The 55743-nt window shown below is 62.0% G+C and carries 57 protein-coding genes (1 of these 57 running past the window's edge); 23 read left to right on the top strand and 34 right to left on the bottom strand.

The genetic code is table 11. The features are described from left to right. Positions 1 to 70: 70 nt before the first annotated feature. Positions 71 to 235: a hypothetical protein gene (locus AC1D2G_RS27230; protein WP_379078888.1), complete on the bottom strand. Its 165-nt coding sequence runs from the start codon at positions 233 to 235 to the stop codon at positions 71 to 73. Positions 236 to 507: 272 nt separating this feature from the next. Here AC1D2G_RS27230 and AC1D2G_RS27225 point away from each other — a divergent pair, with 272 nt between their 5' ends. Both AC1D2G_RS27225 and AC1D2G_RS27220 read left to right on the top strand, forming a co-directional pair. Then, positions 508 to 1281: an NAD kinase gene (locus AC1D2G_RS27225; RefSeq protein ID WP_095090691.1), complete on the top strand. Its 774-nt coding sequence runs from the start codon at positions 508 to 510 to the stop codon at positions 1279 to 1281. Between the two features lie 194 nt (positions 1282 to 1475). Beyond that, the gene (locus tag AC1D2G_RS27220) at positions 1476 to 3068 is read left to right on the top strand and encodes a DEAD/DEAH box helicase (RefSeq protein ID WP_477417871.1); all 1593 of its coding nucleotides are present in this window, start codon (positions 1476 to 1478) and stop codon (positions 3066 to 3068) included. 101 nt (positions 3069 to 3169) lie between these two features. Here the strand turns inward: AC1D2G_RS27220 and AC1D2G_RS27215 are convergent, their stop codons facing one another. Then, positions 3170 to 4063 carry a LysR family transcriptional regulator gene (locus AC1D2G_RS27215; protein WP_477417869.1) on the bottom strand — a complete coding sequence of 298 codons (894 nt, stop codon included), beginning with the start codon at positions 4061 to 4063 and terminating at the stop codon, positions 3170 to 3172. Positions 4064 to 4182: 119 nt separating this feature from the next. On the opposite strand from AC1D2G_RS27215, the gene AC1D2G_RS27210 reads away from it, so the two are divergent. Together AC1D2G_RS27210 and AC1D2G_RS27205 are read left to right on the top strand one after the other, a co-directional pair. Then, entirely contained in the window at positions 4183 to 5064 is an 882-nt protein-coding gene (locus AC1D2G_RS27210; RefSeq protein ID WP_477417867.1) for an NmrA/HSCARG family protein, read from the top strand. Between the two features lie 47 nt (positions 5065 to 5111). Continuing rightward, positions 5112 to 5384 (top strand): DUF2798 domain-containing protein, encoded by a 273-nt coding sequence (locus AC1D2G_RS27205; protein ID WP_477417865.1) that lies wholly within the window; start codon positions 5112 to 5114, stop codon positions 5382 to 5384. Between the two features lie 264 nt (positions 5385 to 5648). Here the strand turns inward: AC1D2G_RS27205 and AC1D2G_RS27200 are convergent, their stop codons facing one another. The 8 genes from AC1D2G_RS27200 to AC1D2G_RS27165 all read right to left on the bottom strand — a co-directional run bounded on the left by AC1D2G_RS27200 (position 5649) and on the right by AC1D2G_RS27165 (position 14039). Further along, a complete protein-coding gene (locus AC1D2G_RS27200) occupies positions 5649 to 6254 on the bottom strand; it encodes a hypothetical protein (protein ID WP_095091673.1) in 606 nt (201 codons plus the stop codon). Between the two features lie 244 nt (positions 6255 to 6498). Then, positions 6499 to 7149, bottom strand: a complete 651-nt coding sequence (locus AC1D2G_RS27195) for a YiaD family glycine zipper/OmpA-like lipoprotein (protein ID WP_095090696.1) — start codon at positions 7147 to 7149, stop codon at positions 6499 to 6501. 151 nt (positions 7150 to 7300) lie between these two features. Continuing rightward, a complete protein-coding gene (locus AC1D2G_RS27190; RefSeq protein ID WP_095091674.1) occupies positions 7301 to 7669 on the bottom strand; it encodes a GFA family protein in 369 nt (122 codons plus the stop codon). A 137-nt stretch (positions 7670 to 7806) separates the two neighbouring features. Continuing rightward, positions 7807 to 8181 carry a hypothetical protein gene (locus AC1D2G_RS27185; RefSeq protein ID WP_095090697.1) on the bottom strand — a complete coding sequence of 125 codons (375 nt, stop codon included), beginning with the start codon at positions 8179 to 8181 and terminating at the stop codon, positions 7807 to 7809. Between the two features lie 192 nt (positions 8182 to 8373). After that, on the bottom strand, positions 8374 to 8793 hold the full coding sequence (locus tag AC1D2G_RS27180) for a GFA family protein (RefSeq protein ID WP_477417863.1): 420 nt from the start codon (positions 8791 to 8793) through the stop codon (positions 8374 to 8376). Between the two features lie 64 nt (positions 8794 to 8857). Continuing rightward, a protein-coding gene (gene prfB, locus AC1D2G_RS27175) for a peptide chain release factor 2 (protein ID WP_477417861.1) occupies positions 8858 to 9989 on the bottom strand; the annotation gives its coding sequence in 2 pieces (ribosomal slippage) (positions 8858 to 9922 and positions 9924 to 9989; 1131 coding nt in all). Positions 9990 to 10106: 117 nt separating this feature from the next. Next, on the bottom strand, positions 10107 to 12563 hold the full coding sequence (locus AC1D2G_RS27170; protein WP_477228494.1) for a penicillin-binding protein 1A: 2457 nt from the start codon (positions 12561 to 12563) through the stop codon (positions 10107 to 10109). Between the two features lie 213 nt (positions 12564 to 12776). Continuing rightward, positions 12777 to 14039 (bottom strand): N-acetylmuramoyl-L-alanine amidase, encoded by a 1263-nt coding sequence (locus AC1D2G_RS27165; protein WP_477397451.1) that lies wholly within the window; start codon positions 14037 to 14039, stop codon positions 12777 to 12779. A 653-nt stretch (positions 14040 to 14692) separates the two neighbouring features. Here AC1D2G_RS27165 and AC1D2G_RS27160 point away from each other — a divergent pair. After that, positions 14693 to 17677: an Rne/Rng family ribonuclease gene (locus AC1D2G_RS27160; protein WP_477417859.1), complete on the top strand. Its 2985-nt coding sequence runs from the start codon at positions 14693 to 14695 to the stop codon at positions 17675 to 17677. Positions 17678 to 17855: 178 nt separating this feature from the next. Here AC1D2G_RS27160 and AC1D2G_RS27155 read toward each other — a convergent pair whose 3' ends face one another. The 4 genes from AC1D2G_RS27155 to AC1D2G_RS27140 form a co-directional block, all read right to left on the bottom strand. After that, positions 17856 to 20609 carry a beta strand repeat-containing protein gene (locus AC1D2G_RS27155; protein WP_477417857.1) on the bottom strand — a complete coding sequence of 918 codons (2754 nt, stop codon included), beginning with the start codon at positions 20607 to 20609 and terminating at the stop codon, positions 17856 to 17858. A 122-nt stretch (positions 20610 to 20731) separates the two neighbouring features. Next, on the bottom strand, positions 20732 to 23497 hold the full coding sequence (locus AC1D2G_RS27150; protein ID WP_477417855.1) for a beta strand repeat-containing protein: 2766 nt from the start codon (positions 23495 to 23497) through the stop codon (positions 20732 to 20734). 205 nt (positions 23498 to 23702) lie between these two features. Then, the gene (locus AC1D2G_RS27145; RefSeq protein ID WP_477397445.1) at positions 23703 to 24632 is read right to left on the bottom strand and encodes a glutaminase; all 930 of its coding nucleotides are present in this window, start codon (positions 24630 to 24632) and stop codon (positions 23703 to 23705) included. 4 nt (positions 24633 to 24636) lie between these two features. Next, positions 24637 to 25785: a pyridoxal phosphate-dependent aminotransferase gene (locus AC1D2G_RS27140; RefSeq protein WP_477417853.1), complete on the bottom strand. Its 1149-nt coding sequence runs from the start codon at positions 25783 to 25785 to the stop codon at positions 24637 to 24639. Positions 25786 to 25930: 145 nt separating this feature from the next. On the opposite strand from AC1D2G_RS27140, the gene AC1D2G_RS27135 reads away from it, so the two are divergent. From AC1D2G_RS27135 to aat, 6 genes are all read left to right on the top strand, one after another. Then, entirely contained in the window at positions 25931 to 27325 is a 1395-nt protein-coding gene (locus AC1D2G_RS27135) for a M48 family metalloprotease (protein ID WP_477417851.1), read from the top strand. 70 nt (positions 27326 to 27395) lie between these two features. Further along, positions 27396 to 28199, top strand: coding sequence for a DsbA family protein (locus AC1D2G_RS27130; protein WP_095090708.1), 804 nt, complete (start codon positions 27396 to 27398; stop codon positions 28197 to 28199). A 148-nt stretch (positions 28200 to 28347) separates the two neighbouring features. Next, a complete protein-coding gene (gene aroQ, locus AC1D2G_RS27125) occupies positions 28348 to 28782 on the top strand; it encodes a type II 3-dehydroquinate dehydratase (RefSeq protein ID WP_095090709.1) in 435 nt (144 codons plus the stop codon). Between the two features lie 26 nt (positions 28783 to 28808). After that, positions 28809 to 29267: an acetyl-CoA carboxylase biotin carboxyl carrier protein gene (gene accB / locus AC1D2G_RS27120; protein WP_457154931.1), complete on the top strand. Its 459-nt coding sequence runs from the start codon at positions 28809 to 28811 to the stop codon at positions 29265 to 29267. A 10-nt stretch (positions 29268 to 29277) separates the two neighbouring features. Continuing rightward, entirely contained in the window at positions 29278 to 30621 is a 1344-nt protein-coding gene (gene accC, locus AC1D2G_RS27115; RefSeq protein WP_095090710.1) for an acetyl-CoA carboxylase biotin carboxylase subunit, read from the top strand. A gap of 12 nt (positions 30622 to 30633) precedes the next feature. Continuing rightward, complete coding sequence (gene aat, locus AC1D2G_RS27110; RefSeq protein WP_457153298.1) at positions 30634 to 31251, top strand: leucyl/phenylalanyl-tRNA--protein transferase; 618 nt, start codon at positions 30634 to 30636, stop codon at positions 31249 to 31251. Between the two features lie 11 nt (positions 31252 to 31262). On the opposite strand, the gene AC1D2G_RS27105 is transcribed toward aat, so the two are convergent. The 3 genes from AC1D2G_RS27105 to AC1D2G_RS27095 all read right to left on the bottom strand — a co-directional run bounded on the left by AC1D2G_RS27105 (position 31263) and on the right by AC1D2G_RS27095 (position 32879). Continuing rightward, a complete protein-coding gene (locus AC1D2G_RS27105) occupies positions 31263 to 31649 on the bottom strand; it encodes a hypothetical protein (RefSeq protein ID WP_095091676.1) in 387 nt (128 codons plus the stop codon). 75 nt (positions 31650 to 31724) lie between these two features. Next, positions 31725 to 32339, bottom strand: a complete 615-nt coding sequence (locus AC1D2G_RS27100; protein WP_477417849.1) for a DUF2155 domain-containing protein — start codon at positions 32337 to 32339, stop codon at positions 31725 to 31727. A gap of 141 nt (positions 32340 to 32480) precedes the next feature. Further along, positions 32481 to 32879 (bottom strand): NADH:ubiquinone oxidoreductase subunit NDUFA12, encoded by a 399-nt coding sequence (locus AC1D2G_RS27095; RefSeq protein WP_095090713.1) that lies wholly within the window; start codon positions 32877 to 32879, stop codon positions 32481 to 32483. 227 nt (positions 32880 to 33106) lie between these two features. On the opposite strand from AC1D2G_RS27095, the gene panB reads away from it, so the two are divergent. Both panB and panC read left to right on the top strand, forming a co-directional pair. Next, positions 33107 to 33949 carry a 3-methyl-2-oxobutanoate hydroxymethyltransferase gene (panB, locus tag AC1D2G_RS27090; protein WP_477417848.1) on the top strand — a complete coding sequence of 281 codons (843 nt, stop codon included), beginning with the start codon at positions 33107 to 33109 and terminating at the stop codon, positions 33947 to 33949. Then, positions 33946 to 34797 carry a pantoate--beta-alanine ligase gene (panC, locus tag AC1D2G_RS27085; RefSeq protein WP_477417846.1) on the top strand — a complete coding sequence of 284 codons (852 nt, stop codon included), beginning with the start codon at positions 33946 to 33948 and terminating at the stop codon, positions 34795 to 34797. Before panB ends, panC begins: the two co-directional genes overlap by 4 nt. Before the next feature lie 23 nt (positions 34798 to 34820). Here panC and AC1D2G_RS27080 read toward each other — a convergent pair whose 3' ends face one another. The 7 genes from AC1D2G_RS27080 to AC1D2G_RS27050 form a co-directional block, all read right to left on the bottom strand. After that, entirely contained in the window at positions 34821 to 35165 is a 345-nt protein-coding gene (locus tag AC1D2G_RS27080; protein ID WP_477417844.1) for a VanZ family protein, read from the bottom strand. Positions 35166 to 35312: 147 nt separating this feature from the next. Continuing rightward, the gene (locus AC1D2G_RS27075; RefSeq protein ID WP_477417842.1) at positions 35313 to 36041 is read right to left on the bottom strand and encodes an AIM24 family protein; all 729 of its coding nucleotides are present in this window, start codon (positions 36039 to 36041) and stop codon (positions 35313 to 35315) included. A 161-nt stretch (positions 36042 to 36202) separates the two neighbouring features. Next, the gene (locus AC1D2G_RS27070; protein ID WP_477417840.1) at positions 36203 to 36685 is read right to left on the bottom strand and encodes an N-acetyltransferase family protein; all 483 of its coding nucleotides are present in this window, start codon (positions 36683 to 36685) and stop codon (positions 36203 to 36205) included. A gap of 14 nt (positions 36686 to 36699) precedes the next feature. Then, on the bottom strand, positions 36700 to 37395 hold the full coding sequence (locus tag AC1D2G_RS27065) for a hypothetical protein (RefSeq protein WP_477417838.1): 696 nt from the start codon (positions 37393 to 37395) through the stop codon (positions 36700 to 36702). Continuing rightward, entirely contained in the window at positions 37392 to 38897 is a 1506-nt protein-coding gene (gene gatB / locus AC1D2G_RS27060; RefSeq protein ID WP_477417836.1) for an Asp-tRNA(Asn)/Glu-tRNA(Gln) amidotransferase subunit GatB, read from the bottom strand. Before gatB ends, AC1D2G_RS27065 begins: the two co-directional genes overlap by 4 nt. Positions 38898 to 39107: 210 nt before the next feature. Beyond that, complete coding sequence (locus tag AC1D2G_RS27055; RefSeq protein ID WP_184870665.1) at positions 39108 to 39539, bottom strand: CBS domain-containing protein; 432 nt, start codon at positions 39537 to 39539, stop codon at positions 39108 to 39110. An 89-nt stretch (positions 39540 to 39628) separates the two neighbouring features. Continuing rightward, positions 39629 to 40390, bottom strand: coding sequence for a rhomboid family intramembrane serine protease (locus tag AC1D2G_RS27050; RefSeq protein ID WP_477417834.1), 762 nt, complete (start codon positions 40388 to 40390; stop codon positions 39629 to 39631). 390 nt (positions 40391 to 40780) lie between these two features. Here AC1D2G_RS27050 and AC1D2G_RS27045 point away from each other — a divergent pair, with 390 nt between their 5' ends. From AC1D2G_RS27045 to AC1D2G_RS27025, 5 genes are all read left to right on the top strand, one after another. Beyond that, positions 40781 to 41413 (top strand): PAS domain-containing protein, encoded by a 633-nt coding sequence (locus AC1D2G_RS27045; protein ID WP_477417832.1) that lies wholly within the window; start codon positions 40781 to 40783, stop codon positions 41411 to 41413. 117 nt (positions 41414 to 41530) lie between these two features. Beyond that, on the top strand, positions 41531 to 42148 hold the full coding sequence (locus AC1D2G_RS27040) for a PilZ domain-containing protein (protein WP_095091678.1): 618 nt from the start codon (positions 41531 to 41533) through the stop codon (positions 42146 to 42148). Positions 42149 to 42430: 282 nt separating this feature from the next. Further along, on the top strand, positions 42431 to 43039 hold the full coding sequence (locus AC1D2G_RS27035; protein ID WP_477417830.1) for a transglutaminase-like cysteine peptidase: 609 nt from the start codon (positions 42431 to 42433) through the stop codon (positions 43037 to 43039). Between the two features lie 341 nt (positions 43040 to 43380). Then, positions 43381 to 44130, top strand: coding sequence for an NYN domain-containing protein (locus tag AC1D2G_RS27030; protein WP_477417828.1), 750 nt, complete (start codon positions 43381 to 43383; stop codon positions 44128 to 44130). Between the two features lie 123 nt (positions 44131 to 44253). After that, positions 44254 to 44814, top strand: a complete 561-nt coding sequence (locus AC1D2G_RS27025) for an ankyrin repeat domain-containing protein (RefSeq protein ID WP_095090724.1) — start codon at positions 44254 to 44256, stop codon at positions 44812 to 44814. A 40-nt stretch (positions 44815 to 44854) separates the two neighbouring features. Here AC1D2G_RS27025 and AC1D2G_RS27020 read toward each other — a convergent pair whose 3' ends face one another. Then, the gene (locus AC1D2G_RS27020; RefSeq protein ID WP_477417826.1) at positions 44855 to 45382 is read right to left on the bottom strand and encodes a gamma carbonic anhydrase family protein; all 528 of its coding nucleotides are present in this window, start codon (positions 45380 to 45382) and stop codon (positions 44855 to 44857) included. 19 nt (positions 45383 to 45401) lie between these two features. Then, a complete protein-coding gene (locus AC1D2G_RS27015) occupies positions 45402 to 45743 on the bottom strand; it encodes a DUF6949 family protein (protein ID WP_457152792.1) in 342 nt (113 codons plus the stop codon). 121 nt (positions 45744 to 45864) lie between these two features. Here AC1D2G_RS27015 and AC1D2G_RS27010 point away from each other — a divergent pair, with 121 nt between their 5' ends. Continuing rightward, positions 45865 to 46596 carry a hypothetical protein gene (locus AC1D2G_RS27010; RefSeq protein ID WP_477306185.1) on the top strand — a complete coding sequence of 244 codons (732 nt, stop codon included), beginning with the start codon at positions 45865 to 45867 and terminating at the stop codon, positions 46594 to 46596. 63 nt (positions 46597 to 46659) lie between these two features. Here AC1D2G_RS27010 and AC1D2G_RS27005 read toward each other — a convergent pair whose 3' ends face one another. From AC1D2G_RS27005 to AC1D2G_RS26995, 3 genes are all read right to left on the bottom strand, one after another. Beyond that, the gene (locus AC1D2G_RS27005) at positions 46660 to 46863 is read right to left on the bottom strand and encodes a DUF3126 family protein (RefSeq protein ID WP_006200852.1); all 204 of its coding nucleotides are present in this window, start codon (positions 46861 to 46863) and stop codon (positions 46660 to 46662) included. A gap of 149 nt (positions 46864 to 47012) precedes the next feature. Then, positions 47013 to 47861, bottom strand: coding sequence for a serine O-acetyltransferase (cysE, locus tag AC1D2G_RS27000; protein ID WP_095091679.1), 849 nt, complete (start codon positions 47859 to 47861; stop codon positions 47013 to 47015). 286 nt (positions 47862 to 48147) lie between these two features. Further along, entirely contained in the window at positions 48148 to 48786 is a 639-nt protein-coding gene (locus tag AC1D2G_RS26995) for a VOC family protein (RefSeq protein ID WP_477417824.1), read from the bottom strand. 210 nt (positions 48787 to 48996) lie between these two features. On the opposite strand from AC1D2G_RS26995, the gene AC1D2G_RS26990 reads away from it, so the two are divergent. Next, a complete protein-coding gene (locus AC1D2G_RS26990; RefSeq protein ID WP_477417962.1) occupies positions 48997 to 49629 on the top strand; it encodes an HD domain-containing protein in 633 nt (210 codons plus the stop codon). Here AC1D2G_RS26990 and AC1D2G_RS26985 read toward each other — a convergent pair. The 3 genes from AC1D2G_RS26985 to AC1D2G_RS26975 all read right to left on the bottom strand — a co-directional run bounded on the left by AC1D2G_RS26985 (position 49608) and on the right by AC1D2G_RS26975 (position 51771). After that, positions 49608 to 50375 (bottom strand): alpha/beta fold hydrolase, encoded by a 768-nt coding sequence (locus AC1D2G_RS26985; RefSeq protein ID WP_457152796.1) that lies wholly within the window; start codon positions 50373 to 50375, stop codon positions 49608 to 49610. The genes AC1D2G_RS26990 and AC1D2G_RS26985 overlap by 22 nt on opposite strands. Positions 50376 to 50395: 20 nt before the next feature. Next, a complete protein-coding gene (locus tag AC1D2G_RS26980; RefSeq protein WP_477417822.1) occupies positions 50396 to 50959 on the bottom strand; it encodes a DUF192 domain-containing protein in 564 nt (187 codons plus the stop codon). 215 nt (positions 50960 to 51174) lie between these two features. Continuing rightward, complete coding sequence (locus AC1D2G_RS26975; protein ID WP_457152787.1) at positions 51175 to 51771, bottom strand: cold-shock protein; 597 nt, start codon at positions 51769 to 51771, stop codon at positions 51175 to 51177. A gap of 208 nt (positions 51772 to 51979) precedes the next feature. Here AC1D2G_RS26975 and AC1D2G_RS26970 point away from each other — a divergent pair, with 208 nt between their 5' ends. Beyond that, positions 51980 to 52420, top strand: coding sequence for a VOC family protein (locus tag AC1D2G_RS26970; RefSeq protein WP_477417820.1), 441 nt, complete (start codon positions 51980 to 51982; stop codon positions 52418 to 52420). A 139-nt stretch (positions 52421 to 52559) separates the two neighbouring features. Then, on the top strand, positions 52560 to 52853 hold the full coding sequence (locus AC1D2G_RS26965; RefSeq protein WP_477417818.1) for a DUF2218 domain-containing protein: 294 nt from the start codon (positions 52560 to 52562) through the stop codon (positions 52851 to 52853). Between the two features lie 5 nt (positions 52854 to 52858). Here AC1D2G_RS26965 and AC1D2G_RS26960 read toward each other — a convergent pair whose 3' ends face one another. Further along, entirely contained in the window at positions 52859 to 53419 is a 561-nt protein-coding gene (locus AC1D2G_RS26960; protein WP_477417816.1) for a DUF1697 domain-containing protein, read from the bottom strand. Between the two features lie 15 nt (positions 53420 to 53434). Next, positions 53435 to 54691: a threonine ammonia-lyase IlvA gene (gene ilvA, locus AC1D2G_RS26955; protein ID WP_477417814.1), complete on the bottom strand. Its 1257-nt coding sequence runs from the start codon at positions 54689 to 54691 to the stop codon at positions 53435 to 53437. Between the two features lie 204 nt (positions 54692 to 54895). On the opposite strand from ilvA, the gene AC1D2G_RS26950 reads away from it, so the two are divergent. After that, positions 54896 to 55743 carry the 5' portion of an aminopeptidase P family N-terminal domain-containing protein gene (locus tag AC1D2G_RS26950; protein ID WP_477417812.1) on the top strand. 556 nt of this gene lie beyond the right edge of the window, so 848 of the gene's 1404 nt are visible here — the first part of the coding sequence; it begins with the start codon at positions 54896 to 54898; the stop codon falls past the right edge of the window.

Here is a 55743-nt window from a genome sequence, read left to right as displayed (position 1 = left end):
TGTCGCACGCCATCGACGCGCGCGGGCCACCGGCCTCGGCTCAGGGAGAACAACAATATGTCTTCGGGGGTTACAGCGCCCGTTGCGGGCATGGCGTTCCGGCTGCGTCGCCGCAGCGCGACGCCGTGGGCTGAGGCCGGAAGCTCATCTCTTCGGACTGGCGCACCAGTGCGGCGAAGACAAGAGCGAAACTTCCCAGCATCAGGAAGACGATGATAAGGCGTGCTACCGGCAATATGTCGGCCTCGACTGGCTAGGCCCCCGCCACCATCCACTGTCGGCTACCATGACCGATGCGGCTTTACGATAGTTTAACCTTCGTCTTAACCATCACATTCGCGTTGCCTTTGACATGATGCGCGAACGGCAGATCTGCATTTCGCCGTTTTGCGATCGCCTGCCGGCCGGAACAACGGCTCTCTTTGCAGACGTACCCTGCCCATGCTACCCCGGCGCTGGCGCGGCCCCGGTAACCGGCTGCCGCCAATCGGTCGTCATCGGGGAGCCATGAGCCAAACCGCCAGCCGCATCGCCTTCGTCTCGTCCGACACCGCTGACGCCAAGACGGCGCTGGAAAGCCTGTCGGCGCGCTATGGACAATCCTCCATCGAGGATGCCGGGATCGTCGTCGCCCTTGGCGGCGACGGCTTCCTGCTGCAGACCCTGCGCGACACGATGGGGACGGGCAAGAAGGTCTACGGCATGAACCGTGGCACCATCGGTTTCCTGATGAACGAATATCGCTCCGGTGGACTTACCGAGCGTCTCGCGGCCGCCGTCGCCGAAACGATCCGCCCGCTGGAGATGCTGGCGGTGACCTCGGAAGGCGAAACGGTTTCGGCACTGGCGATCAACGAGGTGGCGCTTTGGCGCCAATCCTATCAGACGGCCAAGATCCGCATCACCGTCGACGAGCAGGTACGGCTCGAGGAACTGAGCTGCGACGGCGTGATGATCGCGACGCCTGCCGGGTCCACCGCCTACAATCTTTCCGCGCATGGGCCGATCCTGCCGCTAGACGCGCCGCTGCTGGCGCTGACCCCGGTCAGCCCATTTCGCCCGCGCCGCTGGCGCGGCGCACTGCTCTCCAACAAGGCGACCGTGCGCTTCGACATCCTCGAGCCGGAAAAGCGGCCGGTGAACGCCGCCGCCGACCATACCGAGGTCAAGGCGGTGACCTCGGTCACGGTGCGGGAATCACCAACCGCGACGGCAACGTTGCTGTTCGATCCCAATCATTCCTGGAACGAACGCATTCTCGCCGAGCAGTTCCGCTATTGAGCTAGCGCAGTGATCAACCCCTCGATTAAGCATCGCGATTAAGGTTACAACTTCACAATCGTGCCATTCCCGCCCGTTTCTGTTGACAAATCGTGGGCTTGCGCCTAATCGCAATACCAATCTTGCAGGCGCGTGGCGCTTGCCGCGACACACATGCTGTTGCGCTTCCCCGAACCAGCCAAAGACAACAACACTTGTCCTCAGACACCACGACCGCTCCAGAAGCGTTGACCTTTTCAGACCTAGGCCTGTCGCCGAAGGTCCTTTCCGCAGTCACCGATGCCGGCTACACCCAGCCGACGCCGATCCAGGCCGGCGCCATCCCGCACGCGCTTCTCGGCAAGGACGTACTGGGCATCGCCCAGACCGGCACCGGCAAGACGGCATCCTTCGTGCTGCCAATGCTCACAAGGCTGGAAAAGGGCCGCGCACGCGCCCGCATGCCGCGCACCCTCATTCTAGAGCCGACGCGTGAACTCGCCGCGCAGGTCGAGGAAAACTTCGTCAAATACGGCAAGAACCACAAGCTCAACATCGCGCTCTTGATCGGCGGCGTCTCGTTCGACGAACAGGACAAGAAGCTGGAGCGCGGGGCCGACGTGCTGATCGCCACGCCCGGCCGCCTGCTCGACCACCGCGAGCGTGGCAAGCTGCTGCTCAACGGCGTCGAGATCCTCGTCATCGACGAAGCGGACCGGATGCTCGACATGGGCTTCATCCCCGACATCGAGCGCATCTGCGAGATGATCCCGTTCACCAGGCAGACGCTGTTCTTCTCGGCGACGATGCCGCCGGAAATCACCAAGCTCACCGAGAAATTCCTGCACGCGCCAGTGCGCGTCGAGGTCTCGAAGGCCGCGTCGGCCGCCACCAACATCATCCAGCGCCTGGTCAAATCCGGCTCCAAGCCGTGGGACAAGCGCGAGACGCTGCGCAACCTGATCAAGGCCGAGGACGCGGAGCTGAAGAACGCCATCATCTTCTGCAACCGCAAGGTCGAGGTGTCGGAGCTGTTCCGCTCGCTGCTGAAGTATGATTTCGATGCCGGCGCGCTGCATGGCGACATGGACCAGCGTGCGCGCATGCAGATGCTGGCCAATTTCCGCGATGGCAAGCTGCGCTATCTCGTTGCTTCCGACGTCGCCGCACGTGGCCTCGACATCCCCGACGTCAGCCACGTCTTCAACTACGATGTGCCGATCCATGCCGAAGACTACGTCCATCGTATCGGCCGCACCGGCCGCGCCGGGCGCTCGGGCAAATCCTTCACCATCGCGACCAAGTCGGACACCAAGTATATCGACGCCATCGAGCGGCTGATCGGCAACAAGATCGAGTGGCATGATGGCGACCTGTCGACAGTGGTCGCCAGCGAAGGCGGCGAGGACGATGCTCCGCGCCGTGGCAAAGGCGCGCCGCGCCGTGCCGGTCGCAAGGACGACGATCGCAAGGACAGGGGCGAGCGCAAGAGGGGCGGCGAACGCCGCTCCAAACACAGCGAGCAAGACGCCCCGGCCGTCATTGCGCAGCAGGACGAACAGCCTGACGTGGCAGAGACCGCGGTCGCCGACATCGGCGAACGGCGTGCGCGCAAGGAAGCGATCCGCTCGGAAAACACCGAGCGCAAATCATCCGATCGCAACGAACCGCGCGCTCCGGAACGTGGCGACACCAGGCCGCAGCGCGACAGCAACCGCCCAGCCCGCCACCGCCAGGAAGACAACGACGCCACTGTCGGCTTCGGCGACGACATGCCGGCCTTCATGCGGATCGTCGCCAAGGTCTGATCCCCAAGAGCCGCGCGTCCCGAGGATGCGCGGCAACCGCAAAACCGGCTCGATCTGCCCGGTCGCTCCTGACCTGGGAACCTTAAAACAGCCCGTCGATGCTACAGGCCTTTGAGTTCCAGGCGGGATGCCAATAAATCCAGAAACGCGCGAACCTTGGCCGAAGATGACCGGCCTTCCTGCCACAAGGCATGGATCGGCACCAACGCCGGCTCGAATTCCGTCAAAACCAGCTCGACGCGACCATCGTCCACCAGATGGTTTATCTGCCAAAGCGGCGAGAAGCCCAAACCCAGTCCGTGGACTGCGGCAGCATAGACCGAGGTCATCAGATTGGAGCGAAAAGCGCCCGAGACCTTCACGGCCCGGGGTTTCCCGTCGACCTGAAACGTCCATTCACCTGGGCGCTCGTTGACGGTTCTGACGATGCAACTGTGCTCACTCAGTTCGAAGGGATGAGTCGGCCGGCCGCACCGCGCAAAATAGGAAGGCGCGCCGAACACAACGCGCCGCAACGCTCCCAGGCGTTTGGCTTTCAAGCTGGAATCCGGCAAGTCGCCGATGCGTATTGCCAGATCGAGACCTTCAGCACCAAGATCGGCAAATCCATCGGAAAGTTGAAGATCGACCTCGACCCGGGGAAACGTCCGCATGTATTCGGCGATGACAGGCATCAGGACGTTCGGCCCAAACAGAACCGGCGCCCCGATGCGCAGGACGCCCGATGGTTCCGATCGTTGATTGATCGCTTGAAGACTTGCGTCGTTTATCTCGTCGACCGCGGGTTTGATCCGGTTGAAAAAGGCTGCCCCGACTTCACTTGGTGTCGAGCGACGCGTTGTTCTGTGGACCAACTCGACGCCGACTGATTCCTCCAATGCAGCCAAGGATCGGCTGACCGACTGCAGCGAGCGGTTCAGCCGGCGCGCGGCAGCCGTCAGACTTCCAAGCTCGATGATCGCGATGAAAGCCTCGAAATCGTCTATCCGGCTCATGCATTCTCCCGGTGATCGATATAATCTATCACAAAATCGGACAATTGTAACGCCGTTTGCGACATCGTACCTCTCTGCAAGTTGTCCCGCGAGGACAGGCTTGATGGAAGGGAGTTGTCATGCAAGCACCCAATCCAACCGTACTGGTTGTTGGCGCCAGCGGCCGATTTGCCGGATTGGTCGTGCCCGAACTTGTGCGCCGCAATGCCACGGTTCGCGCGCTCGTCCATGATCCGGCGAACGCCGAGAAGGCCCGAATGCTAGGGGCATCCGAGGTCGCCACTGGCGATTTACGCAATCGCCGGAGCCTCGAAAGCGCTGTCGAGGGCGTTGCCGGGGTCTTCCATATTGGACCGGCCTTTGCCCCCGATGAAGCCGCCATGGGGGTTGCCATGGTTGAAGCCGCTGCGCAGGCGGGCGTTCAGAAATTCGTCTTCTCGTCGGTGATCCAGCCGACCAATACGAAGCTGAAAAACCATGCAAGCAAGGTGCCAGTCGAGAACGCTCTCTACTCGACGACGATGGAATATACGATCCTGCACCCTGCCAATTTCATGCAGAATATCGCAGCGGCCTGGCCGTCGGTCGTTGAGCACGGTGTTTTCTCGGAACCTTTTCCAAAGACGGCGAAGGTGGCGCGTGTCGATTACCGCGATGTTGCTGAAGTGGCAGCGATCGCCTTGACCGAAGCGCGACTGTCCTATGCGACGATCGAGCTCTGCGCGGGTATGCACAACCGGGAAGAGATCGCGTCAATAATGGGAGAGGAACTTGGCCGCCCGGTCATCGCGGGCGAGCCGACATTTGCCGAGTGGGCTGCGAATGTCCGCCTCCCCTACAGCGACCTCCAGATCCAATCGTTGGCCAGGGTATATGGCCACTACGCCCTCCATGGCCTTGGCGGGAACAGTGTGACATTGCGCGCCGCCCTGGGTCGCGAACCGCGTTCGTTGCGCAGCTTCATTCGCAACCTGGCCCTGCAAACGGCACACGCCACCTGATCGCGCTCAGCCGCGCATGCGTCCACTTTCTGAACAGGAGATACTTGATGCGAGCGTCATCGGACAAAGTTCTGAAATCGAGGAAACTACCGCCCTCCTACAATGCGCTGGTAATGCCATTCGTTCTTTCCATCTTGATGTCGAGCATTGTTTCGGCAGTATCGACGCTGATCAATGCGGGCTGGACAACCAGTTTCGTGGCGACCTGGCCGTATGCATGGGGAGCATCATGGCTTGTGGCGTTTCCGAGTCTGCTGCTGGTCTTGCCGATCGTTCGCCGGATAGTGGCGGCAATTGTCGATCAGCCGACCTCGTCCTGATGGCGTCGCCAGGGTCTGATCCCCAACCGCGTTCGAGGGCAAGCCAGCCATCGGCTTGCCCTGCCGGTAAGCTCCTACCGGTTCATCGTTTCACGGAAAGGCCGAACCGCTCCAAGTCTTGCTTTGACGCAGTTCCCTGAGGGAAAGCGCTATGCGCTTTCCCGGGAAAACCGTCTCACACTTCTCCGGGGAATTGCCACTTTGTTTGGACGCAATTCCGGACGGAAAACTTTTCCTGGAATTGCTCCCAGCCTGGCTCACCCGTCACATCGGGCCAGGCATCATCTTGGTCGGTTTCTCCAGCATCGGAAACTCGGCCTTGTTGCATTTCACCTTCGGGTTCGTCGGACTGAACAGGCCGTTCGGATTGTCCACGAACCAGGCGTGGAGATCGTAGTGGACGAACTCCCTCGGGATGAGCGGATAGTGTCCCTCCATCGGGCCCATGAAGGTTTGGCCAAACAGCTTCGGCGGCGCTTTGATGTCCGGCGTCAGTGGCACCAGCCATTCGGCCCCGACCAGGCGCAGGCCTTTTCTCGTCGGTTCGTAGATCAGCACATTGGGGTGCATTGGATCGAGTTTTTGGCCGACACTTGGGACGTTGACGAAATGGATACCCATGGCGCCTTTCGGGTAGTCCATCGTGCCCGGTATCTTTTCTCCGCTGTAGTAGACGCAACCGACTGTCGACAGATAGAGGTCGCGGACGGCGGCGGTGTAGTCTTCATATTTGGCAAGCGACTTCTTCAAGGCATCTATGTCGGCCTTGCCGGCATCCTCGGCCTGAGCCGTGGCGACGCCCAACCATGCGCCCACAAGACTGGTTAAAGCGAGGACGCCGCAGCGCCCAAGGCTGGCTGTTCTTGTCATGCATTCCTCCCAGATTTTCTGAATCTGGCCGTGCAAGACCGAGGCGGGAAAAAATGCTGATTGCGCGGCCAGTTGTATCCGCCTCATCCCCTCCGGAACGCGGTCGATGCTATCCCTTTCCGTGGTTGCGGGAAACTAGTTAGTTAGAACTAGCTAATTCTCTGAGAGCCAATCTGCGCCGGCATCCGCTCAAACAAGAACGGCCCCATATATGGGGCCGTTTTGCATTCGCTTGGCGGACAGATCAGGTGAGCGGCGACAGCTGGATCTCGACGCGGCGGTTCTGGGCGCGGCCTTCGGCCGTCGCATTGGATGCGATCGGCCGTGTCTTGCCGAAACCGGTGACGGCGAAGCGGCGCTGATCGACACCCTGACCGGACAGGTAGTTGGCGACCGCCAGCGCGCGCCGCTGCGACAGATCGAAATTGTGCTGGTCGCCACCGGTCGAATCGGTGTGGCCGAAAACGTCGACCGTGGTCTGCTTGAACTTCTTCAGCACCAGCGCGACCGAATTCAGCACCTGGTAGAAGCCGGGCTTCACAGCATCCTGATCCGTGTTGAAGGTGATGTCGGAGGGCATGTTGAGGATGATCTGGTCGCCGCTGCGGGTGACGCTGACACCGGTGCCCTGAAGCTGCCGGCGCAGTTCGGCCTCGTTCTGGTCCATGGTGGCACCGATGGCGCCGCCGGCAAGCGCGCCAATACCCGCGCCGATCAGTGCGTTGCGGCGGTCGTTGCCGCCGGCAAGCAGGCCGAGGCTGGCACCTGCCAGGGCGCCAAGACCGGCGCCCGCGGCGGTGTTGGAAATCTTCTGGTCGCCCGTGTATGGATCAGTGGTGGTGCATGCGCTCACAAGCAAAGCCGTCGCCACAACGACGAGCACAGTCTTTTTCATAGGATCGTCCCTCTCCAGGTCACGCCACTGCGATGGCGCCAAATCAGCCCTTCCCGCGACTTGTAACATGAAATGCGGCGAAAAGCGGAACGGCAAAAGCTACCGCAACGGCTTTTCCCCGACGCCGATTGGCCGGTCGCCCCATGGCGAGCTACCAGAGATTCTTGCCGTCGATGACGACCACTTCGACCTTGTCGAGATCGAAATCATCGAACAGCCGCGAATTGACACTGATCTTGGGATTGTCGAAATCCGGCTCGCCAGTCGACCAATCCGGCGTTTCCGTGAAGGTGCCGCACCCGCATGTGGCGCAAAAACCGTGCTTTACGGTTTTTGACCCCCATTGGTAGACGGAAACATTCTCCGGCGGGCTGGTGAGCTTGAATTGCGACGGGACGTAATACGCCCAGAGCGAGCCGCGTTTCGAGCAGAACGAGCAGGTGCATTGCGTCACCGTCTGCGGTGCCTGCGAAACCTCGAATGTCGTCCCCTTGCAATGACAGCTTGCCTTGATGGTCATCAACGAACTCCTCTTGTCGCCCGCCGCCTCGAGCGGCAAGGGCAGCATAAAGAGGCGCTCCTGACAACTCTCTGTCAGCAGAGACGCCAGACGGCGCGCCGTCTGAACCTTCCGGCCTGGATCCTGGACGGGAAGGTCTAGAAGGACGACGGCGGCACGAACAGGCAGATGGTCTTGCCGGCATCGAGCCCGGCTTCATGCGCGCACCAATGGAATTCGCCGTCGGGCGAATCCTTGATTCGTCTGTCGCTGTAGGCCAGCACCTCCCCGGTGTCCTTGATGACATAACCTTCCGGGCGCTCGCTGATCGAGGTTTGCGACACTTCGTGGCAATCGTAATTGGCGCAGCAGGCGAACGGATAGCTCCAGCCTTGCGGCTTGGCCGCGGTCGGCTTGGCATCATGTGCCAACGCCGGGGACGACAGCATTGCTATCATTGGAATTGCAAGCAGGGAAAACAGGAGTCGGCCGGCCGGTCGAACGGCTTTGGCCGATCTGGGTGTGGCAGACATGGAAACGTTCCTTTCAAACGAGCCATCAAGCGTTTCGCTTGCCCGTTCCCTGAACGTCTCGTCCCAGCGGCCGGATCGTCAGCTAGCAGATATGCCGCGCCCAGCCATAAATGCTTTTGTCTCCCCTCAATGCGGTGATGGTGAGCGCAAATGTGAGTCGGCGCAAGAAATTGCTACGTGGCAGACCGACGCCTATTCGTCGACAGATCCGGCAATCACGTGCTCTTGATATTGCGGCAGGTCGTCGGTGATGGCGAACCAGCCCGCCTTGGAGCCCACGAAGATATGGGCGGACGGGCGGATCGACGGATCGTCGGCAAGGGTTCCCATCGCCACGTGGACGAAAGCCCCTTCGCGAACCAGCGAATAGAGCAATGAGCCGCACAGCCCGCAATGCGCATCATGGCCGCTTTGATCGCCGAAGATCAGAAGCTTGTCCTCGCCCCCGCTCAAGGCAAATTTTTCGCGCTCGATACCGGCGAACGGCTTGAAGGCCGAACCCGTGGTTCGTCGGCAATTGGAACAGTGGCAGTTGGCCGCGTAAACAAACTCGTCCCGAACGGCGTATTGCACAGCGCCGCACAGACATTTTCCGACAAGCTTGCGAGCCATCGTCCTATCCAGGTCTATGTGGGCCCGCGGTACTGGACCCGATTTCGGGATCATGCTGCCAGGACTAATCCAGATCCGCCACCGCTTCACCCGCACCGCCCTCGATGCGCTGCGACAAGGAGGCTTCCATGAAATCGTCGAGGTCGCCATCGAGCACGCTCGACGGGCTGGTGCTCTCGACGCCGGTGCGAAGATCCTTCACCAACTGGTAGGGCTGCAGCACATAGGAGCGGATCTGGTGACCCCAGCCGATATCGCTCTTTGACGCTTCGGTGGCGTTGGCAACCGCCTCGCGCTTCTTCAGCTCTTCCTCGTAGAGGCGCGAGCGCAACATCTCCCAGGCCTTGGCCTTGTTCTTGTGCTGCGACCGTTCGGCCTGGCAGGCGACCGCGATGCCGGTGGCAAGGTGGGTGATACGCACCGCCGAATCGGTGGTGTTGACGTGCTGGCCGCCCGAGCCGGACGAGCGGTAGGTGTCGATGCGGACATCGGATTCGGACACGTCGATCTCGATCGTGTCGTCGATGACCGGATAGACCCAGATGCTGGCGAACGATGTGTGACGGCGCGCATTGCTGTCATAGGGCGAAATGCGCACCAGGCGATGAACGCCCGATTCCGTCTTCAGCCAGCCATAGGCGTTGTGGCCCTTGATTAGCAGCGTGGCGGACTTGATGCCGGCCTCTTCGCCGTCATGCACTTCCAGCACCTCGACCTTGAAGCGGCGCCGCTCGGCCCAGCGCGTGTACATGCGCAAGAGCATCGAGGCCCAGTCCTGGCTTTCGGTGCCGCCCGCGCCGGCATGGACTTCCAGGTAGGTGTCATTGGCGTCGGCCTCGCCCGACAGCAACGTCTCGACCTGGCGGGCCTTCGCTTCGCCCTGCATCGAACGGAGCGCGGCTTCCGCCTCGGCGATGACGCCCTCGTCGCCCTCTTCCTCACCGAGTTCGATCAGCCCGATATTGTCTTCCAGCGCCTGCGTCAGGCCTTTCACCGAGGCGATACCTTCCTCGAGGCCCTGCCGTTCGCGCATCAACTTCTGTGCTTCCAGCGGTTCGTTCCAGAGGCTGGCGTCCTCGGCGCGCACGTTGAGATATTCAAGCCGCTTTATGGCCTGATCCCAGTCAAAGATGCCTCCTCAGCAGGGTAATCGCCTGCCTGATCTCGTCGACAATATTCTGCGTTTCCGCGCGCATGGCTGGCTGTTCTGTCCTGTTTGATGAAATCGGTCGGCGCGATACATAGGGAGGCCGCCGCCGGCTGTAAAGCAAAATGGGCCGGCGCGAGGCCAGCCCATCCGCTCATGAAAATCGTCAGTAGAGGCCGCCGCCGCCGGACTGGATGGCCTGGTTGGCCTGCGGCGACAGTGCACCGCCGGTGGCATTGGAGCCGTCGGCGCCCATGCCGATCACCCAATAGCTGTCGGCAGGCCCGGTACCCGGCTTGAAGGCTTCGATGATGGTGCCGGGATCGCCTGAAGCGGCACGCATGCCGGTCTTGCGATTGATGGCGATCAGATTCATGCCTTCCGGCACCTTGAAGTCGACATTGGGCGTGCCATCCAGCGCCACCCGCATGAAGTCCTTGAAGATAGGTGCCGCGAGACCACCACCGGTAGCGCCATGGCCAAGGCCGCGCGGCGTGTCGTAGCCCATATAGAGGCCAACGACGAGGTTGGGCGTAAAACCGATGAACCATGCGTCCTTTTCGTCGTTCGTCGTCCCGGTCTTGCCGGCGATGTGGCGGCCGAGTTCGCCGATGGTGGCGCCGGTGCCGCGCTGCACGACACCTTCCATCATCGAGGTGATCTGATAGGCGGTCATCGGATCGAGCACCTGCTCGGAATTGTCGACCAGTTCCGGTTCCGGCTGGTTCTGCCATTCGGGCGCATTGCAGCCCTGGCAGCCACGTTCGTCCTGCTTGAACACCGTCTTGCCGTAGCGGTCCTGGATGCGGTCGATCAGCGACGGCTTGATCGACTTGCCGCCGTTGGCCATGATCGAATAGGCCGACACCATGCGCATCACGGTCGTTTCGCCGGAGCCCAGCGCCATCGGCAGATACGGCGCCAGATGGTCGTAGACACCAAAGCGCTCGGCATACTCGACGACCAGTTTCATGCCCATATCGTTGGCAAGCCGCACCGTCATCAAATTGCGCGACTTCTCGATGCCGGAGCGCAGGGTTGCGGGACCAGCAACGGTGCCGTCATAGTTCTTCGGCGTCCATGTCGTGTTGCCGCTCTGGATGGTGATCGGCCCGTCCATGATCACCGAGGCCGGCGTATAGCCGTTGTCGAGCGCGGCCGAATAGACGATCGGCTTGAAGGAGGAGCCTGGCTGGCGCATGGCTTGCGTCGCGCGATTGAATTCGGACTGCGCGTAGGAGAAGCCGCCGACCATGGCCAGCACGCGGCCGGTATGCGGATCCATGGCGATCAGGCCGCCCTCCACCTCGGGAACCTGGCGCAGGCTGTAGGCGCCATCGGCGCCATCGTTCTTCTGCACGAAGATGACGTCGCCCGGCTTCAACACGTCCGCCGGCGACTTGGCCTTGACGGTCTTGCCGTCGACCAGATGGCGCATGGCGAAGCCCATGTCGTCCTTGCTGACGGTGCCTTCGACGCGTTCCTTGACGATCTCGCCCGACGCCTGGCGCGCCGGCTGCAGGCCAATCGACAGGCCGGTCTCCGAACTGTCGAGCACGACGGCCAGCGACCATTCGGGGACATCCTCCAGCCCCTTGACGTTGCCCAGCGGCACGCCCCAGTCGCCGGACACGTCGATGGTCGTCACCGGTCCGCGATAACCGCGCAGCGTGTCGTATTTCATCAACCCGTTCTGCATCGCCTTGCGGGCAATGAGCTGAACCTTCGGATCAAGCGTCGTGCGGACGGAAAGGCCGCCTTCGTAAAGCGCATTCTCGCCGTAACGGGCGATGATCTGGCGGCGCACCTCCTCGGTGAAGTACTCGCCGGCGAAAAGATAGGTGCCGTTGCGGCGCGGCGTCACGCCCAGCGGCTCGGCCTTGGCCTTGGCGCCTTCCTCACGCGTCACGTAGCCATTCTCGACCATCTGGTCGATGACCCAGTTCCGGCGCTCCAGCGCGCGATCGGCATGCTTGAAGGGATGGTAGTTGTTCGGTCCCTTCGGCAGCGAAGCCAAATAGGCGGCCTCGGCCACGGTCAGCTCGTTGACCGACTTGTCGAAATAAGTCAGCGCCGCACCGGCGACGCCATAGGCTCCGAAGCCGAAGAAGATTTCGTTGAGGTAGAGCTCGAGAATACGATCCTTGGGATAGGCCTGCTCGATGCGGAAGGCGAGGATCATCTCCTTGATCTTGCGCTCATAGGTTTGGTCCGAGGACAACAGGAAGTTCTTCGCCACCTGCTGGGTGATCGTCGAGGCGCCGACCTGGCGCTTGCCTGAGCCAAAATTCTGCAGGTTGACGATGATGGCGCGGCCAAGGCCGGTCACGTCGATGCCGGGATGATTGTAGAAGTTCTTGTCTTCGGCGGACAGGAAGGCTGCCTTGACGCGATCCGGTATGGCCTGGATCGGCAGGTACAGGCGTCGCTCACGGGCATATTCGGCCATCAGCGCGCCGTCCGACGCATGGATGCGGGTGGTCACCGGCGGCTCGTATTTGGCCAGCACCTCGTAGTCGGGCAGGTCCTTCGACAAATGGCCGATGTAGATCGCAACGCCCGCCGCGACCAAAAGGGCCAGCGTCGTGCCGATGCCGAAAAAATAGCCAATGAGACGAATCATACCCGCTCCAGTCCTTGGTTCGGGAATTTCCTAAACGAAGCCGCCTTCCGCGCAAGCTTTCGAGCCGGTCCCAATCCGCAATCGAAAACTCATGTCGCCACCATGTGGACAAAATACGGCAATGCCTGAATTCGTGACCGCAGGCCGTAAATAAAGGCAACAGCTGTTGTCGCCGCGCAACGCTGCCCCTGGTTGTGGGCGACCCGGAGCATGTCAGCCTCCGGTTCCGGCTCCGGTCTTGGCTGACGCGAAAAGTGCGACGGCATTGGTTATACTCTGAGCCGCCTTGCCGCGCCAGTCGGCGTTGAGCAGCTGCGCCTCGTCCTTGGCATTCGAGAGATAACCCAGTTCGACCAGCACGGATGGCACGTCGGGTGCTTTCAGCACCTTGAACCCCGCCGAACGCTGCGGATTGTTGATGAGGCCGACGCTGGTCGAAAGCTGGCCGACCAGCGTGTGGGCGAAGCTCATCGAGAAATTGTGCGTTTCGCGGCGGATCAGGTCGATCAGGATATCGGTGACTTCCTTGCTGTCGTTCTTGATTTCCATGCCGGCGAACTGGTCGGAGAGATTTTCGCGGTCGGCAAGCGCCTGCGCCTCGGGATCCGAAGCCTTGTCGGAAACGGTGTAGACGGTGGCGCCGCGAATGCCTTTGACACTGATCGTGTCGGCATGAATGGAAATCAGCAAATCGGCCTCGTGCTGCCGGGCAATGCGCACGCGGTCATCCAGCCGCAGGAACTCGTCGGTATCGCGCGTCATGAACACATCGTAGTTACCGACGGCCGCCAGCTTGTCGCGCAACTCGGTGGCGAAGGCGAGCGTGACGTTCTTCTCGATGGTGCCGTTCAGGCCCTCGGCGCCGCCGTCGATGCCGCCATGGCCTGGATCGATGACGACAGTGAAGCGATGGCCCGGATTGGACACCGGTCCGGTGCCGACCCGCGCTCCCTTGTCGGTCGAGACCGTCGATCCGGTGGTCAGCGCCTGATTGGCAAGTGCCGCGTCGAACTCGCGAGCGGACGCTGCCGAGATGTCGATGGCGATGCGGTAGCCGGTTCCGTCCTCGTTCTTGAGCACATCGAGCTTGTCGACGGCGAACGGTCCCTTGCCGGTGAGGATCAGCCGCGAAACGCCCTCGCCTAGCGCGCCCAGGCGCACGCCCCTGACCAGGCCGCGCGCCTTCAAGTCCTTGGCGTTAATGGCGAATCGCGTATTCGCAAGATCGATGACAAGGCGATTAGGACCGCGCAGCAGGAACCATTTGACATCGGGTTCGCGGTCGAAATCCATGACGATGCGCATCTTGGTGGCATCGCCCGCCATCTTGTAGCCTTTTGCCACCAGCGGTGCGTCGGCGGCATTGGCAACGGAGGAGGAGGCGGAAGAGATCGCCAGCAACAGCAAGAGGCAGAAGGCACCGATGATCCGGCCGCCAACACGACATCCCTTGTCTGTGAAGTCTGCCAGTCCCATCTGTCTTCCAGTCGCTCCCGGTTTGGCGCCAGGCGCCCGTCGTTTCGTCGAAGTGCCGGTTAGGCCGCGAACTCGATTAACGATTGGTATCCAGAGAAGGTTAACCAAGCCTTTTCATGCAAGGGTCGGAGCCTGTTCTTACGTTACGGAACTGCTTTTTGCCGGCATCGGAAATCGGGGTTGCCTTCCACCCCGCCAAATCATAAAAGCGATACTGGATCACTGCAATCCTGGAACCGCCCTCCTCCGCAGCTTCCTGCTACAGGGTTAGATGAAAGGCGGCTCCTTTCGCTTCATGCGAAAAGGGTTCAGGTGATCGCGACGAAATTTCGCAGGTGTGCGCCCGTGGCGGGGGAATCGCCTGCGTGAGGAAAACGGCCGGGTTTGTTCCCGCGCCGGCTCTGTATGAGCAAACAAGCTGGTCCGGTTCGTCCGGGCTTTGGTTCAAAAGGTTCTGCTGGTGACGATGGCTTCAAGCGCAATCATGGAAAGGTCCGCATCAAACCGCGCCAATATGGCTGCGGGCGGCACCGCCATGGCGCTCAAGCGGCGGCCGGCGGACGTTCAATTATCCGGCACCCACACTCCAGACACGCAGCAGCGGGCTTTGCCTCGCAAGCTGCGGCTGACGGCTGCCGGGGGGAAACGAAATAATGCCCAACAAAATGCTGATAGACGCCTCCCACCCGGAGGAAACACGCGTTGTCGTCGTTCGCGGTAACCGTATTGAAGAATTCGACTTTGAATCCCAGGACAAGAAGCAGCTCAAAGGAAACATCTACCTAGCCCGCGTAACGCGCGTAGAGCCCTCCCTTCAGGCAGCCTTTGTCGAATATGGCGGCAACCGTCACGGTTTCCTCGCCTTCAGTGAAATACACCCCGACTACTACCAGATTCCGGTCGCCGACCGTCAGGCACTGCTGCGCGCCGAAGCGCAGGAGGCCGAAGACGAGGAGGACGAGGATGGCGACGGCGATGATCGCCAGAGCCGCGATCGCGGGCGGCGCGGACGCCGGCGCGGTGGCAAGAGCCGCGACCGTGGTGAACACAGACGCGACGCAGGCGCTGCCGGCGAGGGCGAAGGCTCCGGCGAGGCAGGCGAAGGCGGCGACAATGGCGGCGATGTCGTTGTCGAGGAGATCTCTCACACTTCGGAGATCATCGAACACGCGGCCGATGCGTCCGAACATTTCGATACGGCCGAACATGTGGATACGACTGAACATGCCGATGCGTCCGGGCATGACGAAGGTTCTGCCGAGCAGGACGAAACCGAAACGCGCAACGGCGGCCCGACGTCGATCGCCGCCTCGGTCGAAGCCGATGTGATTTCCGAAGCCGTCCCGCAAGCGGAAGGCAGCGAAGCGACGTCAGGCGACAATGATCGCGGCATGCTCGAGGAGGTGCAATCCTCGCACCCGGACGACCATGAGGTCGAATCGGTTGGCGCCGAGGATGCGTTGGAAGAAGTGCGCAACCGCCGCAAGCCTGTGCGCCGCCAGTACAAGATCCAGGAAGTGATCAAGCGCCGCCAGATCCTGCTGGTGCAGGTCGTCAAGGAAGAGCGCGGCAACAAGGGTGCTGCCCTCACCACCTACCTGTCGCTTGCCGGCCGCTATTCGGTGCTGATGCCGAACACGGCGCGCGGCGGCGGCATTTCGCGCAAGATCACCAGCGCGGTCGACCGCAAGCGCCTCAAGGAGGTCGTTGCCGATCTCGAAGTGCCGCAGGGCATGGGCGTCATCCTGCGCACCGCCGGCGAGAGCCGCACCAAGGCCGAGATCAAGCGCGACTACGAATATCTGATGCGGCTTTGGGAAAATGTCCGCAGTCTCACCTTGCAATCGACGGCACCTGCCCTCGTCTATGAGGAAGGCAGCCTGATCAAGCGCTCGGTGCGCGACCTCTACAACAAGGATATCGACGAGATCCTTGTCTCCGGCGAGGAAGGCTACCGCGAAGCCAAGGACTTCATGCGCATGCTCATGCCGAGCCACGCCAAGGTGGTTCAGCCGTTCCGCGACACGACGCCGATCTTCGTGCGCAATGGCATCGAGGCGCAACTCGACCGCATGCTGCAGCCGCAAGTGACGCTGAAGAGCGGCGGCTACATCATCATCAACCAGACCGAGGCGCTGGTCGCCATCGACGTCAATTCGGGCCGTTCCACCAAGGAACACTCGATTGAGGACACCGCGCTCCACACCAATCTGGAAGCGGCCGAGGAAGTCGCCCGCCAGCTCAGGCTGCGCGATCTCGCCGGGCTGATCGTCATCGACTTCATCGACATGGAGGAGAACCGCAACAACCGCTCCGTCGAGAAGCGGTTGAAGGATCACCTCAAGAACGACCGTGCGCGCATCCAGGTCGGCCGCATCTCGCATTTCGGCCTGATGGAGATGTCACGCCAGCGCATCCGCGCCAGCGTGCTGGAATCGACCATGAAGCCCTGCCCGCATTGCGGCGGCACGGGCCATGTGCGGTCCGATTCGTCGGTCGCGCTGATGGTGGTGCGGGCGATCGAGGAATTCCTGCTCAAGGATTCGCGTAGCCACATCACGGTGCGGACGCCGGCGGCGACCGCGCTCTACGTGCTCAACCACAAGCGCGGCACGCTGGTGGAACTGGAAAGCCGCTTCGGCCTGACCATCACCGTGGAGGCCGACGATTCGGTTGGCGCGCAGCACTATGCGATCTTCCGCGGCGCGCTGGCGGAAAAGCCGGAAGGCTTTGTCGAGGTGCGTAGCCTGCCGGCCTATGTTGAACCGGATGAGCCCGAGGACGAGATCGTCGTCATCGAGGAAGACGACGAGGCGCCGGTACAGGCCGAACAGCCACGCCAGCAGCAGCCGCAGCAACAACAGCCACGGCCTGCCGCCGGTGGCGAAGAAGGCGAAGGCCGTGACCGCAAGCGCCGCAAGCGCCGGCGGCGTCGTGGCGGCAAGGACCGCGACCGCGAACACGGCGCACCTGCGGACGGGTCTTCCGTCTCCGCACCGGCCGCTGAGTTCTCCGGCTCGGCAGCCACTGCCAGCGACAGCGACGCGGAAACAGACGACGACGCTCCTCTCGGTGTTGCCGAAACGTCCGAAACGGTTGAGGCGTCGGATGAAGGCCAAGGCAAGAAGCGCCGGCGTGGCAAGCGCGGCGGCAAGCGCAACCGTCGCGAAGACGGTGAAGGCGAGGCCGAGGCAAGCGCTGGCGAAACGACCGAGCCTTCCGAAGCTGGCGCTTCCGAAAGCGAGCCTCTGTCGATCGAGCCGGTAGTTGCCGCACCGGCCGAAGAGCCAGTGGCGCTTGCTCCGGCCAATGACGACGCGCCGAGCACGGAAAAGCCGAAGAAGCCACGTCGTGCCGCCAAGCCGAAGAAGGCCGCGGTCGAGGTCGTCGCCGAGGAGCCGGCTGCTGCCGAAGCGGTCGCGGAGGTACTGGCCGAGACGCCGGCCACGGCGTCCGACGAGGCAGCGGCAGCGACTGTCGAGGAGGCGCCGAAGGTCCGCCCGTCACGGCGCAAGCCGGCGGCCGTGGATGCGCCGGTCGTGCCGGTGGTGTCTTCGACGGTTGCCGACGAACCGGCGGCCAAGACCGAGGACAAGCCGAAGCGCGCCGGATGGTGGCAGCGGAAGGGCTTTTTCTAAGCCTTTCAGCCGCTTGACTTGATTTCTTGACAAAAAAGAATCCCGCGCCAGTCGGAAGACGGCGCGGGATTTTTCATATCTGGCGTTCCGGCTGGTCGCGAGGACGGGAAAGCCAATCAAACTGTGAAACCGCGGCGCAGAGAGTTATCGTCGACGGAAACCGAAGTGCCTTCTGACCTTACACCACGACGAAATCGGCGTTGGTCAGCGCCAGGTTCGCGGCCAGTGTGGCAAAATGGGTCGAGCCGCCGGCGGCACTGCCGTTGCTGTCATAGGTGAGCCAGCCGGTGTCGGTCTCGTAGATGATGTGGTCGTTGCCGTCACCGGCAAGGCCAGTTGTGTTCTTGACGAACTGGTCGGCCGTCAGCGTGCCGTTGCCGCCAAGCGCTGCGAAGATGGCATTATCGACCCGGATGGTGTCGTCGACCACCGAGAAGTCGGTGATGCGGTCGACATTGGTCGAGGCATTGAGCGCAGTGGTGAAGACGAAGATGTCCTGGCCGGTGCTGCCGGACATCGTGTCGTTGCCGCCCCTGCCGTCCAGCACGTTGTTGCCGGAATTGCCGGTCAGCGTGTTGGCCAGGCTGTTGCCGGTGGCGTTGATCGAGGCCGCGCTGCGCAGTGCGACGTTCTCGATGTTGCCCGTGAAGTGGTTGCCATCGCCAAGGTTGATCGAGATGTAGCCATTGACGGTGTCGGTGCCGTTGGCGCCGGCGGTGCTTTCACTGACGATATCGCCGGCATTGTCGACGAAGTAGGTGTCGTTGCCGGCCCCGCCTTCCAAACGGTCGGCACCTTCCTTGCCGTCCAGCGTATCGTTGCCGCCAAGGCCGATCAGCGTGTTGACGCCGGAATTGCCGGTCAGCGCGTTGGCCAGGCTGTTGCCGGTGGCGTTGATCGAGGCCGCACTGCGCAGTGCGACGTTCTCGATGTTGCCCGTGAAATGGTTGCCATCGCTAAGGCTGATCGAGATGTAACTGTTGACGATATCGTTGCCATTGGCGCCGGCGGTGCTTTCACTGACGATATCGCCGGCATTGTCGACGAAGTATGTGTCGTTGCCGATGCCACCTTGCATCGTATCGGCGCCCTCCTTGCCATCCAGCGTATCGCTGCCGTCAAGGCCGATCAGCGTGTTGACGGCAGAATTGCCGGTGACGACATTGGCGAAGGAATTGCCGGTGCCGTTGATGCTTGCAACGCCAGTCAGCGTCAGGTTTTCCAGTTCCTGGCCGGAGAGATTGAAAGAGATGGAGCTGTTGACCGTATCGGTGCCCTGACCATTAACCTCGATCACATGATCCCCGGCATTGTCGACGATGTAGGTGTCGTTGCCTTGCGCTCCGCTCATCGTGTCGGCGCCGCCGAGCCCGTCGATGACGTTGTTGCCGGAGTTGCCGGTGATCACATTGGCGATCGAGTTGCCGGTGCCATTGACATTGCCGCTGCCGATCAGCGTCAGTTTCTCCAACTCCTGGCCCGAGAGGTTGAAGGAGATGGTGCTGTTGACTGTATCGATGCCCTGACCATTCACCTCGACCACATGGTCTCCGGCATTGTCAACGAAGTAGGTGTCGTCGCCGGTACCGCCGCTCATCAGATCGGCGCCGGCATCGCCGCTGATCGTATCATTGCCGCCAAGGCCCGACAGTGTGTCGTTGGCGTCGCCGCCATTGATGTGGTCGGCGAAGACATTGCTGCCTTGCCAGATGTCATCGGCGGCGGTGCCGACAAAGACGGTCGGGTCGAAGATCGCGGCGCGGACCCAAGAGCCGCCGTCGCCGCCATCATAGGAGTCCCAGGTGAACACGAGGCGGCCATCGGCCAGCGCCGTGATTGCCGGGTAAAACTGGCTGTTCGCTGCCGTCGAATTGACGATGAAGTCGCTGCCGGCCGCTGAACCGTCGGCGTTGTAGACGCGGGCGCGGATGCAGCTGCTATCGCCGTCGCCGGCATCATAGGAATACCAGGTGGCCACAAAGCGGCCGTCGGCCAGCGCCGTGATTGCGGGGCTAAGCTGGGCGTCGGTTATCGTCGAATTGACGATGAAGTCGTTGCCAACCGCCGAACCGTTGGCGTTGTAGAGACGGGCGTGGATGCCGCTATCGTCGCCGGTGTCGTAGGACTGCCAGATGGCCACGAAGCGGCCATCGGCCAGCGCCGTGATGTCGGGGGCACTATGGACACTATAGCTGTTGGTTATCGTCGAATTGACTATGAATTCGTTGCCGGCCGCAGAACCGTCGGCGTTGTAGACGCGGGCACGGATGCCGTTGGCGCTACCGTCGCCACTGTCGTAGGACTGCCAGGTGACCACGAAGCGGCCATCGGCCAGCGCCGTGATCGCGGGGACAAACTCGGTGTATGTTGCTGTCGTCGAATTGACGATGAAGTCGTTGCCGGCCGCTGAACCGTCGGCGTTATAGAGGCGGGCGTAGATGTAACTGCCGCGGATGCTACTGCCCTCGCCGAGGTCATAGGACTCCCAGGTGGCCACGAAGCGGCCATCGGCCAACGCCGTGATATCGGGGGAATTCCCACCACTCGTTGCCGCCGAATTGACGATGAAGTCGTTGCCGGCCGCAGTACCGTCGGCGTTGTAGATTCGGGCGCGGATGCAATTGCCGATGCCGTCGCCGTGATCTTCTGACTGCCAGGTGGCCACAAAGCGGCCGCCGTCCAGCGCCGTGATTGCAGGGCTATACTGATCGCCCGTTGCTGTCGAATTGACGATGAAGTCGTTGCCGGCCGCTGAACCGTCGGCGTTGTAGAGGCGGGCACGGATGCACAAGCCATCGCCATCGCCGGGGTCATAGGACATCCAGGTGCCTACGAAGCGGCCGTCGGACAGCGCCGTGATCGCGGGGCCAAACTGACTGCCCATTGTCGTCGAATTGACGATGAAGTCCTGTCCGATACGTCCAATGGGCATGACTCGTTCTCTTTCGCTGCAGGCAGGGTTTAAAATGGCCAGCCGCCAGCATGGCATTGGCTGCACCTAAAGGTTGCATCAGAGTATCCCGTCCTGGTCAAGGACTGGTGGTACTTCTGACCTTACACCACGACGAAATCGGCGTTGGTCAGCGCCAGGTTTGCGGCCAGTGTGGCGAAATGGGTTGAGCCGCCGGCGGCACTGCCATTGCTGTCATAGTAGAGCCAGCCGGTGTCGGTCTCGTAGATGATGTGGTCGCTGCCGTCACCGGCAAGGCCGGTGGTGTTCTTGACGAACTGGTCCGCCGTCAGCGTGCCGTTGCCGCCAAGCGCGGCAAAGATGGCGTTGTCGACCCGGATGGTGTCATCGGCAACCGAGAAGTCGGTCATGCGGTCGACATTGGTCGAGGCATTGAGCGCCGTGGTGAAGACGAAGATGTCCTGGCCGGTGCTGCCGGACATCGTGTCGTTGCCGCCCCTGCCGTCCAGCACGTTGTTACCGGAATTGCCGGTCAGCGTATTGGCCAGGCTGTTGCCGGTGGCGTTGATCGAGGCCGCGCTGCGCAGTGCGACGTTCTCGATGTTGCCCGTGAAGTGGTTGCCATCGCCAAGGTTGATCGAGATGTAGCCATTGACGGTGTCGGTGCCGTTGGCGCCGGCGGTGCTTTCACTGACGATATCGCCGGCATTGTCGACATAGTAGCCATCATTGCCCTGAGCACCTCTCATCGTGTCGGCGCCACCTTTGCCGTCTAGCTGATTGTTTCCGGAATTGCCGGTCAGCGTGTTGGCCAGGCTGTTGCCGGTGGCGTTGATCGAGGCCGCACCGAGCAGCGCGACGTTCTCGATATTGCCCGTGAAATGGTTGCCGTCGCCAAGGTTGATCGAGATAAAGCCATTGACGGTGTCGGTGCCGTTGGCGCCGGCGGTGCTCTCACTGACGATATCGCCCGCATTGTCGACATAGTAGCTGTCGTTGCCCTGAGCGCCTCTCATCGTGTCGGCGCCACCCATGCCATCCAGCACATTGTTGCCGGAATTGCCGGTCAGCGTGTTGGCCAGGCTGTTGCCGGTGGCGTTGATCGCGACCGCACCGAGCAGCGCGACATTCTCGATATTGCCCTTGAAGTGGGCGGCATCGCCAAGGTTGATCGAGATGTAGCCATTGACGATATCGGTGCCGTTGGCGCCGGCAGTACTCTCATCGACGATATCCCCGGCATTGTCGACGTAGTAGGTGTCGTCGCCGAGGCCGCCTTGCATGGTGTCGGCGCCGCCCTTGCCATCCAGCGTGTCGTTGCCACCAAGCCCGATTAGCGTGTTGATGCCTGAATTGCCTGACATGATGTTGGCAATCGAGTTGCCGGTGCCGTTGATATCACCCGTGCCCGTCAGCGTCAGGTTTTCCAGTTCCTGGCCGGAGAGATTGAAGGACACGGTACTGTTGACTGTATCGGTGCCCTCGCCATTGGCCTCAGTGACATGATCGCCGGCATTGTCGACCCAGTAGGTATCGTTGCCGATGCCGCCTTTCATTGTATCGGCGCCGGCACCACCGTTGAGGACGTCGTTGCCCGCATCGCCGCTGATCGTATCATTGCCGCCAAGACCCGACAGCGTGTCGGCGCCGTCGCCGCCGTTGATGTGGTCGGCGAAGACATTGCTGCCTTGCCAGACGTCAACTGCGGAGGTGCCGACAAAGATGGTAGGATCGAAGATTTGAGCACGAATGCAGCCGCTGCTGCCATCACCACTGTCTAATGACTGCCAAGTGACCAAGAAGCGGCCATCGGCCAGTGGCGTGATCGCTGGGGTGTACTGATCACTGCTTGCCGTCAAATTGACGATGAAGTCGCTGCCGGCCGCTATGCCGTCGGCATTGTAGACGCGGGCGCGGATACAGGTGCCAGAGCCGTCGCCGGTGTCATCGGACTGCCAAGCGGCCACGAAACGGCCATCGGCCAACGCCGTAATTGCTGGGTTAACCTGATAGCCCGTTGTTGTCGAATTGACGATGAAGTCGCTCCCGGCCGCACTGCCGTCGACATTGTAGATTCGGGCGCGGATGCAGGCGCCGCTGCCGTCGCCAATGTCATCGGACACCCAAGAGGCCAAGAAGCGGCCATCCGCCAGCGTCGTGGTTACTTGGGCATTCTGATAGCCCGTTGTCGTCGAGTTGACGACGAAGTCGCTCCCGGCCGCGCTGCCGTCGACATTGTAGATTCGGGCGCGGATACAGGAACCAGAGCCGTCGCCGATATCAAAGGAAGTCCAGGTGGCCACGAAGCGGCCATCGGCCAGCGCCGTGATCTCTGGTTCGACCTGATAGTCGTGCGTTGCCGTCGAATTGACGACGAAGTCGCTCCCGGCCGCGCTGCCGTCGACATTGTAGATTCGGGCGCGGACGCAGGCGCCGATGTCGGTATCAGTGTCAGTTGACTCCCAAGTGACCACAAAGCGTCCGTCACCCAGCACCGTGATCGCTGGGTTAAGCTGATTGCCCGCCGCTGTCGAATTGACGATGAAGTCGTTGCCGACCGCATTGCCGTCGACATTGTAGATCCGTCCGCGGATGCAGAGGCCATCGCCATCGCCGGTGTCATAAGACTGCCAGGTGGCCACGAAGCGGCCATCGGCCAGCCCCGCGATCGCTGGGGCATTCTGATAGCCCGTTGCCGTCGAATTGACGATGAAGTCGCTGCCTATCGCCTTGCCGTCGACACTGTAAATTCGTCCGCGGATGCAGATGCTATCGCCGTCGCCGGTGTCATAAGACTGCCAGGTGGCCACGAAGCGGCCATCGGCCAGTTCCGTGATCGCTGGGCTAACCTGACCGCCGGTTGCCGTCGAATTGACGATGAATTCCTGTCCTACGCGTCCGATGGCCATGACTCGTTCTCTTTCGCTGCAGACAGGGTTTGAAACAGAAGACTGCGTCAGGGGACCCGTCTTGTTCAAGGACTGGTGCTACCCATTTGCAGTCGTCACCAACAAGAACGGACGACATTACTGTAGTCAAGGCAATTTTTGCAGATTTACCCGGTGGGCATGAAGTTTATCGGTCGAGCGGCGTTTCCGTGAACAATAGACCGCTCTACGGCGCGAAGATCGACCAGTTCATCATCCTGGCCAGCTTTTCCAGCGCGATCGAGCCCAGCTTGGAATTGCCGTTGGCGTTGAGGCCGGGCGACCAGACGGCGAGCGAGGCTACGCCCGGCACGATGCCCAGTATGCCGCCGCCGACGCCGCTCTTACCGGGAATGCCGACGCGGAAGGCAAAGTCGCCCGAGCCGTCATAATGGCCGCAGGTCAGCATCATGGCGCCGATGCGGCGCGCCCGTTCGGCCGACACAACGGAATGCCCGGTCGCCGGGTTCTTGCCGCCATTGGCGAGGAAGCGGCCGGCAAGCGCCAATTGCCGGCAGCTCATGGCGATGGCGCAGTGGTGGAAATAGACACCCAGCGCCAGCTCCGGCGCATGGTTGAGATTGCCGAAGGATTTCATGTAGTTGGCAAGCGCAAAGTTGCGATAGCCGGTGGCGCGTTCGGAGGCCGCGACCTCGCGGTCGATGATGATGGTCTCGTCGTCGGCCAGGAACTGGATGAAGCGCAGGATTTCGCCGATAGCCTCGCGTGGCTGGTGACCGGCAAGCAGGATGTCGGAAACGACGATGGCGCCGGCATTGATGAACGGATTGCGCGGGATGCCGTTCTCATGCTCGAGCTGGACGATCGAGTTGAACGGATTGCCCGACGGCTCGCGTCCGACCCGCTGCCACAGCGCATCGCCGACATTGCCGAGCGCCAGCGTCAGGGTGAAGACTTTCGAGATGCTCTGGATCGAAAAGGCCTGATCGGCGTCACCCGCCATCAGCACGCGACCGTCATTGGTGACGGCGGCAATGCCGAACTTCTTGGGATCGACCTTGCCGAGCTGCGGAATGTAGGTGGCAACATCGCCGCGATCGGTGCGTTCGGCCATTTCGGCGGCGACTTCGGCGAGCGCCTGTTCGAGTTCCGGCATGGTGCTACCTCAACCAGCGTTCAATGCGCGCCATCGCCTCGACCATCTCGTCGTGGCTGCCGGCATAGGAGAAACGCATCGTGCGGTGCCCCGCCTGGGTGTCGAAGTCGCGGCCGGGCGTCGCCGCGACATGTGCCTGCGCCAGCATCTTTCGCGCGAAGGCCATGCTGTCGTTGGTGTGCCTGGTGACATCGCAAAAGGCATAGAAGGCGCCGTCCATCGGCGCCGCCAGCGGAAAGCCGAGTTCCGGCAGGCGTTTCATCAACAGCTCGCGATTCCAGGCGTAGCGGCCTTTCACCGCTTCCAGCTCCTCAGTCGCCTTGAACGCCTCGATCGCGGCGATCTGCGACAGTTCCGGCGGCGAGATGTAGAGGCTTTGGGCGACGCGCTCGACCGGCCGCACCAGTTCTTCGGGCAACACCATCCAGCCGATGCGCCAGCCGGTCATGCAATAATATTTCGAGAAGGAATTGATCACCGTCACGTCGCCGCCATAGGCAAGTGCGGTGGTGTCGGGGGCGGCATAGGCCAGCCGATGGTAGATTTCATCTGATATCACGGCGATGCCAAGTTCCTGCGCCGTCCTCACCAGGGCCGCTAGTTCATCGGCCGGTATGACCGCGCCGGTCGGATTGGCCGGACTTGCAAACAGCACGCCTTTCAGCGGCTTTTCGCGATGCGCGGTTTCAAGATGGCCGGCATGCAGGTAGGCGGCGTCGCCGAGTTCGATCTCGACCACGTCGATGCCGAGCGCGGCCATGATGTTGCGATAGGCGGGATAGCCGGGCGCGGCGATTGCGACGCGGTCGCCCGGATCGAACATCGCGAGGAAGGCAAGGTTGAAGGCGGCCGACGATCCGGTGGTCACCGCGATCCGGCTCGGTGAAATATCGAGGCCATAGTGATCGGCGTAGTGTTCGGCGATCGCCTTGCGCAGCGCGGCGAGGCCGAGCGTGTCGGTGTAGCCGATGCGTCCGTCCTGCAAGGCCTTGGCCGCCGCCGCGCGAACGCCGATCGGCGCAGGGTCGGAGGGCTGGCCGACGGCCATGGAAACGACCGGTACGCCCTGGGCCTTCAGGCGGTTTGCCTCGGCCAGAATGTCCATAGCATGGAAGGGCTCGACATTGCCACGACGTGAGAGCGAAACGACCATTTAACCAGTATTCCCGATGGTTGAAGGCGCCAAACTCGGGCGCATGCGCCGCACAAATGCCCGATTGATGTGAGGATCACAAGTTGAGGAAGTTTCCGGCGCCGACTTTTCATCTTTCGCCCGCTCGTCTACCAGTGGAACCATCATGTTGAGCCGACCCAGATCGACGATTGCCCGGACAGCGCGCGTCTTTGCGACGCTTTCGCTTGGCGTTGCCGTCGCGTTGGCGGATTCGGTCAGCGCCTTCGCCCAGAACGTGCCTGTGGTACGCGACGCCGAGATCGAGGCGCTGGTGCGCGACTACGCGCGGCCGATCTTCAAGGCCGCTGGGCTGGCGAACGACGGCATCGACATTGTGCTGGTCAATGACCAGAGTTTCAACGCCTTCGTCACCGGGCGCCGGCTGTTCATCAACACCGGCGCGCTGATGACGGCCGAGACACCCAACGAGATCATCGGCGTCATTGCCCACGAAGCCGGCCATATCGCCGGCGGCCACCAGCAGAAGCTGCGCGAACAGCTCGAACGTGCCAAGACTATGGCCATCATCGCCACATTGCTAGGCGCCGGCGCCATGGTCGCCGGTGCCACCACCAACAGCCGCGGCCTTGCTGGCGCCGGTATCGGCATGGCGGCGGGCGGCGGCGAGATGGCGCAGCGAAGCATCCTCGCCTATCAGCGCACCGAGGAGATAACCGCCGACCGCTCGGCGATCACCTATCTCAACGCCACCGGCCAGTCCGGCATGGGCATGCTGAAGACGTTCCACCGTTTCCAGACGGCGCTGTCGCTGTCGGGCGCCCAGGTCGATCCCTACCGGATCAGCCATCCGATGCCGCAGGACCGCATCGCCAATCTCGAAGTGCTGGTGAAACAGAGCCCCAATGTCGACAAGGTCGACCCGCCGGCGCTGCAGCAGCGGCACGACATGATGCGCATGAAGATCGCCGTCTATATGGAAGGCCAGGCGGGGTTGGCGCGGCTGATGCGCAAGATGCCCGGCAGCCTTGCCGCACAATATGGCGATGCCGAGTCGACGTACCTGTTCGGCAACATAGCCGCAGCGCTCGCCAAGACCAATGCACTGATCAAGGCGCAGCCGAAGAATGCATATTTCCAGGAACTGCGCGGCGACATCCTGATGAAGGCGAACAGGCCCAAGGAGGCCGCGGATGCCTATGCCAAGGCGGTCAGCCTCGACCCGGCGCGGTCGGGATTGCTGCCTGTCTCCCTTGGCCAGGCGCTGATGGCCGTCGGTACGCCTGAATCCCTCAAGAAAGCCGTCGTGCAGATCAACAATGGTCTGCAGCGAGACAAGGAAAATGCGGCCGGTTACCGCTACCTTGCACAGGCCTATGGCGAACTGAGTGACATACCGGGCGCAGAACTTGCCACCGCCGAAGGTCATTTCTATTCCGGCAACTATAAGGATGCTAAGATCTTCGCCATGCGGGCACAGCAGCAGATGAAGCGCGGCGAACCGCGATGGCTTCGCGCCCAGGACATCATAAACTACGCACCATCGACCAAGATCAAGTGAACCTTCCGGCGGCACGCTGCGACACAGTCAGACGAACGGGCCGGAAAAACAGGTAGAAGGAACAGGAACGATGAAAAAGGCACTGCTGCTGGGCACCACGGGGGCCGTGGCCGCCCTGGCCATGCTGGCTTTCGGATTCGTGGCCGGAAACCCACAGATTGCCAAGGCCGGTACGGCGCAGCCGGCCCAGACGGCAGAGGCCGACACCAAGATCGACCGCACCGAGGTCGAAGGCATCATCCGCGACTATCTGTTGAAGAACCCGGAAGTCCTTCTGGAGGTTCAGGACGCGCTCGAAGCCAAGCAGAAGGAAGAGCAGCGCATCGCCCATATGGGTGTCATCAAGGATGCCAAGGACCAGATCTTCAACTCGGCCTTCGACGGCGTCGTCGGCAACCCGAACGGCAAGGTTACCATCGTCGAGTTCTACGACTACAATTGCGGCTTCTGCAAACGCGCCATCGACGACATGCGGGCGCTGACCAAGTCCGATCCGGACCTGCGCTTCGTGCTCAAGGAATTCCCGATCCTCGGACCGGATTCGCAGAAGGCGAGCGTGGTTTCGATGGCGTTCCACCTGATGAAGCCGGAAAAGTATGGCGAGTTCCACAACGCACTGCTCGGCGGCCAGGGACGCGCCACCGAGGCGGCGGCGATCAAGATCGCGCTTTCGCTCGGCGCCGACGAAGCGACGCTGCGCGAGAAGATGAAGGACCCGTCGATCAACGAGGCCTTCTCCAAGACCTACGATCTTGCCAACAAGCTGGCGATCACCGGAACGCCGTCTTATGTGGTCGGCAACGAGGTGGTGTTCGGGGCGCTTGGACAGGAAGTGCTGGCTGAAAAGATCGAGGCGGCGAAAGCCGCGCTCTGATCTTGCTCACGAGCGCATTCTCACGGGCACATTCCGCGCGTTGTGGACAGTGAAAGAACGCACTTGCGCTCTTTTCGCAGGCGTCTATGCCCATTATAGAGGGCCCAGCGCGCCGGCTTGATGTCGGCGCCGGGAAAGGTCGGCTTTTTTGAAAACGGTTTTCGTCCTGAACGGTCCCAATCTCAACGCGCTCGGCAAGCGCGAGCCGGGCATCTATGGCGGCAAGACGCTTGCCGCGATCGCCGAGGACTGCAAACAGGCCGGCACAGCACTTGGGCTCGAGATCGATTTCCGCCAGTCGAATCACGAGGGCGACCTTGTCGACTGGATCCAGGAAGCTGGCGACAAGGCCGCCGGCATCGTCATCAATCCAGGCGCCTACAGCCACACCTCGATCGCCATCCACGACGCCATCCGCGCCATCGCGCCGCTGCCCGTCGCTGAAGTCCATCTTTCCAACATCCATGCGCGGGAACCATTCCGCCACGTGTCCATGGTCGCGCCGGTTGCCGTCGGCATGATCTGTGGCTTTGGGCCGCTCGGCTACACGCTGGCCCTGCAGGCGCTGGCCGCACGCCTATGACCGGCCAACAAACAGAAGGCTCGAAAATGTCGATAAAGAAGACCGGTGTTGACCAGCAGCTGATCCGCGATCTGGCGGGCATACTGAACGACACCAACCTCACCGAGATCGAGGTTGAACTGGGCGACCTGAAGGTGCGTGTCTCGCGGCAGGCCCCGGCCGTGCACGCGATAGCGGCACCGCAGCCGGCCTATGCGCCGTCAGCCGCCCAGCCCATTGCCGCGGCAGCCCCGGCAGTGGTCGACGTGGCGAAGAACGCGATCACCTCGCCGATGGTCGGCACCGCTTATCTGGCGCCATCGCCAGACGCGAAGGCGTTCATCGAAGTCGGCCAAAAGGTCAAGGAAGGCCAGACGCTGCTGATCATCGAGGCGATGAAGACGATGAACCAGATTCCTTCGCCGCGCTCCGGCACGGTGACGGCGATCCTGTTCGAGGATGCGACGCCGGTCGAATACGGCATGCCGCTCGTCGTGATCGAGTAGAGCGGGCCGGATGTTCCAGAAGATCCTCATCGCCAATCGCGGCGAAATCGCGCTTCGGGTGCTGCGTGCCTGCAAGGAACTCGGCATCCAGACGGTGGTGGTGCATTCGACCGCCGACGCCGATGCCATGCATGTTCGGCTCGCCGACGAAAGCGTCTGCATCGGGCCGCCGCCATCGCGCGACAGCTACCTCAACATCCATCAGATCGTCGCGGCCTGCGAGATCACCGGCGCCGATGCCGTGCATCCGGGCTATGGCTTCCTGTCGGAAAACGCCAAGTTCGCGGACATCCTGGCCGCCCACAACATCACCTTCATCGGCCCGTCCGGCGACCATATCCGCATCATGGGCGACAAGATCGAGGCCAAGCGCACCGCAAAACGGCTCGGCATTCCGGTGGTGCCCGGTTCGGACGGTGCGGTCACCGATGAAAAAGAGGCCAAGCGCATTGCCGGCGAGATCGGCTATCCCGTGATCATCAAGGCGTCGGCCGGCGGCGGCGGACGCGGCATGAAGGTGGCGCATACCGAAGCCGACCTCGAGGTCGCCCTGCAGACGGCGCGCTCGGAGGCCGGTGCTGCCTTTGGCGACGATGCCGTCTACATCGAGAAATATCTGGAGAAGCCGCGCCACATCGAGGTGCAGGTGTTCGGTGACGGTTTTGGCCGCGGCGTGCATTTCGGCGAGCGCGATTGTTCGCTGCAGCGCCGCCACCAGAAGGTCTGGGAAGAGGCGCCCTCGCCGGCCCTCAATGCCGAGGAGCGCGCGCGCATCGGCGGCGTCTGCGCCAAGGCCATCGCCGACCTCGGCTATTCCGGCGCCGGCACGATCGAGTTCCTCTACGAGAATGGCGAGTTCTATTTCATCGAGATGAACACGCGCCTGCAGGTCGAGCATCCGGTGACCGAAGCGATCACCGGCATCGACCTCGTGCACGAGCAGATCCGCGTCGCCTCGGGCGGCGGACTTTCGGTCAAGCAGGAAGACATCAAGTTCAACGGCCACGCCATCGAATGCCGTATCAACGCCGAGGATCCGCGCACCTTCACCCCCTCGCCCGGCACGATCACCCACTTCCATACGCCGGGCGGTCTCGGCATCCGCGTCGATTCCGGCGTTTACTCCGGCTACAAGATCCCGCCCTACTACGACAGCCTGATCGGCAAGCTGATCGTGCATGGGCGCAACCGCGTCGAGTGCATGATGCGGCTGCGGCGCGCGCTGGATGAATTCGTCGTCGACGGCATCAAGACGACGTTGCCGCTGTTTCGCGATCTCGTCGGCAATGCCGACATCGCCAATGGCGACTATGATATCCACTGGCTGGAAAAATATCTGGCCAAGGAAGAGTAGTTCGGGGACGCGATGACCCGCCCCTTCGCGCCCGGCTATCGCATCCCGACCGACCTTTTGCTCAAGGCCTACGCCTCGGGCGTGTTCCCGATGGCCGAAAGTGCCAGCGATCCGGAGGTGTTCTGGGTGCGGCCGGAAACGCGCGGCATCATCCCGCTTGACGGTTTTCACACGCCGAAAAGCCTCAGGAAAACGATCAAGAAGCATCCTTTCGACATCCGTTTCGATTTCGATTTCGAAGCGACGATCGACGGCTGCGCCGAAAGGCGCGAGGAGCGCCGCTCGACCTGGATCAATGCGCCGATCCGCGAAGCCTATGTCCAGCTGCACCGGATAGGGCATTGTCATTCGGTCGAGGCTTGGCGCGAGGACCGGCTGGTCGGCGGCCTCTACGGCGTATCGCTTGGCCGGGTGTTCTTTGGCGAAAGCATGTTCGCCAGGGAGACGGACGCTTCCAAGACCTGCCTTTATTATCTTGTCGAGCGGTTGAAGGCGCGCGGATTCGCTCTGCTTGATACGCAATTCACCACCGAGCACCTCAAGCGCTTCGGCGCGGTCGACGTGCCGCGCGGAAAATACGAGAAAATGCTGGCCGACGCGCTGAAGGGCGAGGCCGTATTCTACCCCTGACGATCGGCCTCTTACTTCCCGGCCGCGGCTTCCAGCGGCGTCTGCGAATGGAACATCATCTTCCAGCCATTGACGCGATGGACGTAGCCGGTACTGACCAGCGCCGCGTAGGGCTCGCCGTTCTCACGCGTAGCATGCGCCTCGTAGGTCAGCATTACGATATCGCTGCCCGGCTCAATTATTCCCTTGAGCTCGATGTCGAGATCGCGCCAACGGTTGGGCTTGGTTGCGGTCTTGGCGAGATCGGCATTGTCCATGGCCTGTGCCATCTGCGGAAACGCCACTAGGCACTCGGTGTCGGCATTGGCCGCGTAGTAGGCCGCGTCACCCGTCCAGAACCCTTTTTCGAGTTCGAGCAATTCCGCCTTGCCGGCGGTGATCCGCTTGCTGTCTGACATCGGAATATCCTCCATGCGCATGAATGCGCGGTCGTCCGTGGTCCAACGCATGGTGGCCACGACGGTTCCAGAGGATCAGTTGGCTTCGGTGGTATCCGGTTCCGTGGTATCCGGTTCCGTGATAGCCGGCTCCGTGGCATCGGGCTGTACCACGTCCGGAGTGGCGGCAGGCTTCGGCTTGGCCGCGGCAGACTTCGACACGTCGGCTTTGGTCGCGTCAGCCTTGGCGGCGTCGGGCGCCGGCACATCCGACTTCTGCTTGCATTCCTTTAGCCAGACGTCATAGACGGCATGCTCGACGGCGTTGAGGCCAGGGCTTTCGGCAAACATCCAGCCGGTGAAGATGCGGCGGATCTTTCGGTCGAGCGTGATCTCGTCGACTTCGACGAAGGAATCGGTCTTTGGCTCTTCGGTCTGTGGCCGCGAATAGCAAACGCGCGGCGTCACCTGCAAAGCACCGAACTGCACCGTCTCGTCGATATAGACATCGAAGGTGATGATGCGGCCGGTGATCTTGTCGATGCCGGCAAACTCGGCGATGGGATTGGTGACCCGGTCCGATCCTGCGGGTGCCGTCGGCGCCGGTGCAGCGGGTGCCGGTTCAGGCGAAGCGGCAAAGGCCGCGGTGCTGACGGCAAGACTGGCGGCTAGCGCCAGGCCGCCCGTCGATATTCGGTTGAAAAAGCTCATCTAGGGGTACCGGTGGTTCGCGCCCGGGTGATTCTGTCGATCGCCAAGGCTAGTCGCCGTTTTCTGATCAGCAAGCAGCTAAACACCAATTGTGGCGACAAAGGACCGGCCTTCACCTTGCGCGGTTACAAGTCGGGGCCGTTACGATCCGGGTGTCCAGGCGTCATAGTCGCCGGTGACCTGCGGGCGATGCTGGTTGGTCAGCACCGAGCCTTTCGGGCGGTAGGCCGCCGGGGTGCCGGTCAGATTGGGCTGATGCGGCTTCTGCCAGTCGCGGGGCTTGTAGGTCTCGCTGGCCGGAGCGACATCGACACGGTGATGCATCCAGCCATGCCAGCCGGGCGGTATTGCGGAGGCTTCCGAATAGTTGCGGTAGATGACCCAGCGGCGCGTGCGGCCTTCCGAATCGATGCCGCCTTCGTAATAGACATTGCCCGTCTCGTCCTGGCCGACCTTCTTGCCGTGCCGCCAAGTGTGCAGGCGCGTTCCCAGCGTCTGGCTGTTCCACCAGGTGAAAAACTGCGTAAGGAAAGTCTTCATCTCAGAACCCTCGCGCCGGCAGCGCCCGTTTCCTGCTTATGGCGTCAGGCCTTCGGGAAGGCAAGGGTTTTGCCACAAGGTGCACGCAAATGGCTTGCCGGAAACCCGACACAAGCCCGTGATCTTCTCGACCGCGCGATGCGCGCTTGCCAAGCCTTTGCGGTCTTTCTAAAGCTTTGCGCGCCAAGGCCGGTATCCGACCCGCTGCAGGCTGACGGAGGTGACGATTGGCCACGGAAATGCCGACCACCGACATTCGCATCAGCGCAAACGCGATTCGGCGCTGCAAGGGCGGCACACCGATTGTCTGCCTCACCGCTTACACCTATCCCATCGCCCGCCTGCTCGACGACCATGTCGACCTGCTCCTGGTCGGTGATAGCGTCGCCATGGTGCTGCACGGCCACGAGACGACACTGGGTGCCTCGCTCGAGATGATGATCGCGCATGGGCAAGCGGTGATGCGTGGCGCGGCAAAGGCCTGCGTCGTCGTCGACATGCCGGCTGGCACCTATGAGGATTCGGCGGCGCTAGCCGTTGCTTCGGCGCGGCGGATGATCGACGAAACCGGCTGCCAGGCGGTGAAACTCGAAGGCGGCGTCGACATGGCCAGGCAGATCGCCGCAATCGTCGCGGCCGGCATTCCAGTGATGGGACATATCGGCCTCCAGCCGCAATCTGTCGAGAAAGACGGCGGCTACAAGATCAAGGGCCGCACCGAGGAGGCCGTCGCGGCCTTGGTTCGCGACGCACACGCGGTCGAAAGCGCCGGTGCGTTCTCAGTGGTCATCGAAGGCACGGTCGAGACCGTCGCCGCCGACATCACCCGCCGCATCGCCATTCCAACCATCGGCATCGGCGCCAGCAGCGACTGCGACGGCCAGATCCTGGTCATCGACGACATGGTCGGGCTGACCGTCGACCGCGTGCCGAAATTCGTAAAGGAATATGCCGACCTGCGCAGCGTCATCTCACACGCCGCCGAACGCTACGCTGCGGAGGTGCGAAGCCGGGCATTTCCCGGCCCCGGCCACGTCTTTTCGGCGACAAAGCACGGGGATGACGCATGAGCCGGCCCGTCATCGTCGACAGCGTAGCCGCACTGCGCGCGCAAATCCGCGACTGGCGGCGCGACGGCCTTCGTGTCGCCATGGTGCCGACCATGGGCGCATTGCATGACGGGCACATCTCGCTGGTCAGGATCGCACTCGAAAAGGCCGATCGCTGCGTCGTGTCGATCTTCGTCAATCCGACGCAGTTCGCGCCGACGGAAGACCTCGACAAGTACCCGCGCCAGCTCGCCCACGACCTCGATCGGCTGAAAGCGGCCAAGGCCAACCTTGCCTTCACACCGACGGTTGGCGAGATGTATCCCGCCGGCTTTGCCACCAAAATCTCGGTGGGCGGCCCTTCCGCCGGGCTCGAATCGGACTTTCGGCCAACGTTTTTCGACGGTGTCGCCACCGTCGTGGCAAAGCTCTTCCTGCAGGCAACGCCTGACTGCGCGATCTTCGGCGAGAAGGACTACCAGCAGCTTTGCGTCGTCAGGCAGCTCTGCCGCGACCTCGACCTGCCGGTCGAGATCATCGGTGCACCGACGATCCGCGACGCACATGGTCTCGCCATGTCGTCACGCAACGCCTATCTCGATGAAGCCGAACTCAAGATCGCCCGCCAACTCAATGTGATATTGCGCGACACGGCGGTGGCTTTGACGGCAGGTGCCGACCAAAACGACGCAACCGAGGAGGCCAGCCGTGCCCTGGTCGCGGCCGGCTTCCGCAAGGTCGACTACGTCGAGGCCCGTGAAAGCCTGACGCTTGCGCCATGGCGTCGCGATCGTGAAGGACGCGTGCTTGCGGCCGCCTGGCTCGGCAAGACGAGGCTGATCGACAATGTGGACGTTCGCTCCACCTAGCGCCGTGGGTTGCTGCCGCGCGCCTACCTCTCTCCCATTCGTCCGCTGGGCCTGACGAACAGTTGCCCCACAAAGATCCCAACAATTCCGGCTGATGCTTTCACGAATGCATCGGCAAACTGCGCGTGGCGACCAGGATCAATGATCTGAAGCAGTTCCAGGACGCCGGCGGTCACAATCACGAAAATCGCAGCTTGATACAGACGGTTGGGGAAGCCGAGCGCCAGGACGAAGCCCAAGAGCACATAAGCCAAGGCGCGCTCAACATTCGCCTCGGCTATGTGTGGCCGCATCTGGATCGGCGACAGGGTTGAGAAAATGATGATGGCGAGCAGCACCAGCGCTGCAATGCGGGACAGTTTGGTCATGTTCCTGCATATCCGTCGTGAGCCGGCGCAGCAAACGCCGAGATGACGCATGGCCGTGTGCGGAACCGATGACGGCCAGCAATGCCGGTGGAGCGTAATGTCAGCGCAGGTCGCCCCGGCTCCCGCGCCGGAGCACTGCCCCCAAACCTACGAAGATCGCGAACCATCTGATCGCCGCCTATTCCTCGGTCGGCATGTGCAGATACATCGACTGGATGCCGACCCGGCCCGGCCGGTGAAGCGGTTGACGATGAAATTCATGTTGGCGCCGAAGAAGCCGCTCGACAGGCGATCGATCTTGGTCTCCATCCTGACCGAGACATCCTTGAACAGCCAGCCGCCGGGCTCGATGTCGATGGTTTCGCCGGCGGCGAGCGTTTTCTCGAAGACGTTGCCGTAGCCGTGCAGCCAGACGATGCCATCGCCGGCATCGCCGCGAAAGCGCTCGATGAAGAAGCCACTCTGGCCAAACAGCATCGTCGCCAGGCCGCGCACGCGCTCGAAAGTGTACTCGACATTGCCGGTGGCGGCGAGAAACTGGTGCTCGCGCACCTGGATCTCCTCGCCACGCCTGAGATGGATCGGCACGATATGGCCGGGCCCATCGCGGCTGAAGGCAATGATCCCTGCTCCGGACGCTTCAGTGACGAAGATCTGCATGCCGGCCATCATGCGCTTCAGCGCACCCTTCAGCGATTTCAGGCCGATGTTGATGGTCGAGTTCTTCCACAGCAGGATGTGATGCTCGAAATAGACCGGCATGCGCGTCACATCGACCGAAAGCACGGGCACCAGTTCGCCGGCGATATGATAGGTGACGCCGCCAAAGGTTTCGTCCGACACCTGTGTCGGCATCAGTTCCGGTAAGCTCGGCATGAAAATCCCCCCGACGCCGCCCAACACAAGCGTCCGTCTGTTCTGGCTTCCAGCAGGGTCAGCTGAAGGAGCTTTGCTGCGGGACTTTCAAGCCGTCAAACGAAAATAGGGCTTTGTCGTGGTGCTCGCGCGAAGGTGATCGAGATACGCCGGCAGATACGTCAGCCAGCAAGAGTCCTGATGTAGACGAGCGTCGGATGTCCCAAGGCACCTGCGTGTTCGCCGACATCGGCGGATCGCAAGAAGCCGTTTGCCTCGTAGAAGGCGATGGCTCGGATGTTCTGTTCCTCCACCTCCAGACGGACGGCGCGGGCCTCTGGGAAGCTTTCGATGACCTCATCGAGCAGCATGCCGCCGATGCCTCGCCCCTGCAGGCTGGGCAGCACGTAGAGCTGCTTGAGCATGGTCAGTTCGGCGCCTTCGGCAAATGCCATACCGCCGATCCGCCTGCCATCATCGGCCACCAGGAATTCCGAGTTCGGCCGCGTCAGCCGCGACCGCAGCGAGGAAATCGAGTGCCAGTCGTCGGTGATCTCGGTCACCTTGGTAGCGCCGTAGATTGCGTCATAGGTCGCATGCCAGGTTTCGACCAGCAGCGCACGGACGGCAACAAGATCGCGCTCGCTGGCGGTGCGGACGAACATGGATCCTCTCCCGCTTATCTCGCAACCGGCTTGCGCCGGAAGTCGACCACGGCAAGCAGCACCACCCAGACCAGAAGCACCATGCTGCCCGGCATGTTGGCCGCCATGGCGGTGCCGGAGAAACCGGTTGCAGCGGTCGCGAAACCACCGACCAGAACACCCACGGCGCCGACGCCGCCGAGCAACGACAGCCACAATGGACAGCGCTTGGCCTGGCGCAGGGCGACATTGGCAAGCAGAACCGTCAAGCCAAGCAGCATGGCGCTGATCGCGGCAAAACCGACTTCGATCTGGCGTACGGCGAAGGCGGCGCTGAACAGCGATGGCTTTGTCGCCGCATCGGCCATCGCCCAGGCATTGATTACCGCTTTCAGCGCAATGCCATCGACGGCCTGCAAGGCAGCTGCCGCCGCCAGCGACGCCGCGCCGAACAGGATCGTCAGAAGAGCCCAGCCGCGTGGCGGGCCGTCCGACAGACGGCCAAGGATCAGCACCAGGCCTGCAACCATCGACAGGACGCCGGCGAGCTGTGCCATGTGGCTGAACAACCAGATGTGGTCGGCGGCATATTCACCGAAGGCGGCAAGCGCGTCATTCGGGTCTTCATGCATCGGATGCAGCGACGTGCCGACAAAAAGCAGCACGGCGCCGGCAATCAAAAGGGCCGACGAGACGCTGGCCGGGTTGCCGGGCTTCGCGTCTCCGCTCATTGATCCGCGATGCCGAGCTTGGCCTTGACGAGGTCGTTGACGGCTTGCGGGTTGGCCTTGCCGCCGGTCGCCTTCATCACCTGGCCGACGAACCAGCCGGCCATGCTCGGCTTGGCGCGGGCCTGCTCGACCTTGTCGGGGTTGGCGGCGATCACCTCATCCACGGCCTTCTCGATGGCGCCGGTGTCGGTGACCTGCTTCATGCCACGGCTTTCGACCAGCTGGCGCGGATCGCCACCCTCGGTCCAGACGATCTCGAACAGGTCCTTGGCGATCTTGCCGGAAATGGTGCCATCCTTGATCAGATCGATGACCGCGCCGAGTTGGTCGGGCGAAACCGGAGCGTTTTCAATATCCTTGCCGGCCTTGTTCAATTGCCCAAGCAGGTCGTTGATGACCCAGTTGGCGGCAAGCTTGCCGTCGCGGCCGGCGGCCACCTTCTCGAAATAGTCGGCGATCGGCTTTTCCGAGACCAGGATCGACGCATCATAGGTCGACAGGCCGAGCGAAGCGATCAGCCGCGCCTTCTTGTCATCCGGCAATTCCGGCAATTTCCCAGCCAGCGCGTCGACATAGGCCTGATCGAATTCCAGCGGCAAAAGGTCGGGATCGGGGAAATAGCGGTAGTCGTGCGCCTCTTCCTTGGTGCGCATCGAGCGCGTCTCGCCCTTGACGGCGTCGAACAGCCGCGTTTCCTGGTCGATCTTGCCGCCATCCTCGAGAATAGCGATCTGCCGGCGTGCCTCATAGTCGATGGCCTGGCCGATGAAGCGGATCGAGTTGACGTTCTTGATCTCGCAGCGCGTGCCGAACTCGCCACCCGGCTTGCGCACCGAAACGTTGACGTCGGCGCGCATCGAGCCTTCATCCATGTTGCCGTCGCAGGTGCCGAGATAGCGCACGATGGTGCGCAGCTTGGTGACATAGGCCTTGGCTTCATCGGCCGAGCGCATGTCCGGTTTGGAGACGATCTCCATCAGCGCCACGCCCGAGCGGTTGAGGTCGACATAGGACATGGTCGGATGCTGGTCGTGCATCGACTTGCCGGCATCCTGCTCCAGGTGCAGGCGCTCAATGCCGACCTCGATGTCCTCGAACTCGCCCTGGCGGTCCGGACCGACCGAGACGGTCACCGTGCCCTCGCCGACGATCGGCTGCTTGAACTGCGAGATCTGATAGCCCTGTGGCAGATCCGGATAGAAATAGTTCTTCCGGTCGAAGACGGACTTGTGGTTGATCTGCGCCTTCAGGCCAAGGCCGGTGCGGATCGCCTGCTTGACGCATTCCTCGTTGATGACAGGCAGCATGCCCGGCATGGCCGCATCGACGAGGCTGACATTGGCATTGGGCGCTGCACCGAAAGCGGTCGAGGCGCTGGAAAACAGCTTTGCCTCCGAGGTGATCTGAGCGTGGACCTCGAGCCCGATGATGATCTCCCAGTCGCCAGTGGCGCCGGGGATCAGGCGTTTTGCATGGGGGGTACGGGTGTCGATGAGGGTCATGATGGCCTGCGACTTGCGGTGACTGAACTCACATTTGAACGTGAATTTCACGTCGAACGTGGAAGTCATTCGCTAGTGCAAACCGCCAAAAGAGACAAGCGTAAAGCCACAACCTGGCCTTTTCAGCCGCCTCGAACCCGAGCGGGATCGACCACAGCCAGACCGCGGCTCCGCCGGTCGGTTCGCCGGCCGGCGGTTTCCGTTCACCGCTCAAGCGGTGGCGATGTAGGCCCTGATCTCGTCGGCCTCGCGCTCGACGTCCTCGATGCGGCGCTTGACCACGTCGCCGATGGACACGATGCCATCGAGCATACCGTCCTTTTCCACCGGCAGATGGCGGAAGCGGCCCTTGGTCATGATCTCCATCACCTCGTTGACGGTGTGGTTCTCATTGCAGATCTTCACCTTCGGCGTCATCGCCGAGCGCACGGCGATATCGAGCGCGGCTCCACCTTCCCTGGCGACCACCCGCACGATGTCGCGCTCCGAAAGAATGCCGACGATCTTGCGATCGCCATTGGTGATGACCAGCGCGCCAATCTTGTGTTCGGCCAGGATGCGGATGGCTTCGCTCAGCTTTTCGTTCGGCCCGAGCGTCAACACGTCATGGCCTTTCTTCTCGAGAATTGCCTTAACCGTCATGGCGTCCTCCTCCTCTGCTTTGCCTGCCGGTTCCTGCCCTGACCGGCTTCACATAAGAGTGAACATGGTGCGCCGTCATCGGTTGCATTTCAAGTGCGGCGGTCGGTGGTGTCCCATTCAGGCGCCTGCCATGGTCGGTCGAACCAGCGCAGGCCGAAGAAGCCGGCGACAAAGCCGCCAATATGGGCCTCCCAGGCGATCTGGCCGTCAATTCCGGGGGCAAAGCCGAGAAGGCCAGTGGCTAGGTTGATGATCATCCACACGGCAAGGAAGATCACGACGCCGCGCGAGCGCAGGACGATGGCGATTGGCAGCACGGGGCCGGCGAAGGCAGCCTTGCCGGCCGACGAGCGCTGGGTGTGGAAACCGAAACGCGCGGCAGCGCCCATCATGCCGGAAATAGCGCCCGATGCCCCGACCAGCGGCGCTTCTCCGTACGGATGCATGGCCCAGAAAAGCGCAACCGAAGCCAGCCCGGTCACCGCAAAGAACAGCGCGAACCGAAGCGGCCCCAGGCGATTTGCCAATGGCGAACCGAAAGCGGCGAGCCAGACCATGTTGATGGCAATATGGGCAAAGCTGCCATGCAGGAAGGCGTAGGTGAACGGGCGAGTGAAAAGGAACCAGTCGAAGCCGTATTTGCCGGTGTAGAGAACAGGGATGAAGGCCCCGTCGTAGAGCAGCGTCAGTTGCTGTTCCTGGGTTAGCACGTACTGCTGCAACAGGTAGACGACCGCGCATATGCCCATCACCGCCAGGACGACAGGTGGCAGATTGAACACCGGCTCTCGCCGTTGTTCGGGTCCATCCTCGATCGGCTCGATTTCCGAGGGGCCTTCCGGTTCGCTCATATGAAATTGCACTCAAGCAGGGATTCGGGTTCGAGCATCTAGATCACCCCCGAACGAACCGCAAACGGCGAATCGCCTCATCGCGAATCAAAAAAAAGCCGCTCAAGGTTTCCCTTGAACGGCCGGTCGAGCCCCCTGCTCCCCCTAAAACTCTTAACTGAAGTGCTGCCGATCGTCGCGAAACGACCGCTTCTGGAGTGGTTTTTGTGTGCCATAGGGGCCGCCTCGCTGCAACGTCAACCAGTTGTTAACCTTAACGGCCCCGACCCGTGAACAAGTGTTAACGACGCTGGCACGCTTCCTGCTCCGCAACGCATGTAGGTCATCGGAGGGCGCCCTTTCTGTTCACCGATGGGACATCAGACGACAGATTGCGCGGAGCAGAATAGCATGAACCAGAACGGATCGATCACGCTGTTCCAATATTGGAACCGCCTGCGTGACGGACGCCCCGCCCCGAAGCGTTCGGAGGTCGAGCCGGCCGACATCAAGTCGCTGCTGGCCGATACGTTCATCCTGGAAAGGGACACGCGCGGACAAGCCGTCTTCCGGCTCGCCGGCACCAGGCTTTGCGCCTATTATGGCCGTGAGCTCAAGGGGTTTTCCTTTCCGTCGCTGTGGCGCGAGAAGGATCAGCGGCTCGTCTCGAGGCTGATCCATGGCGTCTTCGACCAGAAGTCGGTCGTGCTCATCGCCTTCGAGGGTTTCAGCCGCAACGGCCGTACCAACAAGTTCGAACTGCTCGCCTTGCCGCTTGACGGCGGTGTTGAAAATCCGCGCTGCCTGGGCGTGATAAGCGCCGTGGAGAAGCCCTTCTGGCTGGGTGCCGATCCGATCACCGACGCGTTGATCGATTCGGTTCGCGTCATCGATCCGGAGAAGGAACTCCTCAACAACCGTCCGGCGATCGATGTTCCTTCGCTCGTTCCCGACGAACTCGCGACACCCGAGACGATATCAGCGTTAGGCCGCGCGCGCCGCATCCGCCATCTCGTCGTCTTCGATGGCGGACGCGAGGAATAGGGGCCAAATCTCGCCGCAACGGGGCCTGCTTTTCCCCTTTGTTAACCCTTATTGTTGTACTTCTCCGATGAAGTTCCTCGCATCGACGCGCGGGATGCCAAACGAGGTGTGGCAGTCATGAGGTCAGCGGCGGTCGACTATGCGCCGTCCCAAGCTGAAAGGCGTAACTTTCAGCGCGTCCGGGTCAAGATTTACGGGCGCTTCATGCTGGAAGACCGCACCGAACACCCCTGCCAGGTCGTCGACATGTCACCGGGCAATGTAGCGCTTCGCACCGAACGCATTGGCATGCCGGGCGAAAAAGTCATCGCTTATATCGACCATATCGGCCGCATCGAAGGTGTCGTTACGCGCACCTTGCAGGACGGTTTCGCGATGACCGTCATCGCGTCCGACCGCAAGAAGGACAAGCTTGCCGCGCAGTTGACGTGGCTTGCCAACAAGCACGAACTCGACCTGCCGGAAGACCGCCGGCACGAGCGTGTCGCGCCGCGCAACCCGACCAGCGTGCTGCAGCTCACCGACGGGCGCCAGTACCAGTGCCGTATCATCGACCTATCGCTTTCCGGCGCCGCGATCGAGATCGACGTCAAGCCGGCGATCGGCGTCCAGGTCATGCTCGGCACGATGCGCGGGCAGATCGTCCGCCATTTCGAGGACGGCGTCGCCATCGAATTCGCCGTCATCCAGCGTCCCGAAACGCTCGATTCCGAATTCAACACCCCGCGCGCCTGACAAGGCCGACACAAGCACTCCAGGAAACCGGCCTTTGCGGCCGGTTTTTTATTTTTCATGCCCGGACGGAGAAGCTTCGACAGTCCGCGACCGTTCCCTGCAGGGCCAGCATGACAAGAGGCTCACCGACCGCCCCGTCGCAAAACTCCAAAAAATTCAATACTCAAATGATTCAAATTTTACGCTTATTCTACTGAGGTTTTACTCAATATCTACTTCGCACTTTTGCCCCAAATAAATCCACATGTGGCAATGTCTCCTTCGAACGGGGAGACTACCGGAATGAAGAAGACGAGGGGCAAGCTGTTGCTGGCGGCAATGGCGATGCAGCTTACCGCTTGGGGATCAGCATATGCCGCGGGACCGGCCTATATGCACACCGGCGGACGCACCACGCAGCCTGTTGGCCATTATGAATTCTGCCAGCGCATACCTGGCGAATGCAGCGAACGGACGCCCAAGGGCCCACCGGTCGAACTGACGCGCAAATTGTGGGCGACGATCGTCAGCATCAACAATTCGGTCAACACGAGGGTCAAGCCGCGCACCGACATGGAAAATTACGGTACCGAGGAATACTGGGCCTATCCCGACAATGGCTATGGCGATTGCGAAGACTACGCGCTGGAAAAGCGCCGCGAATTGATGAATGCGGGCGTGCCGGCCGGAAATCTGCTGATGACTGTCGCGCGCCAGCCGAACGGCGACGGCCACGCGGTGCTGACCGTGCGCACCAGCCTTGGGGAATTCATCCTCGACAATCTGGAAACCAAGGTGCTCGCCTGGACCGACACGGACTACACCTATCTCAAGCGCCAGTCAGACCAGAATTCCGGTGTTTGGGTGACGATCAACGATGGCCGTTCAGACGCGGTCGCCAGCGTCCGCTAATGCATGTCGCTCAAAAGCGGCCCCGGTTTTGAGATAACGACATGCATAAACTAGAGGTCAAGCGCGTCGCATGAAGGCGACCGCTTCAGGAGAAACCCGGTCGAGTCCCCACCCTCCCCGTCCCCAACGACCGGGTCAAAGGAGCCGGCCCCGTCCCCGGGCCGGCTCCGCCATTTCTGGGATAATCTTTTGAAGCCCCGATAAAGGCACAATTCCAACAGCTTAGATTTCGATTTGCGGCTTACTTCTGCTACAACGGCAGAGTAGTGAACCGCGGTTGGTGATGAGTTTCACCAGCTACAGTTCGAAACTCGAGAGTGCGTCAGCCCAGGAAGTGTCGCATGCCGACCGAACCCCGATCACCGCGCCTTGCGGTTCTTATCGACGCCGACAACGCTTCGGCCAAGATTGTCGACGGCCTGTTCGAGGAGATCGCGAAGATTGGCGAAGCCAGCGTCCGCCGCATCTACGGTGACTTTTCAAACGTCCGGTCGAAGGGATGGGCTGATGTCTTGTCAAAGCATGCGATTATCCCGCAGCAGCAGTTCGCTAACACCATCGGGAAAAACGCGTCCGATATCACACTGGTGATCGACGCCATGGACCTGCTTCACAGCGGTCGTTTCGACGGTTTCTGCCTGGTCTCTTCCGACAGTGATTTCACCCGGCTTGCTGCGCGCATACGCGAACAAGGCGTCGACGTGTTCGGGTTTGGGGAGCAGAAAACTCCAGAAAGTTTCCGGCAAGCATGTCGGCGTTTCGTCTATACCGAAAACCTTCTACGTGGCACCGCAAACACTCACGATAGTGCGCCCGCAGCCAAGCCGCTTCAAGTGCCCAGTGCCGCGATTCCCATGCTCAAGAAAGTCATGGGCCAGATGGAAGGCGAGGACGGTTGGATACATCTCGGAACCTTCGGACAACGGCTATCAAACCTGTTTTCAGATTTTGATCCCCGCAGCTACGGTTTCAGCAAACTGAGCGATCTGGTGAGGAATACAGACGCATTTGAAATCGAAGTCCAGGGCGGAGCCATGCGAATACGGACCAAGCCTACGATTGGGAAGAAGGTAAAAAAGAAGGCCGCTTAGCGATGCCTGGAGGGTCATAGGTGCCATCGACCCGCCAATCGCGTCAGAACATCAAGACCGCCTTTCCACGGGCAGGAGATCAAGGCACTATAGGCCGTTGGTTTCGCCTTCTGGATCACGGCGATGTTGGAAATCCCGGAAGATCGATGCGAGCGCCATCGCCTGTTCAAGGCGATCGACGATGCCTTCAAGGCCGGCGATTTCGAGGGCCTCGGCGTGGCCTTGGGCGGCTCGCCCTGCTGGTTCGACGAGCGTATGCCGTTCGAACTCGGCCTCGGGCATCCGCTGGAGTATGCGATCTATTGGAGCCCCTTAGGCTTCATCTCGACTTTGCTGGATGCGGGCTCGGATCCGAATTATCAGGATCACGGTGGATTTCCGGCAATCATTGCGGCGCTATCCACCGATCGGGCCGACAGACTGGAAATCGTGCGGGTGCTGATCGAGGGTGGCGCCGATCCTAACATGCGAGGCGTGAACGACTGGACGCCGCTTCACTATTCGGTGGCCATCCGGAGCGTCGAGGCGATCGGCCTGCTTTTGGCGGCAGGCGCCGACCCCGCGCTCGAAACCCGCATCGATGACTACAGGACAGCCGCCGAGGAAGCCGACATTGCCGGCTTTGAAGCCGGCGCTTCCCTGCTGCACGATGCAATGGCCAGGCGCAGTTCCAACCGACGGTGAGTTGGGGCGCGATGAAACCATCGGCAAGCGAGGTCTCGCCTCAAACCTTCTTCAGTCCCGCCTTGAAGCGCTTGCCATTGGCGACGTAGTGCGCGGCCGAGCTGCGCAATCTGGCAACAGCCGCCTCGTCCAGCACCCTCACCGCCTTGGCCGGCGAGCCGACGATCAGTGAATTGTCCGGAAATTCCTTGCCCTCGGTGACCAGCGCGCCGGCGCCAACCAGCGAGTTCCTGCCGATCCTCGCGCCGTTCAGCACGATGGCGCCCATGCCGACCAGGCTGTTGTCGCCGACCGTGCAGCCGTGCAGCAAGGCGCGGTGGCCGATGGTGCAGCCTTGCCCGATGGTCAGCGGGAAGCCCGGATCGGTGTGCATCACCGTGTGTTCCTGCACATTGGTGTCGGCACCGATGACGATCGGCTCATTGTCGCCGCGGATGACGGCGCCGAACCAGAAGCCGGCATTGCGGCCGACGCGCACGTCGCCGATCAGCGTCGCGTCGGGCGCGATCCAGTTTGAGTCCGCATCCGTGAAGCTCGGCTCCGTTCCATCGATCGCATAAAGTGGCATTTTCGGTCTCCGAATCGTCTCAGCCTGGAAGGCTGGAGCCTAGGAGACCGATCGTCCAGGAGGCAATGGCAAGCACGACGACGCCCAGCGCCAACGACCAGGCGATGGCCGTGCAGCCGCAGGACATCAGCGCCAAGGTCGAGATGCGGCGCTCACGCCGGGCGTCGAGGGCGTCGTTGACCAACATGAAGGGGCCCGCACAAGCGGTGGCGAGCAGCGAGCGCAGCAGATGCGACGGCGACACGTAGGGCTCAGTGAAGGCGACCTTGCGGCCCGACACCAGTTCCATCATCGATCCAGCTAGCCCGCAGGCTGTCATCCCGACGACAAAAGCGAATACGGTGAGTTCCAGCGTGCCCATCTTTACGTTCCATTTACCATGAAATTGCACAGTCGTTCCATGAAGGCTGCAAGAGCCGTGCCGCGCGATGTGTGCCGCCCGAGGACACCCAAGGGCGGACGGCCGATATCCGAGGACTGAGATGAAGCAGGCAGCGATCAGCGACGGCCCCCAACTCACCGTGGTCGATTCCATGCTGATGAAGCGGGTGTTCTACGCATTCGCGGCGCTGGCGCTGCTGTCGGTAGCGATCAGCCTTGCCGGCAAATGGTTCGGCCATTCGATCGCCATGGCCGGATACACCGATGACGCAACGATCCATCAGGTGGTGATCGGCAACAATGTCATCGCCGTGCCGGCCAACGTCATCCGTTTCGCCCAGGCCCGGCGCGACGGCATTGCCTCGCGGCTCGACCTCTATCTGCGCTATCCCCAGATGGACGGCTACAGCGAGCCGGCGCGCGACGATTTCAATCACATGGGAGCGAGCAGGAACATCATCTTCCTGTCCTTCGAACAGCAGATGATGTCGCGCGACATGAGCGGCCGCTTCGCGCCGATCTACAGCGCGTTGATCATCCAACCGGGCATTGCTGGCCCCGGCGGCACGACGGTGTACGGCTTCAACGAGAAATCAGGCTACCTGAACGAGGTGCTGGTTGTCGGCAAGCGCCCTGGCAAGGACCCGTTCGTGGCCCGCTGCCTGAGCGGGCCGAGTGCCGAGGAATCGCTGGCGCCCTGCGAGCGCGACGTCCAGGTCGGCGACGAACTCAGCCTCACCTATCGCTTCCCCAGGGAGTTCCTGGGTGATTGGCAGGCGCTCGACGCGGCAATCGCCGGCCAAGCCGCGCGCTTCCTGAAAAGAGGACATTAGGAGGGGAAACCGGGCTGGCCGGCCGCATTCGAAGCGGAGCCGGCCGAGCGCAGGATTACTGGCTCAGGCCAGGTCGATGTCGAGGATCGCCATCGAAAAATTGTAGTCGCCGTCGTCCTCGTCCTTGAAGACGATGCCGAGGAACTCGTCGCCGACATAGACCTCGGCCGAATCTTCCTTGCGCGGCCGTGCCTTGACCTCGAGCTTGGGGTTCTGGAAGACGCGCTTGAAATAGGCGTCCAGCTTTCTGATTTCGTCGGGCTTCAACAGTCTTCTCCGATCATCGGGCTTGCGTCGAACGCGCTTCTGGCACGTCGACAATGGCGATGTAAAGGCAAGCGGCCCGATAACACGGGAACAACCGCCCGCTCCTTCTCACGGCCGGCACCCGGCCGCAGGCAGCGGGCAGATGAAAATCAGATGTCGAAGCTGACGACCTGATCCATCGTCTGCGACGGCAGAAGCTGGTCCATCTGGCGCGACGGCTGATCGCAGCCCGTTTCGCCGACGACGCGGGCCGGCACGCCGGCAACCGTCTTGTTGTGCGGTACGGGCGACAGCACCACCGAGCCTGCCGCGATCTTCGAGCAATGGCCGATTTCGATGTTACCCAGGATCTTGGCGCCGGCGCCGATCAACACGCCGTAGCGGATCTTGGGGTGACGGTCGCCGCCGGCCTTGCCGGTGCCGCCCAGCGTCACGCCGTGCAGGATCGACACATCATCCTCGATGACCGCGGTCTCGCCGACGACGAGGCCGGTGGCGTGGTCGATGAAGATGCCCTTGCCGATGCGAGCGGCCGGGTTGATGTCGGTCTGGAAGACCGAGGACGAACGGCTCTGCAGATAGAGCGCGAAATCCTTACGGCCCTGCTTCCACAGCCAATGCGCCAGCCGATGGGTCTGGATGGCGTGAAAGCCCTTGAAATAGAGCACCGGCATGATGAAGCGGTCGCAGGCCGGATCGCGGTCGTAATAGGCCTGGATGTCCACGCGCACGGTCGTCGGCCAGTCCTTGTCGTCGGCCAGCATCGACTTGAAGGTCTGGCGGATGAGATCGGAGCCGATGTCCTGATGGTCGAGCCGCTCGGCTAGCCGATGGATGACCGCCTCTTCCAGGCTGTCCTGGTTGAGGATGGTGGAATAGAGGAACGCGGCAAGCAGAGGGTCGCGGTTGACCGCCTCCATTGCCTCGTCGCGGATCGAGCGCCAGATCGGATCGACCGGCTGCAATGCGCTCTGTCGGGAAATGCTGATGCTGTTCATCGCCGTCTCGTCCTGCCTCCTGCCGGGCTGGCCTGTTGTGCTCGCCTTGTCGGACCGCACATATAAGCCAGATCATGGCACGATTGAACTCAATTTTCCTTAGTGCAATGTCAAATGGATTTGGTTCGCGGGAATTCAAGCGGCCATGGAAAACGAACCCTTGATCGACGACGCGCCGAACAAGCGACCCTTCCGCGCTTGACCGGGCGGAAAGCATGGCGATCAGATGGCCTGCGAGCCCAAGTGAACCGCGACGTCGATGGCGCCGCGCTACCATGGCCGCTGGTCAAGTCGGCAGCGGCTTGCCGGCCTGTTCGGCCACCATGTATTCGGCATACCAGTCGGGCCAGTTTTCATCGCGCTGTCCGCCGGTCCGAGTCTCGTGCTCGCCATGAGCGGCCGCCGCACGCCGCAGCGCAGCGGCAAATTCGGTCGATGAGGTGAATGTCGTGTCGTGTGCATCCACGCGCCCAGGCAATCGCTGGGTGATCTCCTGCAGCAGCCAGCCGTTGCCGTCCGGGTCGCTGAACGAGGCAAAGGAGGAATAACTGCGCCCCTCCGGATCTCTGCCGCTGATCGGCGGCTGCCCGGGGCCTGCACGGTGAAACACTTCGCTCGCATCGACCCCGCGCGCCACCAGTTCGGCACGTGCCGCCACGATATCCGACACCACGAGATAAAGTCCCTTCGCCGAGCCTGGCGCGGCGGTCGTGAGACCCTTGCCAAAATGGATCGAGCATGGCGAACCCGGGGGCGTGAACTGTATGACGCGAAACGCATCGCCAACGATGAAGTCGGCGTCCAGCCTCCAGCCCAGGCCGCCATAGAAACGCTTGGCCCGATCGGTATCCGAAACGGAAATGATGACGGCCTCCAGCTTCATGTCGATAGTCCCCGGTCTGGAGGTCTCGGTTGCGGTGGTCATGTCAGGCTCCTTGGGTTTGAGTGCTTTGAAAATGACAACATGCGTCCGAGCGGGTGACCGTGTGGATCCTGCTCATGCCAAGCAGCTTCCCGCCATCATGCGAATTGGTCAATCGGCTGCGGCACCATTGCTCCCCCGACGCCTTCCGCTATGGCGTGTTTTGGCCCAGGATGCCGGGAGTATTTCATCGGGTGGATAGTGACGCCGTTTCTGGAAAACGAACCCTTGATCGACGACGCGCTGAAAAGTGAGCTTTCTGCGCTCTACGCCGCGCAAGACCGCCACTATCACAACCTTGCCCATATCGAGGCGATGCTGGGGCTGGCGGGCGACTATCGAGGGGTGCTCGGCGACCCCGAAGCCGTCGAAGCGGCGATCTGGTTCCACGATGCCGTTTATGACAGCAAGGCCAAGGACAATGAGATCCAAAGTGCCGCCCTTGCCGAGAAGAAGCTCGCGGGCCGGGCTGAAGCCGGGCGCCTCGACCGCATCTCGGCGATGATCGTCGCTACAGCCAACCACCAACTGCCGTCGTTTGACGACGCGACGGCAGTACGGGACGCCAATCTTTTCCTCGACATGGATCTGTCGATCCTGGGTGCTGCGCCGGATGCCTTCGATGCCTATGAATGCGCTGTGCGGCGCGAATATCACTGGGTTGAGGAGCCGATGTGGCGGGCCGGCCGCAGCGCGGTCCTGAAGAATTTCCTCGCCCGCCCGCATATCTTCCACACCGAAGAGTTTCGCCGGCGCTTCGAGCCGCAGGCCCGAGCTAACATGGCGCGCTCGTTGGCGGCCCTTACGCCCGCGCTGCCGTCCGCTCAGAGCGGATTTTCGGCATAGAACTCCAGCACGCGTTGCTTGAAGGTCTTGTCCCCGACCGCCAGCATATGGTCCCGGCCCTCGATGTGAAAGGCCCTGGCGTTCGGCATCAATGCCGCGAGTTCGTCGGGCGAACCGCCAATGTCGTCCGTCGTGCCGACGGCGATCAGCGTCGGCTGGGCAATGCGCGCAAGATCGTCCTCGCTCAGCAATTCTCTCGACCTGGCGATACAGGCGGCCAGCGCCCGGCGGTCGCTGCGGGTCTGGTCGGCGAAGGCGCGAAACGATCGCCCGCGCCGATGACTGGTTGCCGCGGGATCGTCGGCGAGCAGGGCCGCAGCGATCGGATCCCAATCGCCGACGCCGTCGATCATGCCGATGCCGAGACCGCCGAAGACCAGCGTCGCCACCTTGTCCGGATCGGACAGCGCCAGGAACGCCGCGATGCGCGCGCCCATCGAATAGCCCATGACATGGGCGCGCTCGATGCCGAGATGGCCAAGCAAGGCGGCGGCATCCGAAGCCATCTTGTCCGGCGTGTAATCGGCCTCGTCATAACTCTTCGACGACGAGCCGTGGCCGCGATTGTCGAAGGCGATGGCGCGGTAACCGGCATCGTTCAGCGTCTTGAACCAGCCCGGCGATACCCAATTGACATAGTGGGTCGAGGCAAAGCCGTGGATCATCAGCACCGGATCGCCCTCACCCGACGCCGGCTGGCGGTCGAGGAAGGCAAGATCAAAGCCGTCATGGGTGAAAACCTGCATCAGCGATCCCGCCTGCGCGCTCAACCGGCACCGCCGTTGGGCGCATCGCCATTGTCCGATGGCGGCACGCCCGGACCAGACGCCGTGCCAACGGCCGGATGGCGTAACAGGTCGCCATACTCGATGCCGTTCCTGGCGGCGGTGCCTGCTTTGAGCTCCAGCACGAAACGCACCGGCACGCCAGGCGAAATGATGGCCTCGGATTGCGGCTCGCCGTGTTTGATCGCCCGGATCTTGCCGTCCTGGCCGACAAAGATCAGATCAAGCGGCATCGGGGTGTTCTGCATCCAGAAGCCAACCTGCTGCTGGATATCGAAGACGAACAACATGCCATGGTCGTCCGCCATGTCCTGGCGGTACATCAGCCCAGCCTCGCGCTCCGCGGCGGTGTTGGCGACTTCGATGGAAAAAGAACGATCGCCGCCTTTCGTCACCACAACCAGCGGCGCCGGATCGACCGGAAGGACCATCGCCCGGCTGTCGGCCGCGGTCGGCCGGTCGGAATATAAGTAAGCACCTGCGGCCACGACCACGGCGACAATGGCGCACAACACACCCGCCGTCAGCCAGTTCCTGTAAGCCATTCAAAATCCTCGGCCGGAAATTGTCCTGGAGCACGTCGCCTCGGATCAGGCTCGTGGGCATGCCTTTGGGCGACATGCATTAGACCACGATCCCGAAAAGTGGAACCGATTTTCTCGGACAAACGGAAACCGCATGTCCAGAGATCATGGTCAAACAAAGAGGAGAAAGAGCGCCATCCCGATCTGTCGGGATGGGCCACTTTTGGGCGACTGAATTAGTGCGAGACCGGCAAGGTCCCCATGTCGGGGTGAATCTCGGCGGCCATAAGGCCTTTGTCGCCGCGCCCGAAACGAACCAGCACGACTTGCCCCGGCCGAAGCTCGGTGATGCCGTAACGGCGCAAGGTCTCCATGTGGACGAAGATGTCCTCGGTGCCCTCGCCGCGGGTCAGAAAACCAAACCCCTTGGTGCGGTTGAACCATTTCACCAAAGCGCGTTCGAGGCCGCTTTCCGGCGTCACCGCGATATGGGTGCGCTGCTCCTGCATTTCGGCAGGATGGACCGCGGTGGTGACGTCCATGGAGAGCACCCGGAAGGCCTGCAATCCGCGATCGCCCTGCTTGACGAGGCAGACCACGCGTGCGCCCTCCAGGGCCGTCTGGAAGCCGTCCTTTCGAAGACATGTCACATGGAGAAGGATGTCGCCCGAGATGCCGTCATCTGGAAGTATGAAACCGTAGCCCTTGGCCACATCGAACCACTTGATGGCGCCAGCGACTTCGAGCAGATCGGCAGCATCGCCGCCTTCGTCACGATGCAAGGCGTCGCCAAGGGTTCCGTTCCGCCCCGTGAAAGAGGCCTTTTCCCCCATAACAATGCCCCCTTATTTTTCAAGAACACCGCAACTGATTCTTGACACCAGATTAACACCGCGGCTTCCGGTGTGTGCAAGACCTGACGTGCCTTTTTTGGGGGAATACCGGATTTGTTCTTTGCCGGCATTGCGCAGTGCCGAACGATTGCCCTTTGAGCGGGTCGACCCTATGTTGCGCCGCAACGCAATTCATCGAGGAAATCACATGCGCTATCTGCACACCATGGTCCGCGTCGCCGACGTCGACGCCTCGCTCGATTTCTACTGCGCCAAGCTCGGCCTCAAGGAGGTGCGCCGCTACGAAAACGAGCAAGGCCGCTTCACGCTGATCTTCCTGGCCGCACCGGAAGACGAGGAGAGCGGCGTCAACGAAAAAGCACCGTTGGTCGAACTGACCTACAATTGGGATCCGGAAGACTACAAGGGCGGGCGTAATTTCGGCCACCTCGCCTATGAGGTCGACGACATCTACGCCACCTGCCAGCATCTGATGGACCATGGCGTCACCATCAACCGGCCGCCGCGCGATGGTAACATGGCCTTCATCAGGTCGCCGGACGGCATTTCGATCGAGCTCCTGCAAAAAGGCCCGGCCAAGGCCAAGGCCGAGCCTTGGGCTTCAATGGCGAACACCGGCAGCTGGTAGGCCTCGATCCGGGCGAAAGATCGCCCGGCAGCCTTTGGCGTTTTGCGCGACGGCACCTATCTACCCGGCTGTCGCGCCAGCCTGGCAAGCCTGGCGCCATGTCAAGCAATGGGCGCCTGCCCTCCCGGAGAGTTCACTTATGCCGACCAGCCATGCCGATGTCGCCACCGAACATGCCAGCCGCTATTTGCAGCAGTTGTGCAAGCACTGGGCGCACAAATTCCCCGTCGAGTTCGATCCGCACCATGGCACGATCGATCTCTCGCTCGGTCGCACGGTGATGGATGCCGATGCGAACGCGCTGCATATCACGGTGTCAACCGAGGAAAACGGTTCACTCGAGCGCCTGGAAAGCGTCGTCGCCGATCACATCAAGCGCTTTGCTTTTCGCGAAGAACTGACCTTCGACTGGACGCACGCCACGGCAGCGTAACCGGCCTAAGCTCCGCCTGCCTGACCGGCCATCGCCAGCAGAGCCAGCACCGAGCGCCAGTTGCGCGAGGTGCCCGGCACCTTCAGCGTGCGCGGGATCAGCCCGGCAAAAACCGATTTGCCGAGCCCGTCCGGCGCGTGCAGGTAAAGCACGTCGCCCTTGATCTCGAACCGTTCGGGACCGGTGCACTTTTCGGCCAGCCGCGCCACCTCATCGGCGGTCGGCTCGCGCTCCAGCACATAGGCGTGGAGCTTCGTGTGGTCCGCGGCCACTTCCGGATAGGGATTTTCGCTCACCAGCCGCTCGAACCAGCCGAGATCGCGCACCATGATGCGCGAATGGAATCCCCATTTCTTCTCGAAGGCTGCTTCGATCTGTTTCGTCAGCGTCGCCGCGTCACCCGTCTTTGCCCGAAACACGGCATTGCCGCTCTGCACATAGGTGGCGACATCGGAAAATCCGAGGTCCTCGAAGAACGACCGCAGCTCCGCCATCTTGACGATGCGGTTGCCGCCGACATTGATGCCGGAAAACAGCGCAACGAAACTTTTTCCCTGACCAGTCATCTGATCATCGATCACTCATATGATGAACCCGGCCAGCGTCTCGTTGTCGGTGATATCCTGGTACTGGACGCCTTCGGCCTCAAAATTCGCCTTGAGCAGGTCGAAATTGCGGCGATCCTTGGTTTCGATGCCGATCAGCACCGAACCGAAATTGCGGGCCGATTTCTTCAGATATTCGAAGCGGGCGATGTCGTCGTCGGGCCCAAGCATTTCAAGGAAATCGCGCAAGGCGCCCGGCCGCTGCGGAAAGCGGATGATGAAGTATTTCTTCAGGCCCTCGAAGCGCAGTGCCCGCTCCTTGACGTCGGGCAGACGCTCGAAATCGAAATTGCCGCCCGAAACCACGGCGACGATCGTCTTGCCCCTGATCTCCTTCCTGGAAAAATCCTTCAGCGCGTCGATCGCCAGCGCGCCGGCCGGCTCCAGCACGACGCCTTCGACATTGAGCATCTCGATCATGGTGGCGCATAGTCGGTTCTCCGGGATCAGCCGCACCATGTCGGCCGGGAAATCCTTGAGATGCCGCAATGGCTCGCGGCCAATCTCGGCGACCGCCGCGCCATCGACGAAATTATCGACCTTGGCGAGCTTCAGGCGCTTTCCGGCAATGAGGCTCTCGCGCAGGCTAGGTGCGCCGGCCGGCTCACAGAAGACGAAGCGCGCTTCGCGGCCCTGATCGGCGAAATAGTGGGTGACGCCGGCGGCGAGCCCGCCGCCGCCGACCGGCAGCATGATGATTTCGGGCATGCGGGCGCCCGGCATCTGGTCTGATATCTCATAGGCGACAGTTGCCTGGCCCTCGATGATGTCCTTGTGGTCGAAGGGCGGCACCATGTGCGCGCCGGAACTTTCGGTGAATTCGAAGGCGGCGCGGTAGCAATCGTCGAAAAAGTCGCCGACCAGCCTGATCTCGACGAAATCGCCACCGAACAGCCTGGTCTTGTCGATCTTCTGCTGCGGCGTCGTCACCGGCATGAACACGACGCCTTTCTTGCCGAAGTGGCGGCAGACGAAAGCGAAGCCCTGCGCATGGTTGCCGGCGGACGCGCAGACGAACAGTTCAGCCTCGTTGCCGGCCGCAAGCGTCTTGCGGAAGAAATTGAAGGCGCCACGGATCTTGTAGGAACGCACCGGCGACAGGTCCTCACGCTTCAGCAGCACCCGAGCCCCGGTCTTTTTCGACAGGTAGTCGTTCTCCTGCAGCGGCGTTTCCGGAAAGATCTGGCGGATCGCGGCGGCAGCGGTGGCGACACGGGAAGAGAAACTGTTCATCGGAAAACCACCTTGCACCGCCTGTTATCCGCAGACCGCTATCATCGATCGGGCCGCGCTCCGGCTGTTTGTTGCAACCGCTGCCGTCGTGCGGCCGATCCCGCCTATTGCATATCCGGGGCCCCGACGCCATTGTCCTGCCTGTCTTGCCCCTCTGCAGCGGGCATTCGCAGAATCCTTGCAAGCACTTGGAGGCGTTTGTTCATGCCTGTCGCATCGGTCGGCCTGAAATCCATGTCGCTGCCGGAATTCGGCGAGCCGACGGTGATGCCGCTGGTTGCGCGCGCCACCCACGAAGCCCGCATCGCGGCGTTGACGGCACTGGGCGCCAAGGCCGGCCTCGATGCCTTCGCCATCTATGGCGACCGCGAACACGCGGCCAATGTCGCCTATCTCTCGGGCTATGATCCGCGCTTCGAGGAAACGCTGCTGGTCATCGTTCCCGGCAAGCAGCCAAGGCTTCTCGTCGGCAATGAAGGCTGGGGCTATGCCGAACTCTGCGACGGGCCATACGAACGTGTCCTCTACCAGACGTTCTCGCTGCCGGCGCAGCCGCGCGATCGCTCGGACGCGCTGCTCGACATCCTCGCCGATAGCGGCCTGAGGCCCGGCCAGCGCATCGGCGCCATCGGCTGGAAACCGTTCGGCGCAGGCGATGCAGGTTTTGGCGAGATGGCGCTCGACCTGCCCTCCTTCATCGCCGATACGCTGCGCGCGCTTGTCGGCGACAAGGGCGCGGTCGTGAACGCGGCCAATCTGCTGATGAACCCCGCCGACGGGCTGCGCGCCATCAACGAGGCCGACCAACTGGCTGCCTTCGAATTCGCCGCAACCTTCACCTCGCAGGGGTTGCGCAATGTCCTGCAAGGCATCGAACCCGGCATGACGGAATTGCAGGCGGCCCGCTTGATGGGCATGAACGGCTTGCCGCATGGCTGTCATCCGATGCTGTCGGCGGGCAAGCGTGCCGCCTATGGCCTGCCCAGCCCGCGCCTCGACATCATCCGGCGTGGCGACCCGATCACCATGGCCTATGGCATCCAGGGTGCGCT

This window comes from Mesorhizobium sp. P2_C7 (assembly GCF_056404515.1).
This window is presented reverse-complemented; position numbering and strand designations above follow the sequence as displayed.

Excerpts from the sequence above, each read along its gene's own strand:
- AC1D2G_RS27210 (WP_477417867.1), top strand. The coding sequence starts at position 4,183 with ATGCAAGCACCCAATCCAACCGTACTGGTTGTTGGCGCCAGCGGCCGA.
- AC1D2G_RS26980 (WP_477417822.1), bottom strand. The coding sequence starts at position 50,959 with ATGGCTTACAGGAACTGGCTGACGGCGGGTGTGTTGTGCGCCATTGTC.
- AC1D2G_RS27095 (WP_095090713.1), bottom strand. The coding sequence starts at position 32,879 with ATGAAGACTTTCCTTACGCAGTTTTTCACCTGGTGGAACAGCCAGACG.
- AC1D2G_RS27055 (WP_184870665.1), bottom strand. The coding sequence starts at position 39,539 with ATGACGGTTAAGGCAATTCTCGAGAAGAAAGGCCATGACGTGTTGACG.
- AC1D2G_RS27140 (WP_477417853.1), bottom strand. The coding sequence starts at position 25,785 with ATGGTCGTTTCGCTCTCACGTCGTGGCAATGTCGAGCCCTTCCATGCT.
- AC1D2G_RS27205 (WP_477417865.1), top strand. The coding sequence starts at position 5,112 with ATGCGAGCGTCATCGGACAAAGTTCTGAAATCGAGGAAACTACCGCCC.
- aat (WP_457153298.1), top strand. The coding sequence starts at position 30,634 with ATGACCCGCCCCTTCGCGCCCGGCTATCGCATCCCGACCGACCTTTTG.
- AC1D2G_RS27040 (WP_095091678.1), top strand. The coding sequence starts at position 41,531 with ATGAGGTCAGCGGCGGTCGACTATGCGCCGTCCCAAGCTGAAAGGCGT.
- AC1D2G_RS27065 (WP_477417838.1), bottom strand. The coding sequence starts at position 37,395 with ATGAGCGGAGACGCGAAGCCCGGCAACCCGGCCAGCGTCTCGTCGGCC.
- AC1D2G_RS27025 (WP_095090724.1), top strand. The coding sequence starts at position 44,254 with ATGTTGGAAATCCCGGAAGATCGATGCGAGCGCCATCGCCTGTTCAAG.
- AC1D2G_RS27100 (WP_477417849.1), bottom strand. The coding sequence starts at position 32,339 with ATGAGCTTTTTCAACCGAATATCGACGGGCGGCCTGGCGCTAGCCGCC.
- AC1D2G_RS27030 (WP_477417828.1), top strand. The coding sequence starts at position 43,381 with ATGCCGACCGAACCCCGATCACCGCGCCTTGCGGTTCTTATCGACGCC.
- gatB (WP_477417836.1), bottom strand. The coding sequence starts at position 38,897 with ATGACCCTCATCGACACCCGTACCCCCCATGCAAAACGCCTGATCCCC.
- AC1D2G_RS26985 (WP_457152796.1), bottom strand. The coding sequence starts at position 50,375 with ATGCAGGTTTTCACCCATGACGGCTTTGATCTTGCCTTCCTCGACCGC.
- panC (WP_477417846.1), top strand. The coding sequence starts at position 33,946 with ATGAGCCGGCCCGTCATCGTCGACAGCGTAGCCGCACTGCGCGCGCAA.
- AC1D2G_RS27070 (WP_477417840.1), bottom strand. The coding sequence starts at position 36,685 with ATGTTCGTCCGCACCGCCAGCGAGCGCGATCTTGTTGCCGTCCGTGCG.
- AC1D2G_RS27180 (WP_477417863.1), bottom strand. The coding sequence starts at position 8,793 with ATGGCTCGCAAGCTTGTCGGAAAATGTCTGTGCGGCGCTGTGCAATAC.
- AC1D2G_RS26965 (WP_477417818.1), top strand. The coding sequence starts at position 52,560 with ATGCCGACCAGCCATGCCGATGTCGCCACCGAACATGCCAGCCGCTAT.
- accB (WP_457154931.1), top strand. The coding sequence starts at position 28,809 with ATGTCGATAAAGAAGACCGGTGTTGACCAGCAGCTGATCCGCGATCTG.
- AC1D2G_RS27145 (WP_477397445.1), bottom strand. The coding sequence starts at position 24,632 with ATGCCGGAACTCGAACAGGCGCTCGCCGAAGTCGCCGCCGAAATGGCC.
- AC1D2G_RS27105 (WP_095091676.1), bottom strand. The coding sequence starts at position 31,649 with ATGTCAGACAGCAAGCGGATCACCGCCGGCAAGGCGGAATTGCTCGAA.
- AC1D2G_RS26995 (WP_477417824.1), bottom strand. The coding sequence starts at position 48,786 with ATGACCACCGCAACCGAGACCTCCAGACCGGGGACTATCGACATGAAG.
- AC1D2G_RS27185 (WP_095090697.1), bottom strand. The coding sequence starts at position 8,181 with ATGTCTGCCACACCCAGATCGGCCAAAGCCGTTCGACCGGCCGGCCGA.
- AC1D2G_RS27075 (WP_477417842.1), bottom strand. The coding sequence starts at position 36,041 with ATGCCGAGCTTACCGGAACTGATGCCGACACAGGTGTCGGACGAAACC.
- accC (WP_095090710.1), top strand. The coding sequence starts at position 29,278 with ATGTTCCAGAAGATCCTCATCGCCAATCGCGGCGAAATCGCGCTTCGG.
- AC1D2G_RS27050 (WP_477417834.1), bottom strand. The coding sequence starts at position 40,390 with ATGAGCGAACCGGAAGGCCCCTCGGAAATCGAGCCGATCGAGGATGGA.
- AC1D2G_RS26960 (WP_477417816.1), bottom strand. The coding sequence starts at position 53,419 with ATGACTGGTCAGGGAAAAAGTTTCGTTGCGCTGTTTTCCGGCATCAAT.
- AC1D2G_RS27190 (WP_095091674.1), bottom strand. The coding sequence starts at position 7,669 with ATGACCATCAAGGCAAGCTGTCATTGCAAGGGGACGACATTCGAGGTT.
- AC1D2G_RS27135 (WP_477417851.1), top strand. The coding sequence starts at position 25,931 with ATGTTGAGCCGACCCAGATCGACGATTGCCCGGACAGCGCGCGTCTTT.
- AC1D2G_RS27080 (WP_477417844.1), bottom strand. The coding sequence starts at position 35,165 with ATGACCAAACTGTCCCGCATTGCAGCGCTGGTGCTGCTCGCCATCATC.
- AC1D2G_RS27170 (WP_477228494.1), bottom strand. The coding sequence starts at position 12,563 with ATGATTCGTCTCATTGGCTATTTTTTCGGCATCGGCACGACGCTGGCC.
- AC1D2G_RS26970 (WP_477417820.1), top strand. The coding sequence starts at position 51,980 with ATGCGCTATCTGCACACCATGGTCCGCGTCGCCGACGTCGACGCCTCG.
- AC1D2G_RS27020 (WP_477417826.1), bottom strand. The coding sequence starts at position 45,382 with ATGCCACTTTATGCGATCGATGGAACGGAGCCGAGCTTCACGGATGCG.
- cysE (WP_095091679.1), bottom strand. The coding sequence starts at position 47,861 with ATGAACAGCATCAGCATTTCCCGACAGAGCGCATTGCAGCCGGTCGAT.
- AC1D2G_RS27010 (WP_477306185.1), top strand. The coding sequence starts at position 45,865 with ATGAAGCAGGCAGCGATCAGCGACGGCCCCCAACTCACCGTGGTCGAT.
- AC1D2G_RS27035 (WP_477417830.1), top strand. The coding sequence starts at position 42,431 with ATGAAGAAGACGAGGGGCAAGCTGTTGCTGGCGGCAATGGCGATGCAG.
- AC1D2G_RS27200 (WP_095091673.1), bottom strand. The coding sequence starts at position 6,254 with ATGACAAGAACAGCCAGCCTTGGGCGCTGCGGCGTCCTCGCTTTAACC.
- AC1D2G_RS27165 (WP_477397451.1), bottom strand. The coding sequence starts at position 14,039 with ATGGGACTGGCAGACTTCACAGACAAGGGATGTCGTGTTGGCGGCCGG.
- AC1D2G_RS27130 (WP_095090708.1), top strand. The coding sequence starts at position 27,396 with ATGAAAAAGGCACTGCTGCTGGGCACCACGGGGGCCGTGGCCGCCCTG.
- AC1D2G_RS27150 (WP_477417855.1), bottom strand. The coding sequence starts at position 23,497 with ATGGCCATCGGACGCGTAGGACAGGAATTCATCGTCAATTCGACGGCA.
- AC1D2G_RS27195 (WP_095090696.1), bottom strand. The coding sequence starts at position 7,149 with ATGAAAAAGACTGTGCTCGTCGTTGTGGCGACGGCTTTGCTTGTGAGC.
- AC1D2G_RS27045 (WP_477417832.1), top strand. The coding sequence starts at position 40,781 with ATGAACCAGAACGGATCGATCACGCTGTTCCAATATTGGAACCGCCTG.
- AC1D2G_RS27015 (WP_457152792.1), bottom strand. The coding sequence starts at position 45,743 with ATGGGCACGCTGGAACTCACCGTATTCGCTTTTGTCGTCGGGATGACA.
- AC1D2G_RS27155 (WP_477417857.1), bottom strand. The coding sequence starts at position 20,609 with ATGCCCATTGGACGTATCGGACAGGACTTCATCGTCAATTCGACGACA.
- AC1D2G_RS26975 (WP_457152787.1), bottom strand. The coding sequence starts at position 51,771 with ATGGGGGAAAAGGCCTCTTTCACGGGGCGGAACGGAACCCTTGGCGAC.
- AC1D2G_RS27225 (WP_095090691.1), top strand. The coding sequence starts at position 508 with ATGAGCCAAACCGCCAGCCGCATCGCCTTCGTCTCGTCCGACACCGCT.
- AC1D2G_RS27215 (WP_477417869.1), bottom strand. The coding sequence starts at position 4,063 with ATGAGCCGGATAGACGATTTCGAGGCTTTCATCGCGATCATCGAGCTT.
- ilvA (WP_477417814.1), bottom strand. The coding sequence starts at position 54,691 with ATGAACAGTTTCTCTTCCCGTGTCGCCACCGCTGCCGCCGCGATCCGC.
- AC1D2G_RS27160 (WP_477417859.1), top strand. The coding sequence starts at position 14,693 with ATGCCCAACAAAATGCTGATAGACGCCTCCCACCCGGAGGAAACACGC.